This is a genomic window from Lacticaseibacillus suibinensis (assembly GCF_003946175.1).
Taxonomy (GTDB): domain Bacteria; phylum Bacillota; class Bacilli; order Lactobacillales; family Lactobacillaceae; genus Lacticaseibacillus; species Lacticaseibacillus suibinensis.
Map to the genome: position 1 here is coordinate 1 of NZ_RHOK01000003.1, position 57,671 is coordinate 57,671.

The following is a 57,671-nucleotide window of genomic DNA, read 5'->3' on the forward strand; positions in this document are numbered from 1 at the left end:
TGTGAAGCCCCCCTCGAGATGAGATTTCCCATTCCTATATGGAAGTAAGACCCCTGAGAGATGATCAGGTAGATAGGCTGGAAGTGGAAGTGCAGCGATGCATGGAGCGGACCAGTACTAATCGGTCGAGGACTTGACCAATACAGTGCAAACTTGAGCGCACTGAGGATGATGGCTAGCCTAGCTAGACCCGCATCCGGTGCTCAGGCTTGCATGACTAGCGACAAATACGTCGTTCAAGGCATGATAAAACAATGATCTCCAGTTTTGAGAGCGCAAAGCCCTCAACGTAATTGAATATGAAGTGCGGTGGCGATAGCGAGAAGGATACACCTGTTCCCATGCCGAACACAGAAGTTAAGCTTCTCTACGCCGAGAGTAGTTGGTGGGTGACTGCCTGCGAGGGTAGGAAGCTGCCGCGCTTCTCAGAGACCGAGCGATCGGTCTTTTTTGATGAAAAAGTCTGGTTGATTTTCACAGAACGGTTTACAAAAACCGGTGAGATTGGTAAGCTAGACCTTGTTATGGAGAGTTGGCAGAGTGGTAATGTTGCGAGTCGCTTGCGATTTGTGGGCGCAGCAATGCGTACGGAGGTTCGATCCCTTCGCTCTCCTTCAGTGCGAAGCCAAGGCGGTTGCCTTGGCTTCTTTTTTGCGTCAGGAGTTGTTGAGAAATTCAAAAAGGCCGGCCCCGAGGCCTTTACCCCGCGGGAAACTATGCGATAATGAGAAATGAAACTTAAGTTAAGCAAATAAAGGAGTCCATTATGGTAGATACAAATCGAATCGTGCCAATTTTGGTTGGTACGGATGTCAATATTTACGGCATGGCCCGCTCATTCTATGAGGCTTATGGCGTTAAAAGTCACTGTATCGGTGTTTCGGCGCTGGCGATGACCAAGGATTCACAAATTTGTGACGTGACACTGGTTGATCAATTCAAAACCAACGACGGCTTTGTTGCTGGTTTGAAACAAATGGCAGCGAAGTATGCCACCCCAGGCGTGAAGCCGATTTTGATCACGGCTGGGGATGAATACACGGAACTGGCTATTCGCAATCGCCAGGCGCTTAAAGACCTCTACATTATTCCTTATCCTTCTGAAACCGTTCTGGACAACGTTTACTATAAAGACCACTTCTACGCCTTGTGCGAAGAAAATGACCTTCCTTACCCTAAGACCGTGGTGGTTGATCAGAGCAACTTCGAAGCCAAGGTGGCTGAACTGCCACTGCCTTTCCCGGTTGCCATGAAGCCAGCCGATGCCGCGCAGCAAATTGCGCTGAATTTTGAAGGCCAACGCAAGGCTTATAAGTTCAATGACAAGGCTGCCATTGTGGACATGATTAAGCGCACTTACGCTGCCGGTTACGATGGCCGTATTTTGCTGCAAGACTTCATTCCTGGTGGCGATACGGCCATGTATACCATTAACTTCTATGCTGATGAAAACCACAAGGTGCGGCAAATGACGATGGGGCGGCAATTGCTGCAGGACCCATCTGACTTTTTGGTCGGCAATTACGTGGCGACCTTCATTGAATACCACGAAGATATTGAGAACCGGCTGACCAAGTTCGTTGAGCACATGGGCTATTCTGGGTTTGGCAACTTTGATCTGAAGTTCGACGTGCGTGATCAGCAGTTTAAGCTGATTGAACTGAATCCGCGTCAAGGCCGCAGTGGCTTTTACACCACGGCTAGCGGGTACAACCTGATTAAGCCGATGGTTGAAGATCGCGTGTTCAACCAACCTTTCACCGCGACGGAATACGCTGATACTGACTTCTTGTGGCTTGGAGTCAACCCTGATGATGCGGTGGCAAATGTCACTGATCCGGAAATTCAAAAGCACATGCAGGCCTTAATTGATGCTGGCAAGTGGGGCAATACGCTAGAATATGCGGAAGACAAGTCATTCATGCGTAACCACCGGATTAAGAAATATTACGCCAGCTACAAAGCGCGTTTTGCCGCCAAGAAGGAAGGAAAATAGCCGATGCCAATTGTTGATTTGAATGATGCGCAGGCCGTTGCGCGCTACGAACAGTTTGTCGAGGATGCACCGTACACCTCAGTCACCCAATCGGTTGCTTGGTCCAAGGTCAAAAGTAACTGGCAGCCACTGTATGTTTATCTGGAAAAGGGGGGCCAAATCACGGCCGGGATGTCCATTTTGACTGTGACTGACAAAGCTGGCAATACCTTCGCCTACTGCTCCAAAGGCCCAGTGTGTGACCCCACTGACCTCGACACCATCGATGCCTTGGTGCAAGAAGCCTTGCCAGAGTTGAAAGCCCGCCATGCTTTTCTGCTGCGGATGGACCCAGAGCTGGATTATAGCGATGCTTTGAATGATGCGTTCAAAGCCCGCGGTTATGTGATGCGCAATCGCCAGTTCGATGGCAATCACGACACCATTCAGCCGCGCTTCAATATTGTGCTGGATATTAAAGACAAAGACATCGATGGCGTGATGGCCACGATGACCGGCAAAACTCGCACCAAGATTCGCCATGCCATGAAAAGTGGCGTGACCGTCGAAAGCGGCGATGTCGATAAACTGATGCCAGAGTTCTTTGAAGCCTACAAGACCATGAGTGACATCCACGGCATTACCTACCGCCCCTTGGCTTACTTTGACCGGATGGCCGCCGCTTTTGCCGGCAAAGGCCAGATGAAGATTTTCATCGCCCGGGTGGATGGCCAGCTGCAAGCCAGCGCCATTGCCTTTGCTTTTGGCGACAAGGTTTGGCACATGTACGGTGGTTCCATGCGCATCAAAAACAGCCTGATGATTCCTTACCTGCTGCAATATGAGATGATCAAGTGGGCCTGTGATTTGCACAAGGACCGCTACGATATGGGCGGCGTTTGGGGCCTGGATAGCAGTGATGGTTTGTATCGCTTCAAGCATCCATTCGCACCGGATACCCCAGTGCATGAATATATCGGCGAAATCGATTACGTGATGGATCAAGCCGCGTATGATGAATTCACCAAAGAATAAGTTTCAATCGAACGAGGCGGCCCTGGGCCCCTCGTTTTTGCTTGGCCAAAGCTAGGCGCCACTGGCTGACAATGCTAAAATGAGCCTTAGACTTTAACCAATTGGGGGGATGACGATGCCAACCGCAGTTACGAGCAAAACGCTGCCCAGCCAGCTTGGCCGTGGGCTCACCGTGATCGATTTGTGGGCCGAATGGTGCGCGCCGTGCCGAATTTTGAGCCCGACCTTGGCGGCGCTAGAACAAGAGCTGCCGCTGAAGGTGCTGACGCTGGATGTGGCGGGCGACAAAGCGGTGGCCGAGCAGTATCACGTGCAAAGCATTCCGACGATGCTGCTGTTTTGGGATGGTAAGCCGGTGCAAAAAATTACCGGCGCCTATCCGAAAGCCAAACTCGCCCAATTTTTCCAAACCTTTATTGAGGATAAACAGCATGGCTGATAAAATTTTGAAAACCTGTCTGCTGGCGGGGCGAATCATGATCGAAGGCGGGTCGGAAATGTACCGGGTCGACGACACCATGGCCCGCATCGCCAAAAACGCTGGGGAAACGGCGCCTCAAGTCTTCACCACGCCCACCGGGTTGTTCATCGGCGTGGCCGGCCAGCCGGACGTCCAAATCGCGCCGGTCAGCCAGCGTGGCATTGATATGGAAAAAGTCGCTGGGGTGAACAATCTTTCCCGGCAATTTGCCGCCGGTGAAATCGATCTCGACGCGCTCTACACCGCGCTGGAAAAATTGGATCGCAACACGCCATTTTTCCCGGTGTGGCTGCAGATCATCGCGGCCGCATTATGTAGTACCACTTTGATGGTGATTTTCGCCCAGAAATACGACTTCTTTGATATGCCGTTAGCTGCCGTCGTGGGTGCCATTGGCTTTGCGGTGTATCTGCGGATGAGTAGCTTGACCAAGGTGCGGTTCATGAGTGAACTGCTTGGCGCCTTCGCCGTGGGCCTAACCGCCTGGCTAGGGGTACGCCTCGGCGTCGGCCGCAGCTTGAACAATGTGATTGTAGGCGCCGTGATGCCCTTAGTACCAGGGGTGGCAATCACCAATTCGATACGCGACATGCTCGCGGGGCACTTGCTGTCGGGCATGGCCCGCGGTATGGAGGCCATTCTCAGCGCCTGCGCGATTGGCGCAGGCGTGGCCATTATTTTCCGGTTCTTTTAAGCTCTTCAACGGGAGCTTTTACCTCATTGCTTAAGGAGCGTCAGCTTATGCCACTACCGGTGCAAATTTTGATTCAGGTCAGCTTTAGCTACCTTTCCACCATCGCGTTTGCGATTATTATTAACGTGCCGCATCGTGCCTTGAACCTGGCTGGGTGGGCGGGGGCAATTGGCTGGCTGGTGTATTGGAGCCTCATGCAGCTTGCCACTGGCCGCATGCTTGCTAACCTCTTGGGCGCGTTTGCGATTGGGATTTGTGGCCTGATTTTCTCCCGCCGCAAAAAAATGCCGGTGATCATTTTCAACATTCCCGGCTTAGTACCCTTAGTCCCTGGGGCTACCGCTTATCAAGCCGTGCGGGCGCTGGTGTTAGGCAACTTCGATCAAGCCTTATCGCTTACCTTTCGGGTGGCGATGGTGGCCGGTGCGATTGCGGTGGGGTTCATGATGGCCCAGCTGCTGGCAGAGCAAACCTACCGGCGGGCTGCAATGCCGCTGGAAAAATGATATAATGGCTTCATGCGATGAGTCGAGTAACCAGTAATGGTGAAAGGTCAGCTGATCACGTCAGGCTCGCCTGACACCCGCCGGATTGTGGGGATCAGTGGTCCAAGGTTGTGGAGCCAGCGGGCCTTATCGGTATCCGGTACTGACATATGCACGGCAACCAAGTTCAACTTGGCTGGCGTGTTTTTTTTGCGTTGGCAAAGCAGAGCCGCCATAGCCCACCAGTCAGTGAAGCATTGAGGCTGATTGGCGGCGCGTGTGCGCAGATTGGCGCCCAAAGCGTAGCGGTCAATCGCAACGTTACGCGAACGTCGGCCGGTTTTTGTTAGCGGTAACAATGCCTGCGCACTTGTGGTGGCCGTGTTTTTTTCATAAGGTTAAAAAAGAAAGGAAGGATGGTTATGGGCGCTTGGTATGAGCATGCAATTATTTACCAGATCTATCCAAAATCGTTTCAAGACAGCAACGGCGATGGCGTCGGGGACCTGAACGGAATCCGGCAACGGATCCCGTACCTGCAAGCTCTCGGCATCAACACGGTGTGGCTGAACCCGATTTTCGTCTCTCCACAGGTGGATAATGGCTACGATGTGGCCAATTACTTCGCCGTGGACGAGACCATGGGTACGATGGCCGACCTGGAGGCGCTGATTGCGGCGTTGCACGCGGCGGGCATCCGCCTGATCATGGACTTCGTGCTGAACCACACCTCGGATCAGCACCCATGGTTCCAAGACGCCATTCACGCCAAAAACAGTCTGTACCGCGACTATTACATTTTCTCCGGGCATGACGGGAAGGTGCCGAACAACTGGGGCAGCTTCTTCGGCGGGTCAGTGTGGTCGCCGGATCCAGCGGGTACCGGGCAGTCGTATTTTCACCTGTTCGACCGGCGGATGCCGGATCTGAACTGGGCCAATCCCGAGGTGCGGCGGGCAATGGGGGATGTTGCCATGTTCTGGCTGGGCAAGGGTATCGATGGGCTGCGGCTGGATGCCTTCATCCACATTGCTAAGGCCGAGCTGGGGCAGGATTATCCCCTTGCCCCGGGGCAGCAGGCGCCGGTGGTGGCGGAGCCGTTTTTCGCTAACCTACCAAAGGCGCAGGAATGGCTGCGGCCGTTCTGCGACCGCATCAAAACCGACTACCCCGACGCTTTCCTGCTTGGCGAGGCAGCATCGGCCAATGTCAACCTGGCGGCGGATTACACCGCGCCCAGCCGGCACCTGATGGACAGTGTGATCACGTTCCGCTACTTCACTGAGGACGAAAGCAACCTGGATCCGCTGCTGCCAGCGCAGTACCAGCCGCGGCCACTGAACTTCACGGCGTTCAAGCAAACCCAGGCGGTGTGGCAGCAGACCCTCGCCGGAGTGTCGATGCCGACGCTGTACTGGGGCAACCACGACATGGCCCGGCTGGCGACGCGGGTGGCCAAAACCGCCACCCAAGCGCGCAGTCTGGCCATGCTGATGTACCTGCAGCGTGGCCTGCCGGTGATCTACTACGGCGAGGAGCTCGGACTGCACAACCTACAGTTCGACCACGTTGATCAGTTCGCGGATCGCACGGTGGCGCCGTTCGTAGCTGCGGTCGAGGCCACCGGGCAGTCCCGCACCGCGGCGCTGGCCATGGTGTCAGCGACGCACAAACTGCCGGCGCGGGGGCCGATGCCATGGACGGCCGGGCCGCACCAAGGCTTTTCCAGTCACCTGCCATGGTTGGTTGGACGCAGCGAGGACGCGACCAGCGTGGCCGGGCAGCAGGCCGATGAAACCAGCATGCTGCACTTCTACCAGGCGCTGATTGTACTGAAAAAGCAGCCGCTGTTTCAGGCCGGCCATTACCGGCTGTTGACCACGGCGCCCAATCTGTACGTGTACGAACGCACGCTGGCCAGCCAGCGGGCCCTGGTGGCGGTGGTCTTGGATGAGCAAGGCGCCACCTTCACCGTGCCTGAAGGCCTGACGACGGTGGCGCTGGCCGCCGGTGATTACCAACTTGAAGGTCAAACACTCACGCTTGGCGCGAATGCCGGCGTGGTGTTAAACGAAAGGGGAACTCGATAATCATGCAACTTGCAGCATTACGGCACCGCCCAGAAAGCGAAGATTGTTTTTTGTACACTCCAGATGAGCTGCGGCTGCGGCTCCACACGGCCAAGGCCGACGTGCAGGCGGTCACCGTACTGTACGGGGATCCGTATGTCACGGCGCCGAATGCGGCCACCGGGGAGCCGGAATTCGCCTATCAAGAGGCGGCGATGACCAAAACCGGCACCGGCCAAACCAGCGACTACTGGACCATCAGCCTGACCGCGCCGTACCACCGGCTGCAGTACCAGTTCCTGGTGACCGGCCAGGACGGCAGCACCATCCTGCTCGGCGACCGCGGTCTGCGCGCCGACAGCGCCGCCAACCGCCGGGCCAATCTGTTCCGAGTGCCGTACTTCCACGCGATTGACACGGTGCAGACGCCGGCTTGGGTCAAGGAAACCGTGTGGTACCAGATCTTCCCAGAGCGCTTCGCTAACGGGGACCAGACGAATGACCCCAAGGGTACCAAGCCCTGGCGGCCGGCGGATCACCCGGGCCGCGAGGATTACTACGGCGGCGACCTGCAAGGGGTGCTGGATCACCTGGCCGACCTGCAGGCGCTTGGCGTGAACGGGCTGTATTTCTGCCCGGTGTTCACCGCGATGTCGAACCACAAGTACGACACCATCGACTACTTCAACATTGACCCGGCGTTTGGCGACAAGGCTTTGTTCGCCGAACTGGTTAACCAGGCCCACCGGCGCGGCATGCGGGTGATGCTGGATGCCGTGTTCAACCACATGGGCAGCCGCAGCATGCAGTGGCAGGACGTGCTGAAGTTCGGCGCGCAGTCGCGCTTCGCCTCCTGGTTCCACATCAACCGCTTCCCGGTGGCCCCATTCGCCGCGCCGGCGCAAGGCAGCGTGCCGCAGTACGACACGTTTGCCTTCGAGCCCCACATGCCGAAGCTCGACACCAGCAGCCCGGCGGTGCAGGACTACCTGCTCGAGGTGGCGACGTACTGGATCAAGCAGTTCGATATCGACGCCTGGCGGCTGGATGTGGCCAACGAGGTGGACCACCACTTCTGGAAACGGTTCAACCAGGCAACCAAGGCCATCAAGCCCGATTTCTTCGTGCTGGGCGAGGTCTGGCACTCCAGCCAGCCGTGGCTTAACGGGGATGAGTTCGACGGCGTCATGAATTACGCGTTCACCGAACAGATTGAGGCCCACTTCCTGACCGGCAAGCTGAGCGCGCCCGAGCTGACCGCAGCGCTGACGGATCAGCTGATGCTGTACCGCGACCAAACCGACCAGGCGATGCTGAACATGCTGGATTCGCACGACACCGCGCGGCTGCTGACGGTGGCCGGTGGCGACGAGGACTTGGCCCTGCAGGCGCTGGCCTTCACCTTCCTGCAGACTGGGATGCCGTGCCTGTATTACGGCACGGAAATGGGCATGGCCGGTGAAAACGATCCCGACTGCCGGCGGCCGATGGACTGGGCGCAGCTGAAGGGGCCAATCTGGCAGCGCGTGCAGGCCCTGGTGACCTTCCGCCGCGCCCAGGCGGCAACGCTGGGCACCGGCACCACGGCGCTGAGCGTGACCGCGGCCGGGCTGCTCAAGGTGACCCGCACCGGTGCGCACACCGTGACGGCGTATTTTAACACCACCAAGCAGCCGGTGGCCCTGACCGCTAGGCCAGTGCTGGCACAGGGTTACGCCGACCAGCAGCTGGCGCCGACCGGGTTCGCCGTTATGGTTCAGTAAGATTCTGATAGCGGTAACAGGCGATTCGACCTTTTAAAAGCGGTTTCATCTTATCATAATCAGCAGTGTAGAAAAGTTCAGGTGGCGCAATTCACCTCCCGAAAGTGAAGGATGCAAGATGAAACGGATATTTGAAATCGACCCGTGGCTGGTACAAAGCCACCAATTAAACCCCAACGAGAAACGCCTGCAGGAAAGCATGACCGCCATTGGCAACGGCTACATGGGCCTGCGCGGTAACTTCGAAGAAGGTTACAGCGGTGATCACCTGCAAGGCACGTATCTCGGTGGCGTCTGGTTCCCAGATAAAACTGTCGTCGGCTGGTGGAAAAACGGCTACCCGGATTACTTCGGCAAGGCGATCAACGCGCCGAGCTTCATCGGCATGGCGCTCACCGTGAACGGTGAGCGCGTCGATCTGGCCACCAGCGCCTACCGCGATTTCACCCTCACGCTTGACCTGCACCAGGGCCTGCTGACCCGCAGCTTCGTATTTGAGGGCAAAAAGGCCACGGTGCGCTTCACCTTCAAACGCTTCCTCAGCAACGTGATTAAGGAGGCGGCGCTGGTGCAGCTCACTGCCGAAAGCTTGGCCGGACCGGCCGAGCTGACGGTGGCCGCCCAGCTCGACGGCAACGTCACGAACGAGGACAGCAACTACGACGAGTGCTTCTGGGCGCCGCAGGGGGAGGACGCCGCGGCTGGCACGATCCAGCTGCAGACCAAGCCCAACCCGTTCGGAGTCCCGCAGTTCACGGTGTTGCTCAAGCAAAGCCTGCGCCAAGGCGCAACCATTTTGCCCGGCACCGTGACTACCAGCACCGGCCAGCTGACCAGCACGGTCACGCTGGCGCTGGCGCCGAACGTGCCGGTCCAGCTGGAAAAGGACGTCATCGTGGTCACGAGCCGCGACGTCGCCCCTGAGGCCCAGACCGAAGCGGCCTCAGGGCTGATGACGCAGCTGCAGGGGCAGAGCTTCGCGGCCCACCTGGCGGCGCACACCGCCTTGTGGACCAAGCGCTGGGCCCAAAGCGACGTTGTGATTGAAGGCGACGACGCGGCCCAGCAAGGCATCCGCTTCAACCTCGCCCAGCTGTTCATGACCTACTACGGCGACGATAAGCGGCTCAACGTGGGGCCGAAGGGTTTCACCGGTGAGAAGTACGGCGGCGCGACCTACTGGGATACCGAGGCCTACGTGGTGCCGATGTACGTCGCCGCCACCCCGCCGGCCGTGACCCGGGCGCTGCTGCAGTACCGGCACGACCAGCTGCCCGGCGCCTACCACAACGCCCAGCAGCAGGGGCTCAAAGGCGCCTTGTTCCCGATGGTGACCTTCAATGGCATCGAGTGCCACAATGAATGGGAAATCACCTTCGAGGAACTGCACCGCAACGCGGCGGTCGCTTTTGCGATTTACCAGTACACGGCCTACACCGGCGATGAAAGCTACGTCAACCACGACGGCATGGAGGTGCTGGTGGGCATCAGCCGCTTCTGGGCGGACCGGGTCCACTTCTCCAAGCGCGCCGGCAAGTACATGATCCACGGGGTCACCGGGCCGAACGAGTACGAAAACAACGTCAACAACAACTGGTACACCAACACAATGGCCGCGTGGTGCCTGGAGTACACCCTGGCCCGGCTGCCCAAGGCCGATGCCGCCATTCAGGCCAGGCTGGCCGTGAGCGCCGCCGAGCAGCAACAATGGCAGGACATTATCGACCGCATGTACTATCCGGAGGACAAGAAGCTGGGCATTTTCGTCCAGCACGACACCTTCCTGGATAAGGACCTGCGGCCGGCAAGCTCGATTCCAGCAGATCAGCGGCCAATCAACCAGCACTGGTCCTGGGACCGCATCCTGCGGTCACCGTTCATCAAGCAGGCGGATGTGCTTCAGGGCGTGTACTTCCTGAACGACCGCTTCACCCGCGAGCAGAAGGAACGCAATTTTGACTTCTACGAGCCGCTGACGGTGCACGAAAGCTCGCTGAGCGCCTCGATTCATGCGGTGCTGGCCGCCGAACTTGGCAAGCAGGACAAGGCCGTTGAGCTGTACCAGCGCACGGCCCGCCTGGACCTGGATAACTACAACAACGACACGGCAGACGGCCTGCACATCACCTCGATGACCGGCGGCTGGCTGGCCATTGTGCAGGGCTTTGCCGGCATGCGCTACGACCATGATCAACTGCGGTTCGCTCCGTTCCTGCCGAAGCAGTGGCAGGGTTACCAGTTCCGCATCAACTACCGCGGCCGGGTGATTCAAGTCGCGGTTGGGAAAGAAGTGGCGGTGACCCTGCTAGCCGGCCCGCCGCTGACCGTGATGGTTGCCGGCCGGCCGCAGCATTTGGAGGTGAGCGCGCATGCTTAAAGGATTACTATTCGACCTCGACGGGGTCTTGACCGACTCGGCCAAGTTCCACTTGCAGGCCTGGAGTCAGTTGGCCACCCAGCTGGGCATCACCCTGACGCCGGCTGAGCGCGAAGGCCTGCGCGGTCGATCTCGGCTGGACTCGCTGAACCTGATTTTGGCGGCTGGTGGCCAGGAAGACCGGTTCAGTGCGGCGGAGAAAACGGCGCTGACCGACCAGAAGAACGCGGTTTACCTGCAGCTGATTCAGACGATGACGCCGGCGGACATCCTGCCAGGTATTCCGCAACTGCTGAAGGACGCGCAGGCGGCCGGCCTAAAAATGGCCATCGCCTCGGCCTCGCGAAACGCCCCGACGATTCTTGACCACCTGGGCCTGGCCGCCAGCTTCGACGCTATCGTCGATCCGGCGACCCTGCACCGCGGCAAGCCTGACCCGGAAATCTACGAGCAGGCGCAAGCGCTGCTGGGGCTCCAGGCCGCTGAGGTGATTGGTTTCGAGGACGCCTCGGCCGGGGTCGCCGCCATCAAAGCGGCTGGTCAATTCGCGGTTGGCATTGGGGATGCCCGGCGTCTGGCCGCGGCGGATTACCTAGTGAAAGACACGGCGGCCCTGCAGCTGAGCCAGTTGCAAGCGGCGTTCGCCAAAGAAAGTGGGGAGACTAATGGTTGAAATCGACTTGGACCACCTCTACAAGAAGTACGATGACGGCGAGGATTACTCGGTGGTAGACTTCGATCTTCACATCAAGGATAAGGAGTTCATCGTGTTCGTCGGGCCCTCGGGCTGCGGGAAGTCTACCACGCTGCGCATGATTGCGGGGCTGGAAGACATTACCAAAGGCGAACTGAAAATCGACGATAAGGTGATGAACGACGTGGCCCCCAAGGACCGCAACATCGCCATGGTGTTTCAGAACTACGCCTTGTACCCGCACATGTCGGTGTACGACAACATGGCGTTCGGCCTGAAGCTGCGGCACTACAAGAAGGAGGACATCGACGAACGCGTGCAAAACGCGGCGGAGATTCTCGGCTTGAAGCCGTTTCTCGACCGGAAGCCGGCCGCCTTGTCCGGGGGCCAGCGGCAGCGGGTCGCTTTGGGGCGGGCCATTGTCCGCGATGCTCCAATCTTCCTGATGGATGAGCCCCTGTCGAACCTGGACGCGAAGCTGCGGGTGTCCATGCGGGCGGAAATCGCCAAGCTTCACCAGCGCCTGAACACCACCACGATTTACGTGACCCACGATCAAACCGAGGCCATGACCATGGCCGACCGGGTTGTCGTCATGTCCGTGGGCCACGTGCAGCAAATCGGCACGCCGGCCGAGGTTTACCAGAACCCGCGGAACCAGTTCGTGGCCGGGTTCATCGGGTCGCCGGCGATGAACTTCTTCAACATGACGTACCAAGACGGCTTCGTCAGCGATGGCCAAAGCATTCGCCTCAAGGTGCCAGAAGGCCGGGCGAAGATTTTGGACGATCAGGGCTACAACGGCAAGGAAGTCGTGTTCGGCATCCGGCCGGAGGACATCCATTCAGAGGAGGCCTTCCTGGAGACCTGGCCGGACGCGGTGATCAGTTCAACCGTGTCGGTGTCCGAGCTCCTGGGCGCCACCGAGCAGCTTTACCTGAAGGCGGATGACACCGAGTACGTTGCCAACGTCAACGCGCGCGACTTCCACAACCCTGGGGACCACGTGAAAATGGGCTTCGACGTCAACAAGGCGCACTTCTTCGACAAGGACACGACAATGGCAATCGTGGCCAAGCCGATACCGCTGGAAGGCTGAGGAGGTGAAGGCATGACCCCATGGTGGCAGCAAGCCGTCATTTATCAGATCTACCCGAAGAGTTTTCAGGACAGCAACGGCGATGGCATCGGCGATTTGCCGGGCATTACCAGTCGCCTCGATTACCTCAAGCGGCTGGGCGTCGATGCCCTGTGGCTGAGCCCGGTGTACGTGTCGCCCGGCGAGGACAACGGCTACGACATTGCGGACTACGAGGCCATCGATCCCCATTTCGGGACGATGGCTGACATGGACGCCTTGATCGCCGCCGCCAAGCAGCGCGACATCCGCATCATCATGGACCTGGTCGTCAACCACACCTCCTCGGCCCACCGCTGGTTCGTTGAGGCCCGCCGCAGCCGAGACGCGCCGCACCGCGACTTTTACCTCTGGCGCGACCCGAAAGCTGGGCAGGTGCCCAACGCCATGACCTCGACCTTCGGCGGCTCGGCCTGGCAGTACGACGCGCCAACCGGCCAGTACTACCTGCACCTCTTCGGCAAGGGCCAGCCGGACCTCAACTGGGCCAACCCGGCGGTCCGCCAGGCGATTTACCGGATGATGAACTTCTGGATTGAGAAGGGCATCGGCGGGTTCCGCATGGATGTCATCGACCTGATTGGCAAGGACCCGGACCGTGAGATTCGTGAAAACGGTCCGCAGCTCCACCCTTACCTTCGCGAAATGAACCAAGCCACATTCGGCGGCACCGACCTAATGACCGTTGGCGAGACCTGGGGGGCCACGCCGGCCATTGCCCAGCAGTACTCCGATCCGCAGCACCACGAGCTCTCGATGGTGTTCCAGTTCGAGGCCATGCAGCTCGACCAGCAGCCCGGCAAGGAAAAGTGGGACCTCAAGGCCTTTGACCCGGCGGCGCTCAAGCAGGTGCTGGCGAAGTGGCAGACCCAGCTCGACTATGCGCACGGCTGGAACAGCCTGTTTTGGAACAACCACGACCTGCCGCGTATCGTGTCCCGCTGGGGCGACGATGGCCGCTACCGGGAGCGCTCGGCCAAGATGTTCGCCATCCTGCTTCACCTGCTGCGCGGCACTCCGTACATCTACCAAGGCGAGGAAATCGGCATGACCAATACCCCGGTCGCCGATATCGTCGAGGTCAACGATCTGGAAAGCCGCAACATGTACGAGGCGCGGCTGGCGCAAGGGGTGCCGCGCGCCACCTTGCTTCACGCCATCAACGTCAAGGGCCGCGACAACGCGCGCCGGCCGCTGCAGTGGGACGCCAGCGCGAACGCCGGCTTCACCACCGGCACACCGTGGCTGGGGATCAACCCCAACTACAAGACGCTGAACGTCGAGGCGGCGCTGGCGGCGCCGGAGTCTGTGTTTTACACCTACCAGCAGCTGATTGCGCTGCGCCACGAACACGACATTGTGGTGCACGGGGCCTTCACCCTGCTGGCCACGGCCCCTGGCGTGATGGCCTACTACCGCACGCTGGGCACCGCACGCTGGCTGGTCGTGGCCAACCTCACCGCGACGCGTCAGCCGTTCCACCTGCCGGCGGCGCTCAAGCGGGTCTTAATCACCAACCTGCCTGGCCTGACCGGTGAAACGCTTGCGCCGTACCAGGCCTTCGCAGCGGTTATCGATTGAATCTGGGTTACCGGTATTATTGACGCACCATGCGGGGCACCGCCTGCACGCTTGGCTTTGCCCAGGACCTCACTACCAAAATGCGGCAGCAATGTCCTGGGCGCCGCTAATCGTCGGGCTACGAACGCCCCGCTTCGCAGCTTTTATTATTCCATTAGGAGGAATCTCATCATGAAATTATGGCAAAAGATCGCTTTGGGGAGCACCGCTTTGCTATCTGCAACCGTTCTTGCCGCATGTGGTAGCTCCAGCTCCAGTTCTTCCAGCACCGACAGCAGCAAGGTTACCGGCACCGTGAAGCTCTGGGCCGATACCACCCAGGTGTCGTACTACAAGAAAATCGTGAAGAACTTTAACAAGAAGTACCCAGACGTGACGGTCAAGGTCACCCAAAGCCCGAACGGCTCCGCCAACGCGAAGACCGATGTCGGTAAGGACCCGGCCAAGGCGGCAGACGTCTTCGAAGTGCCAAACGATCAGCTGGGGTCGATGGCCGATCAGGGCTACATCAACCCGTTGTCACCAGCCGCAACCAAGCAGGTCAAGGCCAACAACGTGGCCGTGTCCGTCAAAGGCGTGACCTGGAAGAACAAGCTCTACGCCTTCCCGTTTGCTGAACAAGCTCAGACGGTGTACTACAACAAGTCCAAGCTGTCCGCCGAAGACGTCAAGGACTGGGACACCTTGACCAGCAAGGGCGTGCTGGCCACCGACTTCACCAACGCGTACAACTTCTATCCTGTCTTCCTCAGCGCCGGCACCTACCTGTACGGCAAGGACGGCGAAACCCTGACCGGCACCAACGTCAACAGCGCCGCCGGGGTCGCCGCAATGACCTGGCTGGCTCAGCAGAAGCAAAACAAGAACGTGATGCAAACCTCTAACGCTTTGAACCAGCTGAAGTCCGGCAACGCCGCGGCAACCCTGGACGGTCCGTGGAATGCGGCGAACATCAAGAAGATTCTCGGCGACGACTTCGCCGTTGCCCCGTACCCAACTGTGACGATCAACGGCAAGAAAGTGCAGCTCCAGGCCTTCCAAGGCATCGAAGCCTTTGCCGTGAACTCCCACACGGCCACCAAGAACCAGAAGGCGGCCGCAACGCTGGCTGAATTTATCACCAACAAACAGTCCCAGCTGATTGTCTACAACGAATCCGGCCAGATTCCAGTCGACAAGTCCGCCCAGAAGAGCGACGCCGTGGCCAGCGATCCAGTTGCCCAAGCGGTGATGACCATGGGCAAGCCGGGTTACTCCACGCTGATGCCAATGATGCCTCAGATGGCCACCTTCTGGAACCTGTCCGCACCACTGATCAACGGTGCTTATACTGGCTCCATCAAGGCGGCTGACTACGCTGCCAAACTGGACACCTTTGCGGCAGCCATTTCGAAGAAGAACTAAGGCTGACCCCGAGCGGCTAAGGGTCGACTCGTTAGCCGGTTCAGGAAGGAGCAATTATGTTTAAAAAGAAAAGTAATTTACCTCCTGCAGCCACGTACAAGGAAGTTTGGCAAAAAGGTGATCTCAGCTTCAAGCTATCGTTCTTCTTCATGGGCCTGGCCCAGCTGAAGCGGCGGCAGTGGGCGCAGGGTATTTCGCTGCTGGGGCTCGAGCTGGCCTTCATTGGCTGGCTGAGCTTCAGCGGGGTCTCGGCCTTGGGCATGCTGAGCAACTTGGGGGCCAACAAAACCAAGCGAGTCGTCTTCGACAACGCGCAAGGCGTGTACCTGACCAAGCTGCCGGATAACTCCGTTGTGATTTTGCTGTTCGGCGTGCTGGCGGTGATCCTCGTGCTGGCCATGATCGGCCTGTACATTGCCAGCCTGCGGTCCTTGCGCACGCTGTACGTGCAGGTGCGGGACGGCGAGCACGTTGCCACCAACCGCGAGCAGCTGCGTTCACTGCTCGACAGCCGGCTCCACCTCACTTTGATGGTGATTCCAATCATCGGAGTGATGGCCTTCACTGTGCTGCCGACCCTGTACATGATCTCGATGGCGTTCACAAATTATGATTCTAAGCACCCAATCGGCTTCTCCTGGACCGGTTTCAAGGCGTTTGGCAACGTATTGACCGGCGATTTGGCCGGCACCTTCTTCCCGGTGCTCGGCTGGACCCTGGTCTGGGCCGTCTGTGCGACGGTGACCACCTTCTTCTTCGGCGTCCTTTTGGCCATGCTGATTGAATCCAAGGGCATCACCCACAAGGGCCTCTGGCGCACGCTGTTCGTGATTGTGTACGCGGTGCCGCAGTTCGTCTCCCTGCTGATGATGGCGCAGTTCCTGGACCTGCAAGGCCCGCTGAACACGCTGCTGATGAACTGGGGGTGGATCAGCCATCCCATCAACTTCATCGGGGCCTCGGCAAACGCCACCGTGGCGCGAATCACGGTCATCGTGGTCAACATGTGGATAGGGATTCCGGTGTCGATGCTGACTTCCACGGCAATCATTCAGAACCTGCCGCAGGACCAGATCGAAGCGGCGCGCATGGACGGGGCCAACCCGTTCCAGGTGTTCCGTCACATCACCTTCCCGCAGATTCTGTTCGTGATGGCGCCGGCCTTGATCCAGCAGTTCATCGGCAACATCAACAACTTCAACGTCATCTTCCTGTTGACCGGCGGCTACCCAATGAACAACAACTACAATGGCGCGGGGGACACCGACCTGCTGGTGACCTGGCTGTACAACTTGGTCTTCGGCCAGACGCAGCGTTACAACGCGTCTGCGGTGCTCGGTATCTTGATCTTCATCATCAGTGCCACCGTGTCGCTGCTGGCGTACCGGCGGACCAACGCCTTTAAGGAGGGATGATCATGACTTCATATCATGCACAACGCCGCGCGTCGTTGATCGCCCGTTACGTGCTGCTGGCACTGCTTGCCGCGCTGTGGCTGTTTCCCATCGTGTGGATCGTTCTGGCCAGCTTCTCGTACAACGACACCGGCTTCGTCTCCACGATTTGGCCGAAGCAGTTCACGCTGAGCAACTACACCGGCATTTTTACCAGCACCCAGTTTCCGTTCGTTTATTGGATCCGCAACACCTTGTTCGTTTCCCTGGTGTCAATGGTGCTGTCGACCTTTGTCACTATCTCGGTGGCCTATGCGCTGTCGCGGCTGCGTTTCCGTTTCCGCAAGCCGTACCTCCAGATTGCGCTGGTGCTGGGGATGTTCCCCGGGTTCATGTCAATGATTGCGCTGTACTACATTCTGAAGAGCTTCAACATGCTGAACCTCGGCGGCTTGATCCTCGTGTACGTCGGCGGCGCGGGCCTGGGCTTCTACATCGCGAAGGGCTTCTTCGACACCATTCCGCGCTCGATTGACGAGGCGGCGGAAATCGACGGCGCGTCGCGGTGGCAGGTGTTCCTGCATATTGGGCTGCCGATGTCTAAGCCAATCATTGTGTACACCGCGCTAACCGCCTTCATCGCGCCTTGGACCGACTTCATCTTCTCCGGGATCATCCTCTCGTCCTCGGGGAACGCGAAGACCTACACCATCGCGTACGGGCTGTACAACATGGTGCACGCGACGAAGGGCACGTCGACCACCTACTTCACCTGGTTCATCGCCGGGTGTGTCGTGATCGCCGTTCCCATCACCATCTTGTTCATTATCATGCAGAAATTCTACGTCAACGGCATCACCGCTGGCGCGGACAAGGGCTAACTTCCGCGGCCGCTAGCTGGTTTGGAGCGGCCTAGAGGCAGACTCTCTTTCTCCTGAAAAGGGCTCGCGCACGCGAGTCCTTTTTGGCAGCCGAGACGAAAAATGTAATCTGACTCGTCGAATACCGCGGAATGTTTTATGATAGACGTAGACCAGTTTTTCTGAAACGGGGGATGCAAAATGGTGACCTTATCGGATGTGGCCAAACAGGCGAATGTCTCCAAAATGACCGTTTCGCGGGTCATTAACCACCCGGAGCAGGTGACTGCCGAACTACGCCAGTTGGTGGAGGCGGCGATGACTACTCTAGATTACCGGCCCAATGCGGCGGCCAAGGCGCTGGCCAACAACCGTACCAACGTGGTCAAGCTCGTCATCCTGGAGGACATCGATACCACTGAGCCATATTACATGAGCCTGCTGTTCGGTATCGCGAAGGGGCTGGATAAACGCGGCTACGCGCTGCAGTTGGTCACCGAGCGCGCGCGCCTCGGCACAGGCAACGCCGCCGATGGCTTTATCGTTACCGGCGCTCGGGTCTCCGACCTGCCCCTAATCGATGCGCTGGCCAAGCCAACAGTGATTTTCGGCGAAAATCATAACGGCTATGACTTCATCGACACCGACAACAAGGCCGGTACCGCGATGGCCACCGAATACGCCTTGGCGAAGAACTACCAGTCGCTGGTGTTTCTCGGCATCGACGTCAAGGAGGCCTTCGAGTACTCACGTGAGGCGGGCTACATCAACACCCTGCAGCAACACAAGAAGCTGCCGCAGATTCACCGCATGAGTAACCACAGTCACCAGTCCCAGCAATTCATCAACGCCCACTGGGCCGAGTTCGCCCGGGACACGTGCTTCATCTGTGCCAGTGATCGGCTGGCGATTGGGGTGGTGCGAGGTATCCTGCAAAACGGCGGTAATATTCCTCGCGATTTTGGCATCATTGGCTTCGATGGGGTGTTCCTGGACCAGGTGTCCAACCCCCAGCTCACCACAGTGAAGCAGCCAGTGCAGCATCTCGGTGAGCTTCTGGCGCGCATGATCTTGCAGAAAGTGACCCAGTCTGGTGCCCAGCAGGGGGAGCTATTGATTGACCCAGAGTTGGTGGTGCGAGATACGACGCGAAAATAGATGGAGCTCAGGGGCTGTGACAAATGTCACAGCCCCTACATTCACTCCGAATGTTCCAGCAGAGTTACGTGCCAAAAGGCCGGAGCCGAGCAGCTTGCTCAGCCTGTAGTGCAAAGCACGTACAGGCCGACATGCGGCAGCAGCTACGCCATCCACCGAGTCCAAAGTTCGGACTTGGTAGATGGCTTGATCAGCCAGTAGCGCACGGCGCGTACAGGCTGACATACGGCAGAAAGGCTACCTGTCGGCTCCAAAACCGCCTTTCGTCACAGTCCCTTTTCCTACGATTAGTCAAGGGCTTTGAACTGGGTTTTAGGTTTAAGTTTCAGATTTAGGGCTTAGGGTTGGAGGCACTAGTGGGGCACTGTAAACGTTCATCACTTTTTGGGTAAGCTAAATAAACCTTGTGCCTTCCCCTTTAAAATCGAATCGGATTGAACTACTATACGGGTGTAGGAGCTTATGACTCCGCGCTAATAATGGACTTCGAGTCCGTGTATCGGTAACGATACTTAGTGCCTGCCATTACCATGGCATATAGGCATTTCAGCGTCTTGTTCATACAAGCCACTGTGGCAACCTTATCCCGTTTCGGGATAGGGTTGTTTTTTAGGACTCTTCGTCAAGTAGAGTTGATAGAGATTTTTATGAGTATCTGGACATTGATTGGTCTAGGTACTCTATTTTTATACCGCCAGCTTCCGCTTGGACAACCAGAACCACACTCTTTCCAGAAAGATGCGATTGATAAAGTTGCTCCAGTTCTGGTACCCGTATGCGGTGTTCTTGATTTTCTTGATCTGGCTATTGATTCCTTCTAGGAACCCATTTGAATAGTCATACCGTAAAGCGTTGAGTACTTGGCAACGATATTTACGGAGTGACTTCATTGATTGATCCATCCTGTTGCCCAGAGCTTTATAGCTCACTAGCGTTTCTTCCAGAGCTGTAACGTCACGTTCTTTCACAGCGGTCAGTACGCTTTGGTAGGTCTCATATGCGGCACGAAAAGCGGGATCTAAATCAAGACATTTGCTAATCAGATTGACCACAGTGTCGAAGTAACCAACACTAGCGTGATAGACAGTGTTTACTGCATCAAGTTCTTCAAAGCGTTTGAGAAATACTTTCCATTCCCGCTTCATGAAACGATATTCAGTACTTGTTTTAGGTACTGTCTTCATGACTTGAACCCGGACCATATTCAATGCCGTTGAAACCATTTGAACGATGTGAAAGCGATCAACGACGACTTTCGCATTAGGAAACAGCCTTGGGACTAGATGCACGTAGCCAGCATTCAAATCCAGTGAGACCGTTTTTACCTGTCTTCTAACGGTCAGCGGGAAGCGTTCGAAATACTGAGTGAGCTGGTAAGAAGTGCGCGAAGGCAGAATTGCCCCGATTTCTTGGCAGTCGCTGTTGGCCCAGATAAAGCTCATCCGGTCAGTCGCTTTGAATTCATCAAACGCCAAGTGTTCGGGTAACCATGTAGTCTGTTGGAAATTATGTAGATTGGCCTCTTCGTCAATCACGCGCTGGACCGTCTTGTCAGAGATATGGTGGCGTTGACCAATATCTGTAAGTGAGTGATTTGAGATGGCGTCAAACAGGACCATCTGGCGAACGGGTTCACTGATGACGCAACCCGGACGGACGTAGTCGGTTCGGCTTTGAAAAGTCGTCTGACACGCTTGGCAGAAAAAACGTTGGCAACTCAGTTTTAGATAAGTCGGCCGATAGCCAAAGCTAGGGGCTACAATCCTTACTTGGTTGAAGCCGAATCGGACGATTTGATCCGTAAATCCGCAGTTGGGACAGTGGTCGGGCTTGACCGTCAACTTTGCGCGATATACTAGAGCTGCTTGATTTTGAATCGTCTCAATTTCACCATCTTCGAAAAAGATGATGTTTGGGTCTGTAATTTCGAGGGCTAATCGAATAGACTTGCTAGTAAGGGGCATCACACACACTCCATTTCTCTTTTCTTTGGTCGGACGAGTGACAAAGGGACAGTGTGATGTCCCGTTTGTGTACTCGAATATAAAAATGGTATGGAAAAAGGAGTTGGCAGGCAAGTTGCCTATCAACTCCAAATATCGTAGCGCCTTTTTTAGCTTGTAGTAATAATCGACAATATGATTGGATGACGTGGCCTTTTGCCGAATCATGTTTTTGACGATCAGATAAATCAAGGCACGCGCATGAGGATTACCCCGCTTATTGATATGGTCTTGCCGTGTGTACTTGCCGGACTGGTAACGGTTCAGATCAATCCCAACGTATGCGTTGACTTGATTGGCATTATCAAAGCGCAGAATATCACCAAGCTCACCGACTAGTTGCGCTGCGGACAGTGCGCCAATACCAGGCATTGATTGATAAATCTGAAATTGTGGCAACCCCTCCGCTGCGCTCGTCATTTGCTTGCGTAGTGACTCTTCTTGTTTGGTTAACTCAATCAGTTGGCGACAATAATACTGCACTTCTTGAACTTGAACACTAGCTGAGTCGGCGGCGGGATAGCTAGACTTGGCAAAGGCGATCAGTTTATCCGCATACTTCAAGCCTTTGGTCTGGGACAGTTTCTTATCGGTCTCACTCATCAGCTTGTCCTTCAAGCAAGTACGGGAGATCCCACGCACAAAGGCTGGATGTGGAAACAACAGGATCACATTCAGTGCCAGCTTCGAAACGCGCGAGCTAAACAGTTGCTCAACTTCTGGGAAAGTCTGCTGGAGGGCAGTGTAAAGCCTTAGCCGCGTTAGCTTGACCTCATCTATTACCTGTTGGTAGAAGCGATTCAACTGGCGTAGTTGCTCATATTCGGGGGCCCACGGGGTAGTCAACCGGTACTGGTGATGCATCACAGATAGCGCAATCCTGTGGGCATCTTTTTGATCGGTCTTCACGCGGCGTAGACTCTCTGAGTGTAGGTGTAACTCTAGTGGGTTCAAGCGGCCATAACGTAGTTGATGGTCTTGGCAGAAGCGCACTAGCGGTTGCGAATAGATTCCTGTAGCTTCAAAGTACACGACCGGGTCATCCGCTTGCTTGAGCATTTGATCAAGCTGAGCGAACCCAAGCTTATTGTGGATACATTCGAACTCCTGTAAACATTGGTCACCACGGTACCAAACACCGTAGCTGTGGCCTTTAGAAACATCCAATGCGAACACATCGGACAAAATATTACTTCCTTTCTGAATTGGTGAAGCTAACCCGCATCTTCTTCTCGTAACTCATTTCCTGCACGCGACCTCGAAGGCCCTCAATCTTAAACCAGATTTGCGCGACGAAGATGACGGAGATCCTTTTAAGTTACGGACTCGAAGTCCCAGGGGCTATGAACGATCTTAGCTTCATCTTCAGTGTAACGGGCAAAAAGAAAATCCCGGTAAGAAACTGGAAAATTCACCAGTTCTTACCGGAACTAATCTTAGATTGTTTAGGTTTACGGCCCGCCGCTGGTTTGGCGGCATGGTAGCAGGTTCTAGAAGGCCAATTGTCCGGTTTAAAAGCCGGCGGCGCTTCGGGCTGGGAAGGTGACAGCTAGTGATGCCCGGCCAACCCTGGGGCCGGCAACCTAACAATGTGAGGCTGAGGTTAAAAAAAGCTGTTGACGAAAATGAGTTGTTGGTGTAAGTTCTAATCATTGCTTAATGTTGAAAGGGGCGAGGCGCTCATGATTGAAAACACAACTAGTCAAGCACTTCGCACCACCCAAATTCTGGCCTTGTTGTTGCTGGAGAAGGACCCAACAGTTTAGCAAATCTGCTGACATGTTGAGCCCTATCTTTGCTTTAGCAATGGGGCGCTTCGGATCCGGCCTCGTTGCAATAATGAGACCGGATTTTTTATGGCCAAGCACCACCATTAATTTGGGAAAAGGGGAAAACAAATGAAGATTTCTGTGAAAAAGATGATGATGGGCGCCGTTGCCTTGATGAGTGCTGTCGCCTTAGCCGGTTGTGCTACCAGCACCGCCAGCAGCAAAGGTAACGAAAGCAAAGGCAACACCATCAAAATTGGCATGAACATGGAGCTGTCTGGTGCCGCCGCTGGTTATGGGGCCCAGATGAAGCAAGGCTTCCAACTGGCGGTGAAGCAGATCAATGCCGCCGGTGGTATCAAGGTCAACGGCAAGAAAATGAAGATTGAAACCGTCATTCGCGATAACAAGTCCACCACCTCTGGTTCGGCTTCCGTGGCGGCGCAGTTAGCCGGTTCTGACGGCGTTTCCGCGATTGTGGGACCAGCCACCACCAACGATGGCACGGCCGCAATTCCGAATATCACCAAAGCTCAGGTGGCCTCAGTCTCACCAAGTGCCACGGATCCTGATTACACCTTGCAAAAAAATGGCAAAGTGCAGCCGTATGTTTTCCGGGCTTGCTTTGAAAACAACTTCCAAGGTGAAACGGCCGCGCATTTTGCGGATAACACGTTGAAAGCCAAGCGGGTGGCGATTTTGGAAGATAACTCCAGTGATTACGGCACTGGGTTGGCCAAGGCCTTCAAAAAAGCCTTCAGTGGCACGATTGTCTCCCAGCAGTCCTTCCAGGAGGGTGACAAAGACTTTAACGCTTTGCTGACGGCCATCAAAGACAAGCAAATCGACGCGATTTACGCGCCAGGCTACTACTCCGAAGTGGGGTTGATTATCAAGCAAGCCCGCGCGGCTGGCATTACCGTGCCAATCGTTGGCTCTGATGGTATGGCAGATCCAAAACTGGCCGAAATTGCTGGCGATGCCAATGCATCCGACATCTACTACACCACGCCATTTTCCAGTAAGGCTGGGGCCACCAACAAGCTTGCTAAGACCTTTATGACTGACTTCAAAAAGGAATACAGCACCGAAGCGCCAACGTTCTCGGCGCTGGCCTATGACTCCGTGCTGATGATTAAGCAAGCCATCGAATCCGCTAACTCCACCAACTCAGTCAAGATTGCCAAAGCCTTAGCCAAGATCAAAAAGATGCCAGCGGTCACCGGTGAAATGACCGTGAACGCCCATCATGATCCAGAAAAGCCGATTATGATTGAGGAACTGAAGGCTGGCAAAGTTGTCAGTGCTAGCGAACAGAAGTAACCGCAAGGAGGCTGCGTTGTGCAAACCTTTTTCCAGCAAGTGATCAACGGCTTGTCCTTAGGCAGTATCTACGCGCTGCTGGCGCTGGGGTACACCATGGTATATGGCATCATCAAGCTGATCAATTTTGCCCATGGGGATATTTATATGATCGGGGCCTTTTGGGGCTACTATGTGATCAACCAATACCACGTCGATTTCGGCGTGGCTTTAGTGTCTGCCATGGCCGTTTCGGCGATTTTAGGCATGGTGATCGAGTACCTGGCTTACCGGCCGCTGCGCCATTCGCCGCGCATTACCGCCTTGATTACCGCCATCGGGGTGTCGTATTTTCTTGAAAATGGGATGTCGTTCCTGTTCGGGGCCAATACGCGGAACTTTCCGCAGGTGATCGGGCAGGCGCGCTACACCTTCTTCGGCGTCACCATTACCAATATTCAACTGCTGATTGTGGCAGTCGCGTTGGTGCTGATGGTCGGGCTCCAACTGATCGTTCAGCACACCCGGATGGGCACCGCGATGCGCGCCGTGGCGGTGGATCAAGAAGCAGCCGAGCTGGTGGGCATCGACCCGAATCACATAATTTCCTTCACCTTTGGCCTGGGTTCGGCGTTGGCCGGCGCCGCCGGGGTGTTGATTGGGTTGTATTACAACTCCATCGATCCGCTGATGGGTATGGTGCCAGGCATCAAAGCCTTTGTGGCGGCGGTGGTTGGCGGTATTGGCTCGATTCCAGGGGCCGCGATTGGCGGCTTCCTGATTGGGCTGCTGGAAACCTTCGTACAGGCGATTGGACTCTCAGCCTACAAGGATGCGGCGGTGTACATCGTCTTGATTATTATTTTGATTGTGCTGCCAGCTGGGCTGTTGGGCAAAAACGTGAAGGAGAAGGTGTAAGGTCATGCAAGCCAAATGGAAAGCAGCGTTGATCTGGCTGGTTTTGGCCGTGGCAGGCTTTTACCTGATCAATGAACTGATTGTGGTCGGTGTGATCAATGCCTTCATTGAAAACATGCTGGTTACCATCGGCATCAACATTATTTTGGCCACCGGGCTGAATTTGATCATTGGCTTTTCGGGTCAATTCTCGTTGGGTCATGCCGGCTTTATGGCGATTGGGGCGTATGCCACTGCCATCATCACGCAGCAAATAAGTAACACGCTGGGCTTTTACCTGTCGCTAGGCGTGGGCATGGTGATTGCCATGCTGGTGGCGGTGGTCATCGGTATTCCGACCTTGCGCCTGCGCGGGGATTACCTGGCCATTGCGACCATGGGGGCCGCGGAGATCATTCGCGTGGTGATTAACAATCTGAAAATTACCAACGGCGCGGCGGGGATGTACAACATTCCAGCGCTGGCGAACTGGCCAACGGTGTATGTGTTTGTTTGCTTGACGACCTTGATGATTGTCAACTTTGCCCGCAGTCGCGCCGGGCGCGCCATTCAGGCGATTCGTGAAGACGAAATCGCCGCCGAAGCAGTGGGCATCAATCCGACCAAGTGGAAGCTGGCGGCGTTTGTGATGGGGGCGGCCACGGCGGCCATCGGGGGCTCCTTGCATGCGGTGTATATCCAAACCATTGCCCCCAGCGACTTTGGCATTATGCAATCCATCTCGTTGCTGATTATCGTGGTGCTGGGCGGGGTCGGCAGTATCACTGGCACCTTTGTGGCCGCAATCGTGCTCGGCGTGTTGGACACGGCGTTGCAGCAATTCGGCGCGCTGCGGATGGTGATTTACGCCTTAGCCCTGATTTTGATTATGGTGTTCAAGCCTAGCGGCCTGTTGGGCCGCTATGAAGTGTCGATCAAAGGGCTTTTGGAGCGGAAAGGAGGCCATCATGGCACTACTGACAGTCACGAAGTTGAGTAAACAATTTGGCGGCCTGGATGCGGTGGCCGATGTCGACATGCATGTCGATGCTGGCGAATTGGTCGCTTTGATTGGCCCGAATGGCGCTGGGAAAACGACGCTGTTCAACCTGCTGACCGGTGTGACGCCAGCCACCAGCGGCAAAGTGACCTTGACCACGGCCAGCGGCAAAGTGGCGCTGTTAGGTAAGCGCCCCAGCGACATTGCCAAACTGGGCTTGGCTCGCACCTTTCAGAATATCCGCCTATTTTCTAAACTTTCGGTGCGTGATAACCTGCAAGCCGCGATGACGCATCGTTACCATGAGAACTTCTTTGCTGAAATTCTGCGCTTGCCGGCTTACTACAAAAAAGAGGCCTTGGTGGGCGGCTGGACCGATGCTTTGCTCCGGGAATTTGATTTGACGGCGGTGGCCGATCTCGATGCTGGCAATCTGCCTTATGGCACCCAGCGCCGGGTGGAAATCGCCCGCGCCGCGGCCACCGCGCCCCGCATCATTTTTCTCGACGAACCGGCCGCTGGGATGAACCCAGAGGAAACCGCCGGGCTGCGGGAGTTGATTGAAAAGCTGCGGACCGATTTTCAGCTCACCGTGGTGCTGATTGAACATGATATGAGCCTCGTGATGAACCTGGCGGAGCGCATTTATGTGCTTGATCACGGCAAAATGATTGCAGAAGGCACCCCGGCCCAAATTCAAAAGGACCCCGCCGTGATTGCCGCATATCTGGGAGGTGGCGTGCATGCTTAAAGTGACCGACCTGGCCGTGCATTACGGCGCCATCCAAGCCGTGAGCGGCGTGGATTTCACCGTGAACGATGGCGAAATTGTGACCCTGATTGGCGCCAATGGGGCAGGCAAAAGCACGATTTTGAAAACCATCAGCGGCTTGCTCCGGCCCAGCCGTGGGACCATTGATTATGATGGGCAAAATCTCGCCAAAATGGCGGCCTCGAAAATCGTCAAAGCCGGTATCGCCCAGGTGCCAGAAGGCCGGCATGTGTTCGAAGGCCTGACGGTCAGTGAGAACTTACGCATGGGGGCGTATCTCACGCCCAAGACCCAAAGTGAGCAGCTGACGGCGGTGTTCGACCAGTTCCCCGTGCTGAAAGAGCGCCGTGGCCAAGACGCAGCCACCTTGTCCGGCGGCGAGCAGCAGATGCTGGCGATGGGGCGGGCCATGATGGCCAAACCCAAGCTCTTGCTGCTAGACGAGCCGTCAATGGGCCTGGCTCCGATTTACATCAACAAGATTTTTGATATCATCAAAGCCATTCATGCCCAAGGGGTGACGGTGCTGTTAATTGAGCAAAACGCCCAGCAGGCCTTGCAGATTGCCGATCGCGCTTATGTGCTGGCTAATGGGCAAGTGAAAATGACCGGCACCGGCCAGGAACTGCTGGCCAGTGAAGACGTCCAGGCCACTTACCTGGGCGGTTAGGCACAACATGATGGATTTTGGGACAGTCATCTGCGGATGGCTGTTTTTTTGAGGCTGCGAAGGTCGGCGGGCTTAGTCCGACGAGTAGCCTTTCTAACGCATGTCAGTCTGTACGTGCTTCGCGCTACAGACTGAGCAAGCCTGAAGTATTGCCAGCGCTTTTTGCTGGCGAGGCTTCAGGCGTAGCCAGTCGCTCGGACGTTGCCGACCGGAGCGCAACTATGAAGGCTGCGAAGTCGAGCGCTTTTAGGAAACTGAGCGCAACTATGAAGCCCGCGGAGCGCAACTAAAACGGCGGATTTTTCGCAGAGAGGCGAGTGAGGGGCCGGTTATATGGTACTATTTAGAAAGATGACGCATTAAATCAGGACGTTTTAAAGGAGCATACTATGGAAAAGCCATTAGCGAAGTATATTGATCACACCTTGTTGAAGCCAGACGCCACTCAGGCCCAAATTGACCAGATTATGACGGAAGCCAAGCAGTACGATTTTGCCAGTGTCTGCATCAATCCTTACTGGGTCCCGCGGGCCGCGGCGGCCTTGCGCGATAGCGATGTGAATGTGTGCACCGTGATTGGTTTTCCCTTGGGGGCCAATACCACCTTCATTAAAGTGGCTGAAGCCAACCAGGCGTTAGATGATGGCGCCAAGGAAGTCGATATGGTTCTAAACATCGGTGAGCTCAAAGCCGGCCATGATGACCAGGTCAAAGCCGATATTCAGGCAGTGGCGGATGCCACGCACGCCAAAGCTGGCCTGTTGAAGGTCATCATTGAAGCGGTTTTGCTCACTGATGACGAAAAAGTCCGGGCCTGCCAAGCGGCTGAAGCGGCTGGCGCAGACTTTGTGAAGACTTCGACGGGCTTTGCTGCCGGTGGCGCGACGGTGCATGATGTGGCTTTGATGCGCGAAACCGTTGGCACTCGGCTCGGCGTGAAGGCTGCTGGGGGCATTCATTCATATGCTGAGGCCAAAGCCTTGATTGATGCCGGTGCCGATCGGTTAGGCGCCAGCGCTGGGGTTAAGATTCTCGAAGAAAGCGAGGCCCACTAATGGCTCAGTTCAAGCGTGTGATTGGCATTGTCACGGATTCCATCGGGATCGGCGAAGCGCCGGATGCGGCCAAGTTTAACGACGAAGGGTCTGATACCTTAGGCCACATTGGCAGCTACTTCAAAGGCCAGCTGGCACTTCCTAACTGGCAACAGCTGGGCTTGGGCAACATTCGCCAAGATCGGCCAATTGAAGGCGTGGCGCCCATCGCCCACCCGATTGGTTATTTCGGCAAAATGGCGGAAATTTCCGCCGGCAAAGATAGCATGGATGGCCACTGGGAAATGATGGGGCTGCCGGTGACGGCACCGTTGGGCTTTTTCCCGCAGGGCTTTCCGGAAGCGCTGATCAAGCAAATCGAAGACTTCTCAGGCCGCAAGGTGATTGTTAATTTGCCTTATTCCGGCACCGAAGTCATCGCTAAATACGGTGAACAGCAGCTCAAAACCGGTGATCTGATTGTTTATACCTCAGGGGATTCGGTGCTGCAGATTGCCGCTAATACGGCGGTGATTCCACTCAAGGAACTGTATAAGATTTGTGAGTACGCCCGCAGCATTACCACGGATGCGCCTTACAAGATTGGCCGAGTGATTGCGCGGCCGTATGTCGGTGATTCGGCTGAAAACTTCACTCGCACCTCTGATCGGCATGATTATGCCTTGATGCCCAACGCCCCGACCGACCTCGACCGCTTGCAAGCCGCTGGGGTGCCAACTTATGGGGTGGGGAAGATCAACGATATTTTCTCTGGCCAAGGGCTCGATGATGGTATTCACACCGTGTCGAATGTCGATGGCATGAATCAAACCATTAAGCAGGTTAAATCTGACCGCCAAGGCTTTATTTTCACCAACTTAGTGGATTTTGACGCCATGTATGGCCACCGCCGCAATGCACAAGGGGATGGCGAGGCGCTGATGACTTTTGACCAGCAGCTGGGCGAATTAATGGCGGCGATGCAGCCAGAAGACTTGCTGATGATCACTTCCGACCATGGCAATGACCCGACCTTCCGCGGGACCGACCACACGCGGGAATTTGTGCCATTAGTGGTTTATAGCAAGTCGCTCCCTGGTGGCGGTGATTTAGGCATTCGGTCACCATTTGCTGACATGGGCGCCACCATTTTGGAAAACTTTGGTGTTGCTGGCACTGGCGTGGGCCACTCGTTTTTGGCCGCGTTGAAGTAAGGAGGACCTGATGAGTACACATATTGATGCCCCTAAAGACGCGATTGCTGACGTGGTGCTGCTGCCAGGCGATCCGTTGCGGGCAAAATACATTGCGGAAACCTATCTGGAAGATGCGGTGCTGTATAACACTGTGCGGAATGCTTTTGGTTACACTGGGACGTATCAGGGCCGCCGGGTGTCAGTGCAGGCTACTGGGATGGGGATTCCTTCCATCAGCATTTATGCCACGGAATTGATGCAAGATTATGGCGTGAAGACGCTGATTCGTGTCGGCACCACTGGCGGGTTAGCGAACGATGTGAAGGTCCGCGACTTGGTGATTGCGCAAGGAGCCACCACGGATTCCAGCATTATTTTGAACACCTTTGGTCCGGGGCTGTATTTCGCTCCCCTGGCTGATTATGGCTTGCTGTCCAAGGCCGCAGCCACAGCCAAGCAACTGGGCGTGCGCCTGCATGTCGGTAATGTCTTAGGTGAAGATCGCTTCTATAATGACGAAATGGATCGGCAAAAGCTGATTGACTACGGTGTGTTAGCGACGGAAATGGAAACCCCGGCCTTGTATCTGTTGGCGGCGAAGTATCACCGCCAGGCCCTAGCGATTCTGACTGTTTCCAACCACCTGATCACCGGCGAAGAAACCACTGCCCAAGAACGGCAAACGAGTTTTGACGACATGATCAAGGTCGCTTTGGAGACCGTGAAGACTCTGTAACATAAATGAAAAATAACGAACTTGGACGGTTTTCAGGCCGTGGTTATCGCTTGTATCACGGCTTGGCCAGGGTAACTTGGACAAAAACGAACGCTTATTCGGTGCATTGCGTGCTTCAGCGTGATAATCTTACATTAAACGTTAAGAAAATTTAAAATAGCTATCATAAGTTTAAAAGTGATGTTCGAATTGGAGGCTCTATCGTATGAAAAAGTCAACTAAGGCATTGGCACTTACCGCAGGGTTAGCAGGCGCAGCCGGCTTAGCCGCTGCTGTTGCCACGCCAAACCAAGTAAGCGCAGCAACAACTGGCACAGTGACTTACCAGCAGGGTGCAACCACTGTCTGGAAGACGCCTGCGTTCAATCAAGCTAAGCGCTATGTGCTGTTCAATCAGCAGATCGCCATTCAAGGCCAAAAGAAGGTCAATGGTGCGACCTGGTACCAGATCGGCGCTAACGAGTGGATTCCTGAAATCTACCTGCGCATCGAAGGCCAACAGCAGGCTAACGCTACGGCTGCCGCCACCAAAGCCACCACGCAAACCGCTGGCAGTGCCAGCACCGCGGGTCAGTACAACCTGACCGTGACTTATACTGCTGGCGCCACCACCGTCTGGACGGGCACGCGTTATGCCAACCCAACCGGCCGCTATTTGACTGCCGGTCAAAAAGTCACTGCGGTGGCTAAGACCAGCAGTAATGGCGAAACCTGGTATCAACTGAGCTCAGGCGGTTATGTCCCAGCCCGGTTTGCCTCTGAAAATGGTACAGTAGCAGCCGCTCCGGCTACGACCACCACGCCAGCGCAGACCACCCAAGCTGCGGCAACGCCAGCTAAGACAACCACGACCACCACGACGCCAGCTGCTACCACGACCACACCGGCCGCGACGACCACGCCAGCGGCAACCACGACGCCAGCGGCAACGACCACGCCAGCAGCTACCACGACGACGCCAGCCAAGACGACCACCACGACGCCAACTGCTAGTCAGCCAGCCGTGACCGCCGGCACTTACAACATGACCGTCAACTATAGCGGTGCTGTCACCGTTTGGTCCACGGCCGCTTATAAGACCGCAACCGGCAAATACTTAGCCAATGGGACCAAGCTGACGGCCACCGGCAAAGTGGTTGCTGGCGGTGAAACCTGGTATCAGGTTAGCGGTGGCTTTGTTCCTGCGCGCTTCCTGACGAACACGGCTACGGCGACCACGCCGGCGGCCACGACGCCAGCGCAAACCACCACGACGCCTGCTCAGACGACACCGGCGCAAACCACACCAGCTAAGCCAAGCACGCCAGCACCAACGCCAGTGGCAAAACCAACCCAAACCACACCAACCAAGACCCGCGCGCAGCGGATCCAGGCCATCATCAACTTGGCCCGGGCGCAGTTCGGTAAGCCATATCAATGGGGTTCGAAAGGCCCAGCTTCCTTTGATTGCTCAGGCTTGATGTACTACGTCTTCAAGAATGCCGCTGGCATCACCTTGGGCGGCTACACGGGTTCGCAGCAGTACGATGGGACGCGCGTTTCCATCAGCAACCTGCAAGCTGGCGACTTGGTCTTCTGGGCCACCAACGGCACGCCATACCACGTCGCGCTTTACATCGGCAACGGTCAGTACATCCACTCAGTTCAACCTGGGAAGACCGTTTCTACCGGGACAATTTCAAGCTACTTCATGCCTTCCTTCGGGGTCCGCGTGTTCTAGCTGAAAGCCCCAAAAAAACCTCAAGTATCCAGCATTTTCGCTGGTGCTTGAGGCTTTTTGTATGGAGTTAAGCGAGCCAGCGGCCCATGATGCTGAGCAAATGCCGCAGCTGGAGCTTGCGCAGGGTGCCGAGTCCGGGAAAATGATGCTGGGCCAGGAGTGCTAGCAGGGCATCTGTGGCCGGAGTGCCGGCGTCGGGATGCGCCGCTAGCCAGGCCGGAAGCGGCGCTAGTGCTTCGAAGAACTTGCCTGCCGGGTCGCTGTAATCCGCGTTGTTTACCGACACCAAATGCTGTAGCCAGAGACTGTCACCTTGCGGGTAAAGCAAATGGAGGGCAATGGCGCGCTGCGGATAACCATGCGGGTCAAAATGCTGCACTGCCAGCGGGTAATCCGCAAAGCCCACATCAGGTAGCGCGCGGAGCGGATACTGGTAAAATTCGCGTTGCACCGTCGCGTAATCTTCGGTGCGTTCGCGAGTCGGGGTGTGATCTTCCAGGTAAATGGCCTGGGGATGGGCAAGCTGGCGCACCCGGGCTTCGTTGGGCACCATGGCCAGCTGCTTTTTCGGTAAGGTCTGGACTTGGGCCTTGGTTTGCGCAATCAGGAGCGGCGCTGGTTGGCCGTCAAAATAACGGGCCGGCTGACACCACTGATCAAGGGTTGGCACATAGCGCGGCGCCGCCAGCAGACCATAGTCGCCGACTTGTGGATTTTGGATGATGTATAAGGGATGAGCCGCGGCCCGGAAGGCCTGAGCGACGCTGACTAGCGCTGGGAGGTCTTTCACCGGCTCAAGCACTGGGATAATCTGCGGGCTTAGCTGATCTTGTTGCACGGCCTCCCGCAGCGCCAGCAAATCAAACTGGCGGCCGCGAATTAAGGGATAATACTTCATGCCTTGGCCCTCAAAGCCGCCAGCTCAGCGCTTAAGGCGTCCACTTCTTCCTGCAGACTGAACGCGGCGGTCGCTTCGATGTCGCCCAGCACGCGGTCATAGAGGTTGCTCTCAGGGTCGTAGATTTGATAGTGGTCGCTGCGGCGTTTTAATTCTTTCAGTAGCTCATTGTCGCTAAAATGTGAGAGCCCCTTGTCCACCTGTTTGGCCTTTTGCACTTCGCGGTTGAGACTGGCCATAAAGCGATCCAGCAGCTCCGCTTCTGGTACCTGCAGTTCCTGGTAGCGCGGCGGCCGGGAAATGGTCAGCTGGCCTGGCGTCGTGATGGGCACCGTGGCGGCGGCCAGTGCGGCTTTGGCGAAGGGCTGATAAGTCATCACCCCGATGCCTTGCGGAATTTCGGCTTGGACTTGCTGATAAAGCTTCAGGGGCAAGACAAAATAGTTGTAGTGGCCAATAAAGCTGAGTTTGGCGGTGCTGTGAAAGTCGCTTTTGGTCACCTTGAGTTCAAAGCAGCGCCAGGTGCGGGGATGGCCACTTTGCATCACTAAAGTGTCCACAATGCCTTGATCATCTGGCATCGTGACTTCTTCGACGGCAGTGGCGCCTTGCTCTTCCCAGTAGGCATACAGGGTCTTTTCTAAATCAAGGGTGAGGTTGGTTTTCATCATGGGCCTCCCAGAATTGGGTCAAAACCTGAGCTAAACTATCGACGCCATTGGTCACCTGGGCGTGGGTCCAGTGCGGCGGAAACAGCGGGGCGTACCGCGGCCCGGCAAAGCGGCTATCGGCCAGCAACACCACCCCGACGTCATGCATGCCGCGAATGACACGGCCGCCGGCTTGAAGCACATTGTTGAAGCCGGGCAGCTGATAGGCATAGGCGAAACCGTCTTTACCTTGCTGGTCAAAGTAGCGCCGCAACTCATCGGTTTCGGGATTAAGTCCAGGCAAACCGACTGTGACAATGGCCACGCCGATCAGCTTCGCGCCGCCAAGGTCGATGCCTTCGGAGAAAATCCCGCCGAGCACCGCAAAGCCAATAACAGGCGTATCATCATCGCGAAACCGCGCAAGGAAGGCACTGCGCGCGGCACCGTCCATTTGGCTCCCTTGGACCAGGCATTCTAAATCCGGATTGGCCTGTTGGAAGGCCGCGGCCACCGTGGTGAGGTAGCTGTGCGAAGGCAAAAAGACGAGGTAATGGCCAGGTTTGGTGCTGACCATCACCGTGAGGCTGGCAATCAGCGCCGGCAGGCTTTGCTCGCGTAGCCGATAAGTGGGGGTGATATTGGTAGTGACCACCACTTTGAGATTATCCTGCGGAAACGGCGAGGTAAGGCGGTAAGCCAGGCTGTTTTCTTGGCCACCGAGGACATCTTGGTAGTAATCCAGCGGCGACAAAGTGGCAGAAAAGAATACTGCCCCGCCGCCTTTTTGGATGCAGGCGTCAATGAAGGCGCTGGGGTCTAGGCAGAGCTCGGTGAAGACCAGCTGACCGTCAGTGCTGGCTATTTCAGTTTCGTAAGCCGAATTATAGTAATCGGCAATGCGCAGGTAACTGGTGGCAGCAAAAAACACGGGTAGCACCAAATCGACCAGCGCCTGATCGCGGGCTTCCGGCGGCAGTCCCAGCCAGTCATGGACAGCAGTGGTGAAGGTGGTGAGTTGACCGATAAAATCATCGAGCTGGTCGCGCTGGAAGGTGAGGGGCTGGGAGTCCACACTGAGCCAGGCAGCGTCAAAGGCAGTAATCACTTTGGTCAGGGCGCCTTTAATCGCCGGTAAGCCCTGGCCTTTTTTGGCATCAAGGCTTTGGCGCAGGCTGGTAAAGTCGCTGTCGGTGACACTGGCGCTGTACATTTCCCGGGCCCGGGCCACGAGATTGTGGGCTTCGTCGACTAAGAAGAAGTTGGTCGGATCATCTTCGGCAAAGAAGCGCTGCAGGTACACAGCGGGATCGAATAGATAGTTGTAGTCGCAGATGATGACATCACAAAACAAGCTCACATCCAGTGAAAACTCGAAGGGATCAAGCGTGTGCTTGCGGGCGTAGCTTTCGATGGTGGCGCGGGTGATGGCATTTTCGTGGCCCAGGATATCTTTTAGCGCTGGCTTGAGTCGATCATAATAGCCGAGCATGTACGGGTTAATGGTGGGGTCGTCGGGTTCTTCGGGAAACGTAATGGTGTCTTTGGCCGTCAGCGTGATGCTTTTGGCCACCAAGCCGCCTTGGGCCAGCAGCGTCATCGCTTCTTCAGCAACGTGCCGAGTGCTTTGCTTGGCGGTGAGGTAAAACAGGCGTTGAATGAGACCGGCGCCCATCGCTTTGATGGCTGGGAACAAGGTAGAAATTGTTTTGCCGGTGCCAGTTGGCGCTTCGACGAACAGCCGGGTGTGGTTGGCCACGGTGCGGTACACCGCCGCGGCCAATTCCCGCTGGCCTTTACGGTAAGCTGGGAACGGAAAGGCCAACGGCTCGATGCTCACGTCGCGGGCGGCAATGATATCGCTGCGCATTTTGAGCCAGTCACCAAAGTCGTTCAGCAGATCTTGAAAATAATCCGCCAACGCTTCGGCAGTGGCGACTTCGGTGAAGCGGGTGATTTGGTCGGTATTGGTTTGATAGTAGATCAAATCCAGCTCGACTTCAGGCAAATCGCGCTTGTCGCACAGAAAATGGCCATACACTCGCGCCTGCGCCCAGTAGCGATCCTTGGTGTTTTGGGTGACATCGGCCCAATCCCGGGCGGAGGTTTTGATTTCCTCGATGATCACGCGGGCTTGGCTACTGTCGACCCCGTCGGCGCGGCCATCAATGGTGTAGGCATGGTCGTTAACGGTCACGGTTTGGGCGAGGTAGACTTCTTTTTCGTAGTCGGCATCGTGGGCCGCTTGCAGCTTGCGGTGAATATGAGCGCCAAGCAGCGCTGTGTTATTCGAATTGGTGGTCACCGGGTCCAAATCACCAGTCCGCACCGTTAATTCGACTAATTCACGCACCCCAATGCGATTGCTCACGTCCTCACCTCCCGCCGCTAGTTTCCTTCCAGTATAAAACAAGTGTTCGGGCTTTGAAAGCCGGCGCTGGCGGTGGCAACTTGAAACCGTATAGCGATTTATTATATGATGGCGACAGTAATCGACGAAGAAGGGTGAATATGGAAATCAACGTCAAGGCGTTTCAAACCGCCATTCAAGAAGCAAACTTCGAACAAATCAACCACTCAGTGACGCCAAAGCAGGCGCAAGCTGACCTCACCGGAGCGCTGGCGCCGGTTTTTGCTGATCTAGAAGCGGCCATTAACGCCGGCAAGCTAATTCAAGCGCAGCTGACCATCACCTCTGAGACGCCAACTTATGTGCGACTCGAAACCGGCGTGATCAACCTGCCTTTTGCTGATAGCAAAAAGGTCAGCAATTTCCTGGACCCTGACAGCATGGCGCCCCTCAAGGTCTATCTGATTGTGGCCACGCCGGATTTGAACGCCTCGGATTTGCATATCGACCTGGTCGCCGACGCCGAAACCTATTTGGCTCATCCTAAGGCTAACCAGGCAGCGGTGATTGCCGAGGTCAGCGAAGACCTGATCCGCATCAAAGCCAACCACGACGCCCCGCAACCAGTGGTGAAAGCCGCACCGGCAAGCCGCGCCAAAACCACCCGGAAAACCACGACTCGTAAAGCGACCACCCGTAAAACCACGCGCAAAGCCGCAACCAAACGGACTCCTGCTGCCAAAAAGGGGGAGTAGTTCGTGTTAAGTCAAGCGATATTGTTGATTGGCGTCGGGCTGATGGCCGGCATTCTTGGCGCGCTGTTGGGGCTGGGCGGCGGCATTATCATCACGCCGGTGTTGACACTGATGATGGGGTTACCCATTCAGTATGCCATTGCCGCTAGCATCATCGCGGTGATTGCGACTTCCTCTGGCGCCACCATTGCCTATTTGAAAGATGAAATGCTGAACCTGCGCGTGGCCATGTTCCTAGAAATTGCCACCACGGTCGGCGCGGTGCTCGGTGCCGTATTGACTGGGCTGATTGATGGCCAGTTCCTCTACTTCCTGTTTGGTGCTTTGCTCCTGTTTTCGGTGTACAACATGATCAGGAAAATGCTGATGAAGCCGGAAAACATCAAGGCGCCCACGCCTGATCCCGCCGCTGAGAAGCTCAAGCTGAATGGCGCGTACTTCGACAAGGCCCAAGGCAAAGAGGTCAATTATCAAGTCACCAACGTGCCTGGTGGTTTTGCTATGATGTTTGGCGCCGGGCTGGCTTCTGGCTTGCTCGGTATCGGCTCTGGGGCGTTCAAAGTACTGGCGATGGATACCATCATGAAAATGCCACTCAAGCCTTCCACTGCGACCTCCAATCTGATGATGGGGGTCACGGCTGCCGCCAGTGCCACGGTGTACTTCTTCAATGGTAGTCTGCGACCAGAAATCGCGGCACCGCTGGCAGTGGGGATTTTGGTTGGGGCTACCTTAGGCACGCGGCTGATGCAAATCATGCCGACCAAGGTGCTACGGCTGATTTTCATTCCAGTAATCGGCTATATGGGCTTGCAAATGCTGCTTAAAGGATTCGGGGTGAGCATCTAATGGACAATGAGGTCAAAAAAGAAACCCAAGACATTGAGCTCATCATCGGCCAGATTTTACGCATTGGGGTCATCATTGCCGCCGCCGTAATCGTGATTGGGTTGGCGCTGCTGTTGATTACCGGCCAAAGCGGCTATCCGGCTGGGGTGCATCCCAGCAAGCCGGGAGCGATTTTGCAAGGTGTGATCGCGTTCAAGCCATACGCCGTGTTGATGCTGGGCTTGTTTCTCTTGATTTTGACACCGGTGCTCCGGGTCGTGGTTTCGATTTATGCGTTCATCAAAGAAAAAGACCATCTCTACGCCTGGATCACGACGATTGTGTTGGTGATTTTGGTCATTGCGATGGTGATTGGGTACTTAGGTTAAACGGACGCTGATTCCTTTTTTGGAGTCAGCGTCTTTGTTTGGGATGGGCCGCGGCGGCAGGCGGGGCGGCGCCGGGGCGTGGTGGTCCTGCTGCGGGGTCGGCTGGAGCCAAAATGCGGTCTCCAGCCTCAACAGCGAGCCAGCATCGCGCTAACGCGCTCAACGCTGTCTCCCTGTTGCCCCCAGTTAGCCCAGGAGCTGCCTGCTACGCAGTCACCTCGTGGGCTAACTGTTTCGCGGCTGGACCACCTCGCCCCTCTGCTGCCCCGCCTGCCGCCGCTGGAGAACAGTAGAGGTATCAAATTGGCAGTTACCGGTTTCGTGATACTGGTCAACCAGTTTGCCGTACCCGTATTGTGGTGCTGTTCCGTCTGCACGTGGGTAGCTGGACTCACTGGATTCGTTATTGTTATCGAGCGGGTGGTGGTGATGGCCGTCACGCGGAGCCCGACACCACCACCCGCGGTCCATTGACGGCGCTGTGAACTCGTGTATCATAAATAATAATCAACTATCAGAATATAAAATGAAATACGTTCACATAAGGAGTTAGCATGAGCAATTTTAGCTATCAAGTATTTCGGGCGGTGGTCGAGAAAGGAACCTTCATTCAGGCCGCAGCGAGCCTGAATGTCACGCCCAGCGCCGTCAGCCACAGTGTGAGTCAGCTGGAAACTGACTTGGGTTTTCCCTTGTTTATCCGCAATCGCACCGGCGTGGCACTGACGCCAGACGGGGCGAAGGTGCTGCCGACGGTGCAGGCGATTTTGAATCTGGAAGATCAACTGGCGCAAATCGCCGATAACATCAACGGTCTGAATACCGGACGGGTGCGGCTGGGGGCCTTTTCTTCAGTTTCAACCAACTGGCTGCCAGGCATCATTCAAGCCTTCAAACGGGAAACCCCGGCGGTAGCGGTATCGGTCATGCAAGGCGGGTTCAACGAAATTGGGGAGCAAGTGCGCACCGGGGCCGTGGATATTGGCTTTTCCTTGCTCCCGGTGGCGGAGGCGAATGTGGTGCCGCTGCTCAAGGATCCGATTTACTGCATCACGCCGCGCGATTTTGTCCCGCAAAATGGCAAGACCATGACGGATGCCGATATGGCCAAGCGTTCCTTTATCCTCCAGCAAGGCGACTATGACCGTGACACCAAGGCGGCGCTGGATCGTTACCAAGTGTCCACCAATTCGTTGGTGTATTCCGTCGATGACCAATCCATTTTGTCGATGGTGGAAGCGGGTCTTGGCTGGGGTGTGTTGCCCAAACTAGCGTTGCAAAAGCTGACGGGCGACGTGAATATCTATCCGTTCTCGGAACCGTTCGCGCGTACGCTGTGTTTGGTGACGAATCCCACCACGCAAAAATCACCGTCAGTGGCGCACATGTTGACGGTGATTCAAACGTTTATTCAAACCACTTACCCCGATAATTTACTGCCGGTCCGGTAGTTGGTCCATGGTGTGGTTAAGGGCGGCATCGACTTCGTTATTGTGCTGATTGGTGGCGTGGCCTTTGACTTTATGGAACACCGGCGCCTGTGGGAAGCGGCTGATTTGGGCCAGCAGCGCCTGCCACAGTTCGGCGTTGATGACAGGCTTGCCTTTTTTGCGCCAGCCGTTTTTCTGCCAGTTGACCCACCATTTTTCCGTCATGGTGTTGATGACATAAGCTGAGTCAGAGTAGATGTCAACTTGATAGCTGGTGTCTTTGATGGCAGTCAGGCCTTCGATGACGGCGGTGATTTCCATAAAATTGTTGGTGCGGCCATAATCGCCGCCGGACAGCATTTTCTTGTGCTCGCCAAAAATGAGCAGCGCTGCCCAAGCACTTTTGTCGGTGGGCTTGACCTTGCCGCCGGCGATGTTGCCGGTGTTGCGGTTGCCGCCGTCGGTATAGAGTTGAATGTTCATGTGCTGACCTCCTGCGTTCTATTATACGCGAGTGTGGCGTGACTTGGGGAAATCCCCAAATTCTGATAAACTAGATGCAATTCATTTTGACTGGAAAGGATGGCGCACGCATGCAACGAAAAATGATCGCCTTAGATTTGGACGGCACCACCTTGAATACAGAGGGGACGCTGACGGCCGCCACGGTGGCGACGCTCAAGCAAGCCGAAGCGGCAGGCCATCTGGTGGTGATTGCTACTGGCCGACCGGATTCGATTTCTGAGCAGTTTTACGATCAGCTGGGGTTGCAAGGACCGATGATCAACTTCAACGGCGCCTTGATTCATATTCCGCATCAAGCGTGGGCCCATGAGCTCGAGTCGACGATTCCAGTGGCGGATGCGCTGAATTTATTGACGCTGCGCCAGGATTATGACATCAAGGTGATGGTGGCCGAGGGTAAGCAACTGTTGCGGGCAGATCATGGGTACACAGACATTCCGTTTCTCCCGGATATGCCGCAGCCGGCTTCACTCTTTGACGCGGCGGGGCTCACGCAAGCTCCGGTTTCGGTGACCATGTTTATCGACGAGGCGACTTTGGCGCCGTTGACGGCCGCGGTCAAACAACGGCACCCGGAACTCATTGCCAAAACCTGGGGGGCGTGGAGCGGCGAAAACACGGCGCTGGAAATCACCACGGCTCATGCCAGCAAGTCGCGTGGCTTAGCGTATGTCGCCGCAGCGTATGGCATTGCCCAGGATGATATCATTGCCTTTGGCGACGACATGAATGATTTGGATATGATTGAATACGCCGGTGTCGGGGTCGCCATGGGCAATGCCCGCCCTGCGATCCTAGCCGCTGCCAATGCCGTTACAGCGCCAAATTCAGAAAACGGCGTCGCTCAATATTTGACGAAGTATTTGTTGTAGGCTGCGAAGGTCGGCGGTTTTAGCTCGATGAGTAGCCTAGCTATGAGCATTGCCGGCGTTCTTTGCCGGTGAGGCTCATAGCGTAGCTACTCGCTCGAGCGTTGCCGAACGGAGCGCAACTATAACAGGCTGCGGAGGCTGGCGTACTTAGGATGACGGCTAGCCTAGCTTAAGGCATTATCGCCGGTTTTGGGCGATGAGGACTTAAGCGTAGCTGGACGCTCATCCGTTGCCAGCCGGAGCGCAACTAGGCAGGCAGCGTAGTGAGGCCGGGTTTAGCCGGATGGATAGCCTAGTTCAAGGCATTGCCGCCGAATTTTGGCGGCGAGGCCTTGAACGTAGCTAGCCACTCCGGCGTTGGCCACACGAAGCGCAACTATAATAGGCTGCGGAGGCCGCCGAATTTAACGAGATGACTATCCAGCCAGCATCACGTTTTCTTGTATGTCCCAACTGACACCCTTGGAAAGGAGCCCGATGAGATGGGCGAACGCAAGCTCACACGAGGCGAGCTATTTTTCATTGGCACCATGCTTTTCGGCCTGTTTTTTGGCGCCGGTAATTTGATCTTTCCGGTGTTTGTCGGGCAGCAGGCGGGGCAGGCGCTGGGGCCAGCGGTGCTTGGCTTTCTGATTTCAGGCGTCGGCCTGCCGCTGTTAGGGGTGGCGGCGATTGGGATGAGCAAAAGCGATGGCGTTTATACCATGGCTCAGCGGATCAATCGCCCGTATGCCTATGGCTTCACCTTGCTCCTGTACCTCTGCATCGGGCCTTTTTTTGCCTTGCCGCGGCTGGTGCCGATTTCCTATGAGATTGGCCTCGCGCCGTTCATTAAGCCGGCACATGGCACCTTGGGTCTAGCGGTGTTTTCAGTGTTGTTCTTCGCGGCGGCGTGGTGGTTTGCGCGGAAGCCGAGCAAAATCATGACTTACGTGGGGAAAATTCTGACGCCGGCGTTTTTGATTGCCTTGGCGATTTTACTGATTGCCGTGGTGGTTAAACCCATGGGCCGCGGCCAACTACCGACTGCGGCTTATCAACGGGTGCCAGTACTGACGGGCTTTACCGCCGGGTATTCGACCATGGATGCGCTAGCCGCGTTGGCCTTTGGCATCATTGTGGTGGATGCCATCAAGGATTTAGGGGTGACGGCGCCCACCCAAATTGCTAAGGATACCATCAAAGCCGGGGTGCTGGCGGCGGTGATGATGGCGGTGCTCTACGCGCTGTTAGCTATTTTGGGGCGCAATGCCTTGGGCGAATTTGCCCGCGCCAGTAACGGCGGTCCCATTTTGGCTAATGTGGCCAATGCTTATTTCGGGCCGGTGGGCAGCGTGCTGCTGGCCATCATTGTGATTTTAGCTTGTTTGAAAACGGCGATTGGCTTGATCTCTGCGTTTGGTGATACCTTGCACGAGCTTCTGCCGCAAGTGCCGTATCAAGGGCTGATCTTGGTCGCGACGATTTTACCTATCATCTTCGCCAACGCCGGCTTGAATCAGATCTTGGCGGTAGCCACGCCGGTGCTGTATTTCATCTACCCGCTGGCAATCACGCTGATTTTGCTCAGCCTGCTGACGCCAGTGTTAGGAACATCGCGGTGGCTGTTTAACACGGTGACGGTGTTCACGTTGGTACCGGCACTACTGGATGGCCTCAACGCCTTGCCGGCCAGCTGGCATCACGGCGTCGTGCAAACGTTGCTGAATTTTGGCCACTACTTACCGGGGTTTGCTTACGGTTTAGGGTGGTGTGTGCCGGCGGTGCTGGGGCTGGCGGTCGGTTGGGTGCTGGCGCAACTGGCGGCGCATCACAACACTAAAAAAGACGTCGGTTGATGGCAACCGGCGCCTTTGCTTCATACTTAAGCTTGAGAATCAGCTTCGTCTTCTGATGGGGTGGGGTTCGGCCGGCCGCCACCCAAGTTCTTGGTGATGGCCTTGAAGTTGATCACGATTTTGAAGTTAAGTTCGGCGGCATTGGTTTTGTCGCTGGTTTCATAGTCCGTGATATCAAGCAGTGCCGAGTTTTCGTAAACCTTTTGCACGGTGCCGGTGAAGGGGTGGTCCATGTCTTCTTTGACCTTACACTTCACGGTATCGCCGAGATGAATGTCTTCTTTCTTCACTATCATCAGTTCCTTCCTAGAGCTATCAATGGTTAATTGATAGAAGGATAGTAGCGCATTGAGCAAGTGAAAGCAATAGACTTCATTTAATTCTTTGAATACTATAATTGTTTGCCAAACCGGCCTTCATTGGCTTATCGTATAAGGTGAACATTTTGAAAAGGGATGACTGAGGACATGGCTGAAAAGACGGTATTATTTGACGCGTTGGGTGATTCGGCGAAGCATACGGCACTGGTGGGTTTTGCCAAGTTTTATATTGAAAAATATTACAATGAAGGGCTGGATTTGCTGGCTCAGATCGATGTGTCCGGGCATGTGGCAGACATCAACCAATGGCTGATTGATAACGATAGCTTTTTGAAAGAAGAAAAGCTGGACGGACTGGTCGCCGACCGCGGCGATAACATGGCGGCGTTGTTGGTCGCTTTGAAGGCGCCGTTTACCGCTAACGGTCAGCCAGAAACGCCTTGGGAGACCTGGTTCAAGGATGAAATTGGGCAGGCTCAGCAAGGTCGTTAAGCCGTAAAGCAGTCGCGCGTGATGCCGACTGCTTTTTTGGTATAATAACAGCGAGTGGCGAAGGAGGTCGACGCATGGCACAATATTTGATCGTTTCGGATGTGGATGGCACGCTGGCGTATGATAGCACCACGATTTCGGCTCGCACCAGCCAGGTCATTAACCAGCTCCTGGATGCTGGTCACCTGTTTTACTTAGCTACCGGGCGGATGTACGCACTGGCGGCGGCGATGGCCGATCAAATTGGCCCGCGGGCGGAAATCATTTCGGCTAATGGCGCTGCCTATGAATTTTCCGGTCAAAAAACGCATCACCTGCTCGGCAGCAAAGCCTTAGCCGCGATTGAAGCCGCCGCTGCCAGCAATGGCTTAACGGCCGTATATTTTACCGACACAGCGGTTTATTATGTCACCACGCCACCGCCAGCCATCGAGCAAATGCTGTATTCCTTTGCGCCCAAGGATGTCACCATTGACGTGACGCAGCTGCCAGATATTATGGCGCTGCAGGTTCATGCTGATGAGATTACCAACGGCATTATTTTCTCGCTGAGTGATCCTGAAGCCTTGGCTAATACCCGCGAGCAACTGGCTGCTCAGTCGCTGCTGCATCTGTCGGCCTCAGACCCGACCAACATCGAGTTAATTCCTAAGCATGTGGATAAGGCCAATGCAATTTTGGAGTTGCAAGCCAAAACTGGCATTCCTAAGGACCGCACGATTGCCTTCGGGGATGGCCTGAATGACTTGGGGATGCTCAAAGCCGCCGGCATCAGCGTTGCCATGGGTAATGCGGTGCCAGAGGTGAAGGCGGTCGCCAAGTATGTGACTGAGACCAATAAACAAGATGGTCTCGCCCATTTTTTACTGCGGTTTTTCGATAAGGAGGAAAGCTAATGTATCAAGCCCAAGCAGAGCGTTATGAAGGCGTACCCGTCCGGCCCGCCGGGAATTCCGGGTTAGTGATGCCACCGATTTCTTTAGGCCTGTGGCAGCATTTTGGCAGCGGTGATCCCCTGGCGGCGCGCCGTGATGTGATTTTAGCCGCCTTTGATCACGGTGTCTTTCAATTTGATGTGGCCAATCACTATGGCGATGGCGATTTTGGTTCCAGCGAAGCGCTGCTCGGTCAGGTGTTAGCCAATGAGCTCAAGCCGTACCGCGATGAGCTGGTCATTGCCACCAAGGTCGGCTACGAAATCCATCCCGGTCCATTTGGTACCGGCACCTCGCGTAAGGCGATTTTGCAAGGCATCGATGATTCGCTGCGCCGGCTGAATCTTGACTATGTGGATCTCTATTACGCCCACCGCTTTGATGCCGGCGTGCCAGTGGCAGAAACTGTGCGGGCGCTGGACGATGTGGTGCGTCAAGGGAAAGCCCTCTACATCGGGGTCTCCAACTACGATACGGATCAGGCCAAACAGGCGGTTGCCTTGTTCAAGCAGCTGGGCACGCCGTTTGTGGTGGACCAGATGAGCTACAACATGTTCAACCGCAGCGTTGAAACCAGCGGCTTGCTTGATGAGCTGCGGGCTGCTGGGGCTGGGGTAGTGGCTTACGGGCCGCTTTCGGAAGGGTTGTTGTCAGATCGCTATCTGACTGGCATTCCTGATACCTTCAAAATTCACCCGACCAACGAAGGCACCTTTGCGCATGGCCGCGAGGCGGTGGTGACGAAGCTTAACGCCCTGAATGAAATTGCGCAAGATCGAGGCCAAACGCTGTCGCAAATGGCCCTGGCCTGGCTGCTGCGAGACCCAATTGTGGCGTCGGTGCTGGTTGGCACCACCAGCGTTGAGCACTTGATCGATGACCTCAAAGCCTGTGAGCACCTCGAATTTACCGCCACTGAATGCGAAGCCATTGACAATATCCTGGCCTGAGTAAACATTTCACAAACTGTGGCGAATACGGGCCCCGCTGACTGGCAAGTCGCCGCCGATAAAGGTTGAATATAAATATATTTTTGCCCCAAACCCTTGTTGCTAAAAGGGTTTGGGGCTTTTTGTATACGCCATTTATTAAAATAACTATCGCTATGTTTCCCTTCTCACAATTCACCATGCTAGGCTTAATATAAGCAGGTATTAAGCGCTTGCATAACGTTTACCTGTCAATGCAGAAGTAAGGGGGAACAGAGATGAACGGAAAATGGTACGACGATACTTAAAGTGACACTGCTGTTGGTCATCTCAACGACACAAGGGGGAAGCCCATGAAAGCAAAAATAATGCATAGCTTCATGGTGGTCGTGCTGCTTTTCATGCAGCTGATGAATCTGGGGGGTATTCAAACCGCCGCGGCGACGACGCCGGATCAGATTGAAAAGGTCATCACCACAAGCAATGCGCTAGATGTCAACGTCACAGGCACGGTCCAAGGCGATCAGATTAACTGGGCGCTGAGTTACAACAAAAAGGACCAAGGCGAACTGCGTGCCCTTAAAGTGCGCGTTTCGACCGATCGAGACGCGACGCTACGCTTAGCACCGAAAGCTAATCAGCTGGTGCAAGCGATGCAGGGCCAAGATAGCCAGCCGAAAAATCAATGGTGGATCGAAAAAGCCTACAGCCGTTCTTCACAAAATGTGCTGTACTATTCGACGCCAAAAACAAATAACCGTTTGTACGTTGCCGTTGAACTGAACCGTCGCGAAGTAGCGCAGACGGCACAGTCAACGACCACGACCGTGGAAGCAGCTGATGCTGAAGCGGACCCTGACCCTCTCCAAACACCAGTCGATTCTGCATTGACTGATACCTTGGTGGGGCCAGTTGAAGTGTTGCTGCCGCTTTCGACTGCAACGGAAGAAGAACAAGCCGTTGCCATCGACCGCCCAGCAGCCAACACCCCACAAACCGAAGCAGACGCAGCGAATACTGTGGATGCTGTGGAAGAAAAAGTCCAAGCGACGCAAGGACTGTTGAACGCGAATGTTTACGCTAAGGAATATGACCGTAGTCAGAGCTTTAGTCTTGAAGACTATCGGATGCCACTTGATTACACGCCAGTAGGCACGGCTGACGGCGTGTACCCAACTAAAGCGTGGGCCTTCAAGGACAACACCAATGTGAAAAATCATATTGGTGGGAATAGCCAAGAAAACAAACTATATAGCAATACCGGCGTTGTTGATGCTGTTAACAACACTTGGTTGGACTATGGTGCAAATAAATCAAATCCGGAATTCCGTATTCGGAAGTACGCCAAGGAAACCTCGACCAAGGGTTTGTTTGATGTTCAGCTGGACATCAAAGGCAATACAGTTGACAACAGCAAGCCGATGGCGGTGGTGTTGGTCCTCGATTATTCAGGCAGTATGGGTGGGGACAATAAAGACCGGATTGAAGCGCTCCGTACAGGGGTAACCAATTTTCTGGCTGATATTCGCAAAGCCGGTTTAGCGGAATTGGTTTCGGTCGGCGTCGTCGGGTTTTCCAAGGATGCCGATGGTCTGTTCTCAATCAAAATCGATACAGTAGCAGAAAATGAAACCAAGATAATTAATAAACTGAGCACGGTTCCAACCGGTGGCACGTTTACCCAGGCTGGATTGACGTTAGGTGCAGATATGTTAAAAACGTCAGACATCGCTGACAAAAAAATGATTGTCCTCACCGATGGCGTCCCTGCGTTCGCCTACAAAATCACTCAAGTCGCAAATTTGAACGATGCCGATAAGACCTTAATCGGTACCAGATTCCAAACCACAGGCACCGGTAGCATTCGCGGGAGCGGTTCTAGCCCGATTCTGTCCGATCGTAATACTAATACTACCGGGAAGTACAGTGTTGGTTCCACGGAAATTAATGATACCTGGTCCGCAACCACCGGCCAGGCCCATCTTATCAAACAGTCAGGCGTTAACCTGCATGTGTTAGGTATTGAAATTAAAGATGCAACTGGCTCTGACAGGAAGAATACGCTGAATCAAATGACAAAATGGGCCAGCATAGGTAGCGATAACAAGCCACTATTCCATGAGGCGCTTAACGCTGATGATGTTGAGGCTTATTTAGACGCCCATGCCAAGGCTGTGATTGACAGCTATAGCACAGTGCTGGATGGCACCATTACTGATCCGATTGGGGCCCAGTTTAGCTTCAACACCAATGCGAACGGTCAAGTGATTCAGCCAACAGTCACTTTAGAGAATTCGACCATTCAACCGGTTGCAACAATCTCCGGCCGGACCGTTAATGTGTCTAAACTGACCCTTGGTAAGAACCAAACTGCAACAATCAAGTACCAGGTGCGCATCAATACCGAGGAAGAAGGGTTTAAGGCTGATTATTGGTATCCGATGAATGGTACGACCACCTTTACCGCTAAAGAAGGTACCCCAACCGTTGAGTTTGGTGTTCCTTCTGCCAAAGCACCTTCTAAGATCTACACAGTCAAAAAAGTCTGGGAAGATATTCCAGACGCGGGTGTCAAGCCTGAACAATTGACAGTTCAAGTTGCTCGTGAAGGTTCAACATTCAAGAATGATCAGATTTTGACGCTCGTTCCAAATGGTTGGACTGCGACGTTCAAGGACGTTGCCTATGGTAATCAGGGCCAAGCCTTGAAGTATCAGGTGACTGGGGAAATCGGTGCTGATGCTTCGTATGTCTCAACTCAAAAATACGATACAAACACCCTCACGCTGACTTTAACCAACGTGCAATATGGCGTTCAGGTGAAAAAGGAATCAACGGATCTAAACTATCTAATGTCTACCGATGCAGCTAAAACGGCCCAATTCACGTTAAATACGTACAAGAATCAAGATTTCACCGACCCAAGTGGGACAGGTCTGGTTGCCGGTGTTCCTCAAGGGCTTGCTGAAGGTTTCTATGGCATCAAGGAAACTGTTGCTCCAGAAGGCTTCAAATTAGATCCAACCGAATATCTGTTCCGGCGTGACAGCGCAGGCAAATGGTTCTATTACGGTTTCCGCAAAGAAGGCAGCAATATCAGCATTCCACGCGAGATTGCCGGCACCATGAACTTGAATCAAGTTGATGGCAAGTATGATCGCTTTGAACTGGAAAACGGCACCTTGCTGAAACTGGTGAAATACAACGAACCGAAGCGTAACTTGAAACTGGTTCTGGTCAAGAAGGGCTTTATGGATAGCTTCCTGCCAGGTGCCAAATTCACCTTAACCGGCCCTGAAACCGAAACTTTGACCTCAGTAGCAACTGAAGCCGGGGTGACCGCGGAAACCAAACTTTTTGGCAACGATGACTACACCTTGACCGAAATCGAAGCACCAGGTGGCTATGAAAAGCTTGATGCGACAGTTTCGATTAAAGTGAACGCCAGAGGCGATGGCGCTACGGTGAAGGTTGACGGTCAGACTTTGACCAGCAATGGCGCCGCAGTTGAGGGCTACTCTTATAAACTCGTTGATGGCAAGCTGATCATCACGGCAGTTAACCAACTTGCTGTGCAAGAAATGCCTGTCACCGGTGGCCCTGGCCTCAATGCGTTTATCGCCAGTGCCTTGGTGCTGATGGTTGGCGCAACCGCAGCGGGGTTGACCCTGCGCTACAAGAAAGAACAGGAGGGACGGTAAGATGCTCAAGCGAATTCTCTTTAGTATTGCCGCAGCCGCAATGGCGCTCCCATTCCTGCAGGCAACCCCAACCCAGGCCGCGACGAAGAACGTCGACATCGTGGTGCACAAACGGATACACGATGATGCGCGGCTGAACACTGACACATGGTCATACGAAAACGATGGTAGTCTCAAATCCAGAATTGAACTGGCAGAAACCAAAGGCCTCAACGGCGCTGAAGTGGTCCTCTATGATGCCACGAAGTTGTACCAAGAAGCCTTGGAAGACGGGAAGACGCCGACTCAATTTGTGAATGAATGGCGCAACAAGGATCGCATGGACGCCTTCGCGGAAGCAGATGAAAATCTGGACCTGCTGGCAACCAAAACGACCCAGGAAGGGTTCATGGAAGATGGCAGTCGCGAAGACGGGATTGCTCGCTTCACCGTGGCGCAGAAGGTTGGCACTCAATATGCTGCTTACCTGCTCCTCGAAAAGAGTGTGGCGTCGGATCACAGTTTTGACGTCGACTTAAGCACCATGGCTGCCCCGATGATGGTGGTAATGCCCATCATGAATGCTGAGGGCGCCGCAATGGACAACATTCATATCTACGCCAAGAACGTTGCCTATGTTCGGGACCCTTACTTCTTCAAGTTTGGGCGGAATGCGGCAGGCGATGATGTCCGTGTCCAAGGGGCAGTCTTTGCCCTGTATCAAATCGTGAACGGTGAAAAGCTTTGGCTGAGTACGGATCTCAGCGAAGCGCCGCGGAACGAATGGATCACTTCCAGCAATCCGCTGACCGATGAAGCGGTTGATAAGTTCATCTCCGATAAAGACGGTTTGGTGAATACCGGGACCCGGTTCTTAGCTAGCGGCACCTACTACTTTGAAGAACTCAAGCCAGCGCTGGGCTACATCAATAACCTTGGCGCCACTGGGGTCAAAGTCGAAGTGCCAACTTCATGGACCAAGCCAGATGGCAGTTTCAATCCGGTGTTGGTGAACGGTGAAGTGCTGAATGAAACCACCGAAGGGATGGTTAGCGCCGAACAAGTCGCAATCGGCCGTCCGCGCGTCTATAACATTCGGGAAAAAGAAGACCAGGGCAATGTAACGGTGGTGGCTAAGCCATCTAACCCGCAAACGCCTGCTGGCAAGTTGCCACAAACCGGCAGCGTGATTTCTGGCCTGCTGATTGCCCTTGGCGCAGCGTTAATGCTCGGTGCATGGCTGCTTCAACGCCGTGCCCATACCAAGAATTAGGAGGACCCACTTAATGAAAATGACAATGAATAAAGTGTCCCGTGCTGCCCTTGCTGGCTTAATGGTTTGCGGCCTCACTTTGTCCGCTGCCCCAGCATTGAATGCGGCCCCGGAAACGGTGCGGGCAACGGCGGTAAGTCCGACTTTACCGGATAAAGTTACCGTGGAAATCAATAAGAAATTGCTCAAGTCCAATTATCAACTGACGCCAAACACTGGGGAAACCATCGCGGATCTTGAAGCGCTTGAGGGGATTGGAAACGTTGAATTTTCTGCCTACGATGTGACGAGTATCTTCTACGACTTACAGGCCGCTAATCCTGGTGTATCTGCGGAGGATTTAACCAAGGAGATTGTGGCCGACTGGAGCGAAAAATATAAAGCTAGCGCGCCAGTGAAAGGCTCTGGAACGACTGACCCAGTAGATGGCACGCTCGAATTTAAAGACTTGGAGACGCGTACGACGAACGGAAAATACAAGCTGTATCTTTTCGAAGAAGGTAACAGTGATCGTACCGATATCTTGCGTTCCGTCCCAATGATTGTAGGTATGCCAGTGCGTAATGCGGCCAATACTGGGTTCTTAAAGACCATCAAGATTTATCCAAAGAATACCGGGCTAGAAAAAGAGCTGACGAACCCGAACGAAAACACCACAGACGGTAAAGTCTACAACTATGAAGTGGGTCAGAACCTTGAATACGAAACCAACTTGGTCATTCCTCATGGAATCCGGGATGCGGGTTCGAAAATCACTTCAATCAATCTGACCGACGTGATGTCGGCTGTTGGGACAACCCTGGATGGGGTACCATCAATCACCGTTGAAGGTGAGGATGAAGAGTTGCATGATCTCTTCGTGGCTGCCGGCACCTACACGGACTCCAACGATGATGATTGGGAGAATCATGCGGGCTTCAAGTATGAGATTGATCTGGAAAAAGGGAGCAAGGAAAGTGAGATTATTGCCTTGCTGAACAAAATTGAAGGGAAAGCCTTGTCCATCAAGTACACCATGAAGATTAATAAGCATGCGGTGCCGAATCAAGATATTGGCAATACCTTCACCGGTGAATTTGGGAATGGACCAGAGCTGACCGTCGTTGACGAATCCCAAAAGGTTGAAACCAGTGGCCATAAGTTCACTAAATACGATGCCTATGATGAAAATCGAGGATTGCCAGATGCCGAATTCAAGTTGCAGAATAACGACGGTAAATGGGCAATTCTGAACAATCCTGGCGGGGAGGATGGCACATACAAACCAGAATCCATTCGTTGGGGCACCAAAGCCGAAGCGACAATCTTGAAGTCCGCAGCTAAGGGTCACTTGCAGATCAATGGTTTGGAATCAGGCAAATATACTTTGGTTGAAACTAAGGCGCCAACTGGCTACAAGATTACCACTGAGGATACTAACTTCACGGTAGCCAAAGGCGTGCTGACTACAACTGCGCTTGGCTCAGATACCATCGCCAACACCCCACTCGATGGCGAACTGCCATTGACCGGTGGCATGGGCATTGCGGCCTTCCTGATTGTTGGGACGGCAGCGATGGGCACAGCGGTGATTTACAAGAAGCGCCACGCTTAATTCAATTTAAGTCAAAGGAGTGAAGGAGATGAGCAAAAAACGCCGCTCCAGCCTCAAAGCTGAGCTGTTTGTGACCATCCTGTTTTTTGCCGGTCTGGCCGTGTTTGCTTATCCCTTCGTGGCCCGCGCTGTGAATACCCTCACCTTAAGTGCTCGGGTGACGCGGGACCGGAAAAAAGCCGAAGCCAATGTGAAGCGGCAACAGGCGAAGATCAAGCGGGAAAACGAGGCTTTGGCCAAGCAAGGCTTGCGCCCAAATGCTGATGTTTTTACCCAAAAAGGCCAAGGGGTGCAGCAGATCAAAGCGCTACGTGAGCACCTGATTGGGGCAGTCACGATTCCTAGTCTGGCGGTGAATCTGCCGCTCTACGACACCACCAATGAGGTTCTGATGGAATCAGGCGCGGTGGTGCTGCCAGGGACGAGTTTCCCGACTGGCGGTGCCAGCACGCACACGGTGGTGACAGCGCATAGCGGGATTCCCAGCAAGACGTTGTTCGATGATCTGCATGAGCTGAAAAAAGGCCAGCTGTTCATCTTCACCATCGATGGCGAGCATCTTGCCTACAAGGTGAATCGCATCAAGGTGATTGAGCCGGATGATGTGTCGAGTTTGCAGATTGAGCCAGGTAAAGACTTGGCCACACTCATGACTTGCACACCAATCGGGCAAAATTCCCACCGGCTGCTGGTCACCGGCTACCGGGTCCCTTACACGGAGCAAGCCGCCAAGGCGAGTACCCGGAGCACCACGCGGGCCAAGGCCTTGAGCTGGGCGGTGATTGCTGCCGCGGTGCTGGGGCTGGCGCTCCTTGGGTATCTGATTTATCGCCTGGTGCGGAAGCATCGTCACCATTAAGGCGGCAGAACGTCCTCGTTCATGAAGCGAGGGCGTTTTTGCATGCGCGTGAAAATTTTTTAAAATAACGTTGACAGGTCAACTACTCGCTGTTACTATGTACCGGTACCTAGCAACAAAGAGTAGCTATCATTTGGCCCACTCTTGCTAGGACTCACAAGCTAGCAAGTGCCGCATGCCGCCGAGCGAAGGCGGCTGCAGAGAAAGGTGAAGACAGTGAAGGGTTTAACGGAATTACTCAAAGGCGCGCTGGAAGGCATTGTCCTGCAGCGCATTAGCGAAGGCGAAACATACGGCTACGAGATCACAACGTATCTGGTCCACTTGGGCTTTGAAGATATCGTGGAAGGCACGGTGTATACCGTGCTGCTGCGGCTGGAGAAAAAAGGGCTACTCAATGTTGACCGGCGCAAGTCAGAAATGGGCCCGCCGCGCAAGTTCTACACGTTAAACTCAGCCGGCGCCGAGTATCTACAAGCATTTTGGCAGAAGTGGGAGTTTTTAGCCGCCACCATGGCCACATTGAAGGAGCAAGGTAATGACGAACATTAAAAATAGTTTTAATAACATGATCAAAGACAAAAAACGCTACCGGCAATTTCTTAAGGACGTCAAGCAGCTGCCGGCGCCTTATGCCGACACGGTGACGGCGTTAACCAAGTATATTTGGAGCTTCGCCGGGAGCGGCGCGATGATGGATGTGCTGGAGGAAGTGCTGCACATTTTTCAAGAAAGTGCCGCTGATCAGGTCCCAGTCCGGCAAATTGTTGGCGAAGATCCGGTGGAGTTTGCCGAAAATATCATGGCGCAATATCCAGAAGAAATGTGGCTGATTAAGTATCGCAAGCAGCTGCGGCAGAAAGTTAAAGAGGCTGAGCAGGAATGAAAGCAATCATTGTCAAAGGCGTGACCAAAGATTTTGGCGCGCTGCCGGTGCTGAAAGGCGTCAATCTTGAAGTTGAGCAAGGCGAAATCTTCACCTTGCTCGGCGCAAATGGGGCCGGAAAAAGCACGTTGATCAATATTCTCACCACGCTGTCGCAGCCAACTGCCGGCACCGTGGTGATCATGGGGCTGGACCCGCGCACTGCTGGCAACCAGGTGCGCCGGCTGATGAGCTTGAATGCGCAGGCCACCACGTTGGACGGCGAATTCACCGGCGCCGAGAACCTGCGCTTGATTGCCCGGCTGCGGGGCGTGAAGGATGTCCCAGCCGAAATTGATGGCCTGGCGCAGCGGCTGGATTTGACCAGCTTTTTGAACCGGAAAGTCAAAACCTATTCTGGCGGCATGCGGCGGCGCTTGGATTTGGCCATGTCCTTGTTGGGAGATCCGCAGCTGATTTTTCTGGATGAGCCAACCACTGGGGTTGATCCGCAAAACCGCCTTGCGTTGTGGCAGATGATTAAAGAACTGCGCGATGCCGGCAAAACCGTGTTCCTCACCACGCAATATCTCGATGAGGCTGACGCTTTATCCGATCATATCGCGTTCATTCATGATGGCGTGATTGTTAAATCGGGCACGCCAGCGGCCATCAAGCAGCGGGTCACGGCGACTTATACCCTGCAAGTCGCACCAGCTGATGAGGCTGTCGCAACAGCGACGCTCGGGGCGGCAGGTATCGCCTTTACCCCAACAGAACATGGGCTTTCGCTGACTGCTACGCAGGGCGAGCCAGCCCTGGCGGCACTACTCGATCCAGGGGTGACGGTGGAACATTACGACCAGGATGAAACCGATTTGGAATCGGTCTTCCTCAATGTCACCAAGGAGGCAGTTCATGCAAACCTTTAACCAGCTCCGCACGTTAACCGGGCGCATCATCCGGCAAAACCTGACCAACGCCGACACCATCATTACGGTGATTGCGATGCCGGTGTTCATGTTGCTGTTTTTCGTCTATGTCATGGGTGGCAACATTGCCACGACTGGGGCAGGCGGCGCCCAGGCTTATCTGCTTTACGCTTTGCCCGGGTTTCTGCTGCTGACAATGGCGATGGGGTCAGCTTACACCTCAATGCGCATCAACCTCGATCGCACTTCAGGCTTTTTGGATCGGCTGCACTCACTGCCGATTGCCCGCTGGGTGATTTTGGGTTCGCATGTCCTCGCGTCAGTGACCTTTATGCTGATGGCCGAAGCACTGGTCTTTCTGGTTGGCGTACTGATTGGCTACCGCGCTGATGTGACCGTCAGTTCGGCGCTGCTGTTTGTTGGCTTGTCGGTGTTGTTCGGCCTAGGCATCACGCTCCTAGCGATTCCATTTTCGCTGAAGGCCGACAACTACGCTTCTGCTGGCGGCTTCTCTTATGTGCTCCTGATGCTGCTGTTTGTCAGCTCGGCTTTGATGCCTACCACTGGGATGGCGAAGCCCGTGCATTTCTTTGCTGATCATCAGCCGATGACCCCGATTGTGAACACCGCCCGCGGTTTGCTCAATCAGGCGGTGGCGGTGAGTCAGCACACTGAATGGCTCGCGGCCGCTTGGTTAGTCGGCGCCATTGTGATTTGCGGTTTCCTGTCCTATCGCGTCTATGTGCGGATGTTTCTAACGCGCTAACCCAGATTCAAAAAGTGTGCCCGCGGCGCTTGGCTGAGGGCACACTTTTTTGTTGTAATCACTTGGCAAAATGCGCGAGGTGAGCGGCAAGGTACTGGCCGGTGTGACCGGCTTTGCTCTGGGCTACTTCCTGCGGCGTGCCGCTGGCGACGATTTCACCGCCGAAGCGGCCCCCTTCAGGACCGAGGTCAAGCAGGTAGTCGGCATTGGCCAGAACATCAAGGTCATGTTCGATGGTGAGCACCGTGCCGCCGGCGTCGATCAAATGCTGGAACACTTGCAGCAAGGTGGCCACGTCCAAGGGATGCAAACCGACAGAGGGTTCATCGAAGACAAATAGCGTGCCTTTTTGGCTTTTCCCCATGTGAGCCGTGAGCTTGAGACGCTGGGCCTCGCCGCCGGAGAGACTCGGGGTGCTTTCGCCGAGGTGCAAATAACCCAGCCCCATGTCATGGAGCGTCTGCAAGGTTTGTTCAATCGCGGGTTGGTCGGCGAACACTGGCAGGGCCTCATCGACGCCCAGGTTCAACAGATCCGCAATGGATTGGCCCTGCCACTTGATCTCCAGTACTTCGGGGTTGTAGCGCTGGCCTCGACAGGTTGGACAAACTTGCTGCATATCTGGCAGGTATTGGATGTCCAAACTGATTTGCCCGGTACCGCCACAAGTCGGGCAGGCGCCAGCAGCCACGTTATAGGAGAAGTTGCTGGCGGTATAGCCCCGCTGTTGACTGGCGGGCAGGCTGGCGAAAAGGTCGCGCAGGCGGTCGAGAATGTTGGTGTAAGTCGCCACGGTTGAGCGCACATTTTTGCCGACGGGACTGGCATCAATGGCGACCACGCGCCGCAGTCCGCCGCGGTGCAAGTTCTGGACAAAGCTGGGCGCGGGCTTGGTTTTCGTCGCCGTCAAAGCCGGGACTAGCGCATCAAACACCAGCGTCGACTTGCCGGCCCCGGAAAAACCGGACACGGCGCTAAGCTGGTTGACCGGGAAGGTAGCAGTGAGATGGTGCAAGTTGAAGCGGTCAGTGACGGTGACGCCGTACCACTTTTTGGCGGCCACGGTGGCGCGCTGGGCAGTCGGCCGCACAATCAAGTCGGCTTGGCCGGTGAGATACGGGCCGATCAAGGAGTGCGGCGCCTTGGCGATCGCGGTAGGTGGGCCTTGATTGATCAGACGGCCTCCCGCGGCGCCGGCGCGAGGGCCAATTTCAAGTACCTCATCAGCGGCTTCGATAATGGCCGTGTCGTGATCAACTACCACGACGGAATTACCTTGTGCGACCAAGCCGCGCATGACCGCAATCAAACCGGCCACGTTAGCGGGGTGCAAGCCAATCGACGGTTCATCAAGCACATAGAGGACGCCGGTGGTTTGGGTGCGTAGCGTGCGCGACAGTTGAATCCGTTGCAGCTCACCAGTGGACAAGCTGGCGCCGGCGCGACTGAGCTGCAGGTAAGACAGTCCCAAATCCAGCAGTGGCTGCAAAATCGTGGTTAATTCACGGATGATATCATGCGCTAAGGCCTGCATGTCCTCGGGCAACCAGGTGAAAATCTTGGGGATGAACGCCTGAAGGTCACTCAGCGTCATGGCGGAAACATCGGCAATGGTCTTGCCGGCAATCAGCTGATGCAGCAGCTCCGGCCGGAAGCGCGTGCCGTAGCAAGTGGGGCACACATCGAAGCGGTAGAAACGATTCAGCCGCGTGATGGCGCGCTCGTTCGTGGTCGTCGCCATGGAGTCTTCCACGGCGTTGAAGGCATTTTCGAACATGGCATTGTCCATGTGGAAAATCTTGCCGGATTTACTAGGAATATTGATCGAGTAGGTGCGTTTGGTGCCGTGCCAAACCATGTCTTGCTGCTTTTTGGGCAGGTCTTGGAAAGGCGTGTCGATATCGATGCCGATCTGCTGGGCCACCAGGGGCATAAAATTGCGGCCGGGCAGGCGCCAAGAAGCGACGGCACCATTGCGAATGGTCAGGCTGGGGTCGGGAATTAGGCGATCCGTGGCCAGCGTTTTGGCTTCCCCAGTGCCGTTACAGGTGGGGCAGGCGCCAGCGGAGTTGAAGGCAAAATCTTCCGCCCCGAAAGCCTGAAATTTAACCCCACAAGTGGGACAGGTGATCTCGCCCATGCCACTGCCAGGCTGATTCGGCAAATCCATGCTTTGGGCAATGGCCAGCGTGGGCGGGACCTGATGGCCATTGGGACATTGCGGCGATCCCAGACGAGAAAACATCAAGCGCAGGACATTTAGCGCCTCAGTGGTAGTGCCAAC

Annotated in this window: 48 protein-coding genes, 1 tRNA gene, 2 rRNA genes and 1 pseudogene (1 of these 52 running past the window's edge); 44 read left to right on the top strand and 8 right to left on the bottom strand. The window is 55.3% G+C overall.

Translation table 11 applies throughout. From position 1 onward, the window contains the following. From EKM90_RS01920 to EKM90_RS02000, 18 genes are all read left to right on the top strand, one after another. Positions 1-141: ribosomal RNA gene (locus EKM90_RS01920) — 23S ribosomal RNA — on the top strand; the annotation flags it as partial. 164 nt (positions 142-305) lie between these two features. Next, positions 306-422 (top strand): 5S ribosomal RNA (gene rrf, locus EKM90_RS01925). Between the two features lie 104 nt (positions 423-526). Then, positions 527-614, top strand: a tRNA-Arg gene (locus EKM90_RS12725). 152 nt (positions 615-766) lie between these two features. Continuing rightward, a complete protein-coding gene (locus tag EKM90_RS01930) occupies positions 767-1,996 on the top strand; it encodes a carboxylate--amine ligase (RefSeq protein ID WP_125579374.1) in 1,230 nt (409 codons plus the stop codon). A gap of 3 nt (positions 1,997-1,999) precedes the next feature. Then, the gene (locus EKM90_RS01935; RefSeq protein ID WP_125579375.1) at positions 2,000-3,010 is read left to right on the top strand and encodes a lipid II:glycine glycyltransferase FemX; all 1,011 of its coding nucleotides are present in this window, start codon (positions 2,000-2,002) and stop codon (positions 3,008-3,010) included. A gap of 115 nt (positions 3,011-3,125) precedes the next feature. After that, positions 3,126-3,449: a thioredoxin family protein gene (locus tag EKM90_RS01940; protein WP_125579376.1), complete on the top strand. Its 324-nt coding sequence runs from the start codon at positions 3,126-3,128 to the stop codon at positions 3,447-3,449. Beyond that, entirely contained in the window at positions 3,442-4,185 is a 744-nt protein-coding gene (locus EKM90_RS01945; protein WP_164507816.1) for a threonine/serine exporter family protein, read from the top strand. Before EKM90_RS01940 ends, EKM90_RS01945 begins: the two co-directional genes overlap by 8 nt. Positions 4,186-4,232: 47 nt before the next feature. Further along, positions 4,233-4,691, top strand: a complete 459-nt coding sequence (locus EKM90_RS01950; protein ID WP_125579378.1) for a threonine/serine exporter family protein — start codon at positions 4,233-4,235, stop codon at positions 4,689-4,691. A gap of 401 nt (positions 4,692-5,092) precedes the next feature. After that, complete coding sequence (locus EKM90_RS01955; protein ID WP_164507817.1) at positions 5,093-6,760, top strand: alpha-glucosidase; 1,668 nt, start codon at positions 5,093-5,095, stop codon at positions 6,758-6,760. Between the two features lie 2 nt (positions 6,761-6,762). Further along, positions 6,763-8,502 (top strand): glycoside hydrolase family 13 protein, encoded by a 1,740-nt coding sequence (locus EKM90_RS01960; protein ID WP_125579380.1) that lies wholly within the window; start codon positions 6,763-6,765, stop codon positions 8,500-8,502. Positions 8,503-8,620: 118 nt separating this feature from the next. After that, positions 8,621-10,879: a glycoside hydrolase family 65 protein gene (locus EKM90_RS01965; RefSeq protein ID WP_125579381.1), complete on the top strand. Its 2,259-nt coding sequence runs from the start codon at positions 8,621-8,623 to the stop codon at positions 10,877-10,879. Then, positions 10,872-11,552, top strand: coding sequence for a beta-phosphoglucomutase (gene pgmB, locus EKM90_RS01970; protein ID WP_125579382.1), 681 nt, complete (start codon positions 10,872-10,874; stop codon positions 11,550-11,552). The genes EKM90_RS01965 and pgmB overlap by 8 nt, the downstream gene beginning before the upstream one ends. Then, positions 11,545-12,672, top strand: coding sequence for an ABC transporter ATP-binding protein (locus tag EKM90_RS01975; RefSeq protein ID WP_125579383.1), 1,128 nt, complete (start codon positions 11,545-11,547; stop codon positions 12,670-12,672). The genes pgmB and EKM90_RS01975 overlap by 8 nt, the downstream gene beginning before the upstream one ends. A 12-nt stretch (positions 12,673-12,684) precedes the next feature. Further along, positions 12,685-14,292 (top strand): alpha-glucosidase, encoded by a 1,608-nt coding sequence (locus EKM90_RS01980; protein ID WP_125579384.1) that lies wholly within the window; start codon positions 12,685-12,687, stop codon positions 14,290-14,292. A gap of 171 nt (positions 14,293-14,463) precedes the next feature. Continuing rightward, positions 14,464-15,696, top strand: a complete 1,233-nt coding sequence (locus EKM90_RS01985; protein WP_125579385.1) for an extracellular solute-binding protein — start codon at positions 14,464-14,466, stop codon at positions 15,694-15,696. 56 nt (positions 15,697-15,752) lie between these two features. Continuing rightward, positions 15,753-17,111, top strand: coding sequence for a carbohydrate ABC transporter permease (locus tag EKM90_RS01990; RefSeq protein ID WP_125579386.1), 1,359 nt, complete (start codon positions 15,753-15,755; stop codon positions 17,109-17,111). 2 nt (positions 17,112-17,113) lie between these two features. Beyond that, positions 17,114-17,971: a sugar ABC transporter permease gene (locus tag EKM90_RS01995; protein WP_003569650.1), complete on the top strand. Its 858-nt coding sequence runs from the start codon at positions 17,114-17,116 to the stop codon at positions 17,969-17,971. Positions 17,972-18,151: 180 nt separating this feature from the next. Continuing rightward, positions 18,152-19,108 (top strand): LacI family DNA-binding transcriptional regulator, encoded by a 957-nt coding sequence (locus EKM90_RS02000; RefSeq protein ID WP_125579387.1) that lies wholly within the window; start codon positions 18,152-18,154, stop codon positions 19,106-19,108. 460 nt (positions 19,109-19,568) lie between these two features. Here EKM90_RS02000 and EKM90_RS13290 read toward each other — a convergent pair. Both EKM90_RS13290 and EKM90_RS12995 read right to left on the bottom strand, forming a co-directional pair. Beyond that, a pseudogene (locus tag EKM90_RS13290) lies at positions 19,569-19,721 on the bottom strand (IS110 family transposase); the annotation flags it as partial. Positions 19,722-19,794: 73 nt separating this feature from the next. Next, complete coding sequence (locus tag EKM90_RS12995) at positions 19,795-22,287, bottom strand: ISL3 family transposase (protein WP_225422684.1); 2,493 nt, start codon at positions 22,285-22,287, stop codon at positions 19,795-19,797. Between the two features lie 722 nt (positions 22,288-23,009). On the opposite strand from EKM90_RS12995, the gene EKM90_RS02020 reads away from it, so the two are divergent. The 9 genes from EKM90_RS02020 to EKM90_RS02060 all read left to right on the top strand — a co-directional run bounded on the left by EKM90_RS02020 (position 23,010) and on the right by EKM90_RS02060 (position 32,207). Further along, positions 23,010-24,203 (top strand): ABC transporter substrate-binding protein, encoded by a 1,194-nt coding sequence (locus EKM90_RS02020; protein WP_125579388.1) that lies wholly within the window; start codon positions 23,010-23,012, stop codon positions 24,201-24,203. 18 nt (positions 24,204-24,221) lie between these two features. Then, positions 24,222-25,100 (top strand): branched-chain amino acid ABC transporter permease, encoded by an 879-nt coding sequence (locus tag EKM90_RS02025; RefSeq protein WP_125579389.1) that lies wholly within the window; start codon positions 24,222-24,224, stop codon positions 25,098-25,100. A 4-nt stretch (positions 25,101-25,104) separates the two neighbouring features. Then, positions 25,105-26,079: a branched-chain amino acid ABC transporter permease gene (locus EKM90_RS02030; protein ID WP_125579390.1), complete on the top strand. Its 975-nt coding sequence runs from the start codon at positions 25,105-25,107 to the stop codon at positions 26,077-26,079. Beyond that, positions 26,045-26,830 (top strand): ABC transporter ATP-binding protein, encoded by a 786-nt coding sequence (locus EKM90_RS02035; protein ID WP_373301028.1) that lies wholly within the window; start codon positions 26,045-26,047, stop codon positions 26,828-26,830. The genes EKM90_RS02030 and EKM90_RS02035 overlap by 35 nt, the downstream gene beginning before the upstream one ends. Continuing rightward, complete coding sequence (locus EKM90_RS02040) at positions 26,823-27,521, top strand: ABC transporter ATP-binding protein (RefSeq protein ID WP_125579392.1); 699 nt, start codon at positions 26,823-26,825, stop codon at positions 27,519-27,521. Before EKM90_RS02035 ends, EKM90_RS02040 begins: the two co-directional genes overlap by 8 nt. 389 nt (positions 27,522-27,910) lie before the next feature. Beyond that, positions 27,911-28,576 (top strand): deoxyribose-phosphate aldolase, encoded by a 666-nt coding sequence (gene deoC / locus EKM90_RS02045; protein WP_125579393.1) that lies wholly within the window; start codon positions 27,911-27,913, stop codon positions 28,574-28,576. After that, complete coding sequence (locus tag EKM90_RS02050) at positions 28,576-29,769, top strand: phosphopentomutase (RefSeq protein WP_125579394.1); 1,194 nt, start codon at positions 28,576-28,578, stop codon at positions 29,767-29,769. Before deoC ends, EKM90_RS02050 begins: the two co-directional genes overlap by 1 nt. Positions 29,770-29,779: 10 nt before the next feature. Next, a complete protein-coding gene (gene deoD, locus EKM90_RS02055) occupies positions 29,780-30,487 on the top strand; it encodes a purine-nucleoside phosphorylase (RefSeq protein ID WP_125579395.1) in 708 nt (235 codons plus the stop codon). 205 nt (positions 30,488-30,692) lie between these two features. Then, entirely contained in the window at positions 30,693-32,207 is a 1,515-nt protein-coding gene (locus EKM90_RS02060; protein WP_125579396.1) for a C40 family peptidase, read from the top strand. 67 nt (positions 32,208-32,274) lie between these two features. Here EKM90_RS02060 and EKM90_RS02065 read toward each other — a convergent pair whose 3' ends face one another. From EKM90_RS02065 to EKM90_RS02075, 3 genes are read right to left on the bottom strand one after another with little or no spacing between them, the layout of a single operon-like run. Beyond that, positions 32,275-33,105, bottom strand: a complete 831-nt coding sequence (locus EKM90_RS02065) for a sce7725 family protein (RefSeq protein WP_125579397.1) — start codon at positions 33,103-33,105, stop codon at positions 32,275-32,277. After that, positions 33,102-33,773: a hypothetical protein gene (locus tag EKM90_RS02070; RefSeq protein ID WP_125579398.1), complete on the bottom strand. Its 672-nt coding sequence runs from the start codon at positions 33,771-33,773 to the stop codon at positions 33,102-33,104. Before EKM90_RS02070 ends, EKM90_RS02065 begins: the two co-directional genes overlap by 4 nt. Beyond that, complete coding sequence (locus EKM90_RS02075) at positions 33,751-36,126, bottom strand: ATP-dependent DNA helicase (protein WP_125579399.1); 2,376 nt, start codon at positions 36,124-36,126, stop codon at positions 33,751-33,753. The genes EKM90_RS02070 and EKM90_RS02075 overlap by 23 nt, the downstream gene beginning before the upstream one ends. 140 nt (positions 36,127-36,266) lie before the next feature. On the opposite strand from EKM90_RS02075, the gene EKM90_RS02080 reads away from it, so the two are divergent. The 4 genes from EKM90_RS02080 (at position 36,267) to EKM90_RS02095 (ending at position 39,528) form a co-directional block, all read left to right on the top strand. Next, a complete protein-coding gene (locus tag EKM90_RS02080) occupies positions 36,267-36,860 on the top strand; it encodes a hypothetical protein (protein ID WP_125579400.1) in 594 nt (197 codons plus the stop codon). A gap of 3 nt (positions 36,861-36,863) precedes the next feature. After that, complete coding sequence (locus tag EKM90_RS02085) at positions 36,864-37,709, top strand: sulfite exporter TauE/SafE family protein (RefSeq protein ID WP_125579401.1); 846 nt, start codon at positions 36,864-36,866, stop codon at positions 37,707-37,709. Next, positions 37,709-38,077: a DUF1634 domain-containing protein gene (locus tag EKM90_RS02090; RefSeq protein ID WP_125579402.1), complete on the top strand. Its 369-nt coding sequence runs from the start codon at positions 37,709-37,711 to the stop codon at positions 38,075-38,077. Before EKM90_RS02085 ends, EKM90_RS02090 begins: the two co-directional genes overlap by 1 nt. A gap of 554 nt (positions 38,078-38,631) precedes the next feature. After that, the gene (locus EKM90_RS02095; RefSeq protein WP_125579403.1) at positions 38,632-39,528 is read left to right on the top strand and encodes a LysR family transcriptional regulator; all 897 of its coding nucleotides are present in this window, start codon (positions 38,632-38,634) and stop codon (positions 39,526-39,528) included. Here EKM90_RS02095 and EKM90_RS02100 read toward each other — a convergent pair. After that, entirely contained in the window at positions 39,511-39,990 is a 480-nt protein-coding gene (locus EKM90_RS02100) for a ribonuclease H family protein (RefSeq protein WP_125579404.1), read from the bottom strand. The two genes, EKM90_RS02095 and EKM90_RS02100, sit on opposite strands and share 18 nt — an antisense overlap. Before the next feature lie 110 nt (positions 39,991-40,100). On the opposite strand from EKM90_RS02100, the gene EKM90_RS02105 reads away from it, so the two are divergent. Then, positions 40,101-40,904, top strand: coding sequence for a Cof-type HAD-IIB family hydrolase (locus EKM90_RS02105; protein ID WP_125579405.1), 804 nt, complete (start codon positions 40,101-40,103; stop codon positions 40,902-40,904). 482 nt (positions 40,905-41,386) lie between these two features. After that, positions 41,387-42,742: a branched-chain amino acid transport system II carrier protein gene (gene brnQ / locus EKM90_RS02110; RefSeq protein WP_125579406.1), complete on the top strand. Its 1,356-nt coding sequence runs from the start codon at positions 41,387-41,389 to the stop codon at positions 42,740-42,742. A 26-nt stretch (positions 42,743-42,768) separates the two neighbouring features. Here the strand turns inward: brnQ and EKM90_RS02115 are convergent, their stop codons facing one another. Then, positions 42,769-43,032: a DUF2187 domain-containing protein gene (locus EKM90_RS02115; RefSeq protein WP_125579517.1), complete on the bottom strand. Its 264-nt coding sequence runs from the start codon at positions 43,030-43,032 to the stop codon at positions 42,769-42,771. 177 nt (positions 43,033-43,209) lie between these two features. Between EKM90_RS02115 and EKM90_RS02120 the strand changes: the two genes are divergently transcribed. The 11 genes from EKM90_RS02120 to EKM90_RS02170 all read left to right on the top strand — a co-directional run bounded on the left by EKM90_RS02120 (position 43,210) and on the right by EKM90_RS02170 (position 55,387). Further along, positions 43,210-43,554 carry a hypothetical protein gene (locus tag EKM90_RS02120; protein ID WP_125579407.1) on the top strand — a complete coding sequence of 115 codons (345 nt, stop codon included), beginning with the start codon at positions 43,210-43,212 and terminating at the stop codon, positions 43,552-43,554. Between the two features lie 74 nt (positions 43,555-43,628). Next, positions 43,629-44,450 (top strand): HAD family hydrolase, encoded by an 822-nt coding sequence (locus EKM90_RS02125; RefSeq protein ID WP_125579408.1) that lies wholly within the window; start codon positions 43,629-43,631, stop codon positions 44,448-44,450. Continuing rightward, the gene (locus EKM90_RS02130; protein WP_125579409.1) at positions 44,450-45,439 is read left to right on the top strand and encodes an aldo/keto reductase; all 990 of its coding nucleotides are present in this window, start codon (positions 44,450-44,452) and stop codon (positions 45,437-45,439) included. The genes EKM90_RS02125 and EKM90_RS02130 overlap by 1 nt, the downstream gene beginning before the upstream one ends. Before the next feature lie 332 nt (positions 45,440-45,771). Further along, positions 45,772-49,119: a SpaA isopeptide-forming pilin-related protein gene (locus EKM90_RS02135; RefSeq protein WP_125579410.1), complete on the top strand. Its 3,348-nt coding sequence runs from the start codon at positions 45,772-45,774 to the stop codon at positions 49,117-49,119. A gap of 1 nt (position 49,120) precedes the next feature. Then, the gene (locus tag EKM90_RS02140) at positions 49,121-50,371 is read left to right on the top strand and encodes a pilin N-terminal domain-containing protein (protein WP_125579411.1); all 1,251 of its coding nucleotides are present in this window, start codon (positions 49,121-49,123) and stop codon (positions 50,369-50,371) included. Positions 50,372-50,384: 13 nt separating this feature from the next. Then, complete coding sequence (locus EKM90_RS02145) at positions 50,385-51,965, top strand: SpaH/EbpB family LPXTG-anchored major pilin (RefSeq protein WP_125579412.1); 1,581 nt, start codon at positions 50,385-50,387, stop codon at positions 51,963-51,965. 28 nt (positions 51,966-51,993) lie between these two features. Next, entirely contained in the window at positions 51,994-52,824 is an 831-nt protein-coding gene (locus tag EKM90_RS02150; protein ID WP_125579413.1) for a class C sortase, read from the top strand. Positions 52,825-53,040: 216 nt separating this feature from the next. Next, the gene (locus EKM90_RS02155) at positions 53,041-53,376 is read left to right on the top strand and encodes a PadR family transcriptional regulator (protein WP_125579518.1); all 336 of its coding nucleotides are present in this window, start codon (positions 53,041-53,043) and stop codon (positions 53,374-53,376) included. Next, entirely contained in the window at positions 53,363-53,710 is a 348-nt protein-coding gene (locus EKM90_RS02160; RefSeq protein ID WP_125579414.1) for a DUF1048 domain-containing protein, read from the top strand. The genes EKM90_RS02155 and EKM90_RS02160 overlap by 14 nt, the downstream gene beginning before the upstream one ends. Next, entirely contained in the window at positions 53,707-54,621 is a 915-nt protein-coding gene (locus EKM90_RS02165; RefSeq protein WP_125579415.1) for an ABC transporter ATP-binding protein, read from the top strand. The genes EKM90_RS02160 and EKM90_RS02165 overlap by 4 nt, the downstream gene beginning before the upstream one ends. Beyond that, the gene (locus EKM90_RS02170; protein ID WP_125579416.1) at positions 54,608-55,387 is read left to right on the top strand and encodes an ABC transporter permease; all 780 of its coding nucleotides are present in this window, start codon (positions 54,608-54,610) and stop codon (positions 55,385-55,387) included. The genes EKM90_RS02165 and EKM90_RS02170 overlap by 14 nt, the downstream gene beginning before the upstream one ends. A 58-nt stretch (positions 55,388-55,445) precedes the next feature. Here EKM90_RS02170 and EKM90_RS02175 read toward each other — a convergent pair whose 3' ends face one another. Continuing rightward, on the bottom strand, positions 55,446-57,671 hold the 3' portion of the coding sequence (locus EKM90_RS02175) for an excinuclease ABC subunit UvrA (RefSeq protein WP_125579417.1). It continues 312 nt past the right edge of the window; 2,226 of the gene's 2,538 nt are visible here — the last part of the coding sequence; the start codon falls outside the window, past its right edge; it ends in the stop codon at positions 55,446-55,448.

Excerpts from the sequence above, each read along its gene's own strand:
- EKM90_RS01930 (WP_125579374.1), top strand. The coding sequence starts at position 767 with ATGGTAGATACAAATCGAATCGTGCCAATTTTGGTTGGTACGGATGTC.
- EKM90_RS01935 (WP_125579375.1), top strand. The coding sequence starts at position 2,000 with ATGCCAATTGTTGATTTGAATGATGCGCAGGCCGTTGCGCGCTACGAA.
- EKM90_RS01940 (WP_125579376.1), top strand. The coding sequence starts at position 3,126 with ATGCCAACCGCAGTTACGAGCAAAACGCTGCCCAGCCAGCTTGGCCGT.
- EKM90_RS01945 (WP_164507816.1), top strand. The coding sequence starts at position 3,442 with ATGGCTGATAAAATTTTGAAAACCTGTCTGCTGGCGGGGCGAATCATG.
- EKM90_RS01950 (WP_125579378.1), top strand. The coding sequence starts at position 4,233 with ATGCCACTACCGGTGCAAATTTTGATTCAGGTCAGCTTTAGCTACCTT.
- EKM90_RS01955 (WP_164507817.1), top strand. The coding sequence starts at position 5,093 with ATGGGCGCTTGGTATGAGCATGCAATTATTTACCAGATCTATCCAAAA.
- EKM90_RS01960 (WP_125579380.1), top strand. The coding sequence starts at position 6,763 with ATGCAACTTGCAGCATTACGGCACCGCCCAGAAAGCGAAGATTGTTTT.
- EKM90_RS01965 (WP_125579381.1), top strand. The coding sequence starts at position 8,621 with ATGAAACGGATATTTGAAATCGACCCGTGGCTGGTACAAAGCCACCAA.
- pgmB (WP_125579382.1), top strand. The coding sequence starts at position 10,872 with ATGCTTAAAGGATTACTATTCGACCTCGACGGGGTCTTGACCGACTCG.
- EKM90_RS01975 (WP_125579383.1), top strand. The coding sequence starts at position 11,545 with ATGGTTGAAATCGACTTGGACCACCTCTACAAGAAGTACGATGACGGC.
- EKM90_RS01980 (WP_125579384.1), top strand. The coding sequence starts at position 12,685 with ATGACCCCATGGTGGCAGCAAGCCGTCATTTATCAGATCTACCCGAAG.
- EKM90_RS01985 (WP_125579385.1), top strand. The coding sequence starts at position 14,464 with ATGAAATTATGGCAAAAGATCGCTTTGGGGAGCACCGCTTTGCTATCT.
- EKM90_RS01990 (WP_125579386.1), top strand. The coding sequence starts at position 15,753 with ATGTTTAAAAAGAAAAGTAATTTACCTCCTGCAGCCACGTACAAGGAA.
- EKM90_RS01995 (WP_003569650.1), top strand. The coding sequence starts at position 17,114 with ATGACTTCATATCATGCACAACGCCGCGCGTCGTTGATCGCCCGTTAC.
- EKM90_RS02000 (WP_125579387.1), top strand. The coding sequence starts at position 18,152 with ATGGTGACCTTATCGGATGTGGCCAAACAGGCGAATGTCTCCAAAATG.
- EKM90_RS02020 (WP_125579388.1), top strand. The coding sequence starts at position 23,010 with ATGAAGATTTCTGTGAAAAAGATGATGATGGGCGCCGTTGCCTTGATG.
- EKM90_RS02030 (WP_125579390.1), top strand. The coding sequence starts at position 25,105 with ATGCAAGCCAAATGGAAAGCAGCGTTGATCTGGCTGGTTTTGGCCGTG.
- EKM90_RS02040 (WP_125579392.1), top strand. The coding sequence starts at position 26,823 with ATGCTTAAAGTGACCGACCTGGCCGTGCATTACGGCGCCATCCAAGCC.
- deoC (WP_125579393.1), top strand. The coding sequence starts at position 27,911 with ATGGAAAAGCCATTAGCGAAGTATATTGATCACACCTTGTTGAAGCCA.
- EKM90_RS02050 (WP_125579394.1), top strand. The coding sequence starts at position 28,576 with ATGGCTCAGTTCAAGCGTGTGATTGGCATTGTCACGGATTCCATCGGG.
- deoD (WP_125579395.1), top strand. The coding sequence starts at position 29,780 with ATGAGTACACATATTGATGCCCCTAAAGACGCGATTGCTGACGTGGTG.
- EKM90_RS02060 (WP_125579396.1), top strand. The coding sequence starts at position 30,693 with ATGAAAAAGTCAACTAAGGCATTGGCACTTACCGCAGGGTTAGCAGGC.
- EKM90_RS02065 (WP_125579397.1), bottom strand. The coding sequence starts at position 33,105 with ATGAAGTATTATCCCTTAATTCGCGGCCGCCAGTTTGATTTGCTGGCG.
- EKM90_RS02070 (WP_125579398.1), bottom strand. The coding sequence starts at position 33,773 with ATGAAAACCAACCTCACCCTTGATTTAGAAAAGACCCTGTATGCCTAC.
- EKM90_RS02080 (WP_125579400.1), top strand. The coding sequence starts at position 36,267 with ATGGAAATCAACGTCAAGGCGTTTCAAACCGCCATTCAAGAAGCAAAC.
- EKM90_RS02090 (WP_125579402.1), top strand. The coding sequence starts at position 37,709 with ATGGACAATGAGGTCAAAAAAGAAACCCAAGACATTGAGCTCATCATC.
- EKM90_RS02095 (WP_125579403.1), top strand. The coding sequence starts at position 38,632 with ATGAGCAATTTTAGCTATCAAGTATTTCGGGCGGTGGTCGAGAAAGGA.
- EKM90_RS02100 (WP_125579404.1), bottom strand. The coding sequence starts at position 39,990 with ATGAACATTCAACTCTATACCGACGGCGGCAACCGCAACACCGGCAAC.
- EKM90_RS02105 (WP_125579405.1), top strand. The coding sequence starts at position 40,101 with ATGCAACGAAAAATGATCGCCTTAGATTTGGACGGCACCACCTTGAAT.
- brnQ (WP_125579406.1), top strand. The coding sequence starts at position 41,387 with ATGGGCGAACGCAAGCTCACACGAGGCGAGCTATTTTTCATTGGCACC.
- EKM90_RS02120 (WP_125579407.1), top strand. The coding sequence starts at position 43,210 with ATGGCTGAAAAGACGGTATTATTTGACGCGTTGGGTGATTCGGCGAAG.
- EKM90_RS02125 (WP_125579408.1), top strand. The coding sequence starts at position 43,629 with ATGGCACAATATTTGATCGTTTCGGATGTGGATGGCACGCTGGCGTAT.
- EKM90_RS02130 (WP_125579409.1), top strand. The coding sequence starts at position 44,450 with ATGTATCAAGCCCAAGCAGAGCGTTATGAAGGCGTACCCGTCCGGCCC.
- EKM90_RS02135 (WP_125579410.1), top strand. The coding sequence starts at position 45,772 with ATGAAAGCAAAAATAATGCATAGCTTCATGGTGGTCGTGCTGCTTTTC.
- EKM90_RS02140 (WP_125579411.1), top strand. The coding sequence starts at position 49,121 with ATGCTCAAGCGAATTCTCTTTAGTATTGCCGCAGCCGCAATGGCGCTC.
- EKM90_RS02145 (WP_125579412.1), top strand. The coding sequence starts at position 50,385 with ATGAAAATGACAATGAATAAAGTGTCCCGTGCTGCCCTTGCTGGCTTA.
- EKM90_RS02150 (WP_125579413.1), top strand. The coding sequence starts at position 51,994 with ATGAGCAAAAAACGCCGCTCCAGCCTCAAAGCTGAGCTGTTTGTGACC.
- EKM90_RS02160 (WP_125579414.1), top strand. The coding sequence starts at position 53,363 with ATGACGAACATTAAAAATAGTTTTAATAACATGATCAAAGACAAAAAA.
- EKM90_RS02165 (WP_125579415.1), top strand. The coding sequence starts at position 53,707 with ATGAAAGCAATCATTGTCAAAGGCGTGACCAAAGATTTTGGCGCGCTG.
- EKM90_RS02170 (WP_125579416.1), top strand. The coding sequence starts at position 54,608 with ATGCAAACCTTTAACCAGCTCCGCACGTTAACCGGGCGCATCATCCGG.